At 48.2% G+C, this 56,498-nt stretch carries 60 protein-coding genes and 2 tRNA genes; 53 read left to right on the top strand and 9 right to left on the bottom strand.

What is annotated here, in order from left to right:
- The 21 genes from QNJ26_20710 to QNJ26_20610 form a co-directional block, all read left to right on the top strand.
- The coding region (locus QNJ26_20710; GenBank protein ID MDJ0987976.1) for a flagellar biosynthetic protein FliR at nt 1-548 on the top strand (548 nt) is incomplete at its 5' end.
- A gap of 20 nt (nt 549-568) precedes the next feature.
- Nucleotides 569-1,645, top strand: a complete 1,077-nt coding sequence (flhB, locus tag QNJ26_20705) for a flagellar biosynthesis protein FlhB (protein ID MDJ0987975.1) — start codon at nt 569-571, stop codon at nt 1,643-1,645.
- Between the two features lie 121 nt (nt 1,646-1,766).
- Nucleotides 1,767-3,863, top strand: a complete 2,097-nt coding sequence (gene flhA / locus QNJ26_20700; GenBank protein ID MDJ0987974.1) for a flagellar biosynthesis protein FlhA — start codon at nt 1,767-1,769, stop codon at nt 3,861-3,863.
- Nucleotides 3,853-5,286: a flagellar biosynthesis protein FlhF gene (gene flhF, locus QNJ26_20695; protein ID MDJ0987973.1), complete on the top strand. Its 1,434-nt coding sequence runs from the start codon at nt 3,853-3,855 to the stop codon at nt 5,284-5,286. Before flhA ends, flhF begins: the two co-directional genes overlap by 11 nt.
- Before the next feature lie 21 nt (nt 5,287-5,307).
- Nucleotides 5,308-6,216: a MinD/ParA family protein gene (locus QNJ26_20690; protein ID MDJ0987972.1), complete on the top strand. Its 909-nt coding sequence runs from the start codon at nt 5,308-5,310 to the stop codon at nt 6,214-6,216.
- Nucleotides 6,217-6,233: 17 nt separating this feature from the next.
- Nucleotides 6,234-6,989: a FliA/WhiG family RNA polymerase sigma factor gene (locus tag QNJ26_20685; GenBank protein ID MDJ0987971.1), complete on the top strand. Its 756-nt coding sequence runs from the start codon at nt 6,234-6,236 to the stop codon at nt 6,987-6,989.
- 123 nt (nt 6,990-7,112) lie between these two features.
- Nucleotides 7,113-7,409, top strand: a complete 297-nt coding sequence (locus QNJ26_20680; GenBank protein MDJ0987970.1) for a hypothetical protein — start codon at nt 7,113-7,115, stop codon at nt 7,407-7,409.
- A gap of 36 nt (nt 7,410-7,445) precedes the next feature.
- On the top strand, nt 7,446-7,967 hold the full coding sequence (locus tag QNJ26_20675; GenBank protein MDJ0987969.1) for a hypothetical protein: 522 nt from the start codon (nt 7,446-7,448) through the stop codon (nt 7,965-7,967).
- A gap of 405 nt (nt 7,968-8,372) precedes the next feature.
- Nucleotides 8,373-9,146: a flagellar basal-body rod protein FlgF gene (flgF, locus tag QNJ26_20670; GenBank protein ID MDJ0987968.1), complete on the top strand. Its 774-nt coding sequence runs from the start codon at nt 8,373-8,375 to the stop codon at nt 9,144-9,146.
- Between the two features lie 28 nt (nt 9,147-9,174).
- Nucleotides 9,175-9,963 carry a flagellar basal-body rod protein FlgG gene (gene flgG, locus QNJ26_20665; protein MDJ0987967.1) on the top strand — a complete coding sequence of 263 codons (789 nt, stop codon included), beginning with the start codon at nt 9,175-9,177 and terminating at the stop codon, nt 9,961-9,963.
- Nucleotides 9,964-9,972: 9 nt separating this feature from the next.
- Nucleotides 9,973-10,980, top strand: a complete 1,008-nt coding sequence (gene flgA / locus QNJ26_20660) for a flagellar basal body P-ring formation chaperone FlgA (protein ID MDJ0987966.1) — start codon at nt 9,973-9,975, stop codon at nt 10,978-10,980.
- Nucleotides 10,981-11,011: 31 nt separating this feature from the next.
- Nucleotides 11,012-11,794, top strand: coding sequence for a flagellar basal body L-ring protein FlgH (locus QNJ26_20655; GenBank protein ID MDJ0987965.1), 783 nt, complete (start codon nt 11,012-11,014; stop codon nt 11,792-11,794).
- A 25-nt stretch (nt 11,795-11,819) separates the two neighbouring features.
- Nucleotides 11,820-12,959, top strand: coding sequence for a flagellar basal body P-ring protein FlgI (locus tag QNJ26_20650; protein MDJ0987964.1), 1,140 nt, complete (start codon nt 11,820-11,822; stop codon nt 12,957-12,959).
- Complete coding sequence (locus QNJ26_20645; GenBank protein MDJ0987963.1) at nt 12,960-13,343, top strand: rod-binding protein; 384 nt, start codon at nt 12,960-12,962, stop codon at nt 13,341-13,343.
- 71 nt (nt 13,344-13,414) lie between these two features.
- Nucleotides 13,415-13,963 (top strand): flagellar protein FlgN, encoded by a 549-nt coding sequence (locus QNJ26_20640; protein MDJ0987962.1) that lies wholly within the window; start codon nt 13,415-13,417, stop codon nt 13,961-13,963.
- A gap of 5 nt (nt 13,964-13,968) precedes the next feature.
- Nucleotides 13,969-14,448 carry a chemotaxis protein CheD gene (locus QNJ26_20635; GenBank protein ID MDJ0987961.1) on the top strand — a complete coding sequence of 160 codons (480 nt, stop codon included), beginning with the start codon at nt 13,969-13,971 and terminating at the stop codon, nt 14,446-14,448.
- A complete protein-coding gene (locus tag QNJ26_20630) occupies nt 14,445-15,296 on the top strand; it encodes an HDOD domain-containing protein (GenBank protein MDJ0987960.1) in 852 nt (283 codons plus the stop codon). The genes QNJ26_20635 and QNJ26_20630 overlap by 4 nt, the downstream gene beginning before the upstream one ends.
- 113 nt (nt 15,297-15,409) lie before the next feature.
- Complete coding sequence (locus tag QNJ26_20625) at nt 15,410-16,252, top strand: HDOD domain-containing protein (protein ID MDJ0987959.1); 843 nt, start codon at nt 15,410-15,412, stop codon at nt 16,250-16,252.
- Between the two features lie 48 nt (nt 16,253-16,300).
- Entirely contained in the window at nt 16,301-17,689 is a 1,389-nt protein-coding gene (flgK, locus tag QNJ26_20620; protein MDJ0987958.1) for a flagellar hook-associated protein FlgK, read from the top strand.
- 94 nt (nt 17,690-17,783) lie between these two features.
- Nucleotides 17,784-18,698, top strand: a complete 915-nt coding sequence (gene flgL / locus QNJ26_20615) for a flagellar hook-associated protein FlgL (GenBank protein MDJ0987957.1) — start codon at nt 17,784-17,786, stop codon at nt 18,696-18,698.
- A gap of 3 nt (nt 18,699-18,701) precedes the next feature.
- The gene (locus tag QNJ26_20610; GenBank protein MDJ0987956.1) at nt 18,702-19,172 is read left to right on the top strand and encodes a hypothetical protein; all 471 of its coding nucleotides are present in this window, start codon (nt 18,702-18,704) and stop codon (nt 19,170-19,172) included.
- A 408-nt stretch (nt 19,173-19,580) separates the two neighbouring features.
- Here the strand turns inward: QNJ26_20610 and QNJ26_20605 are convergent, their stop codons facing one another.
- On the bottom strand, nt 19,581-20,513 hold the full coding sequence (locus tag QNJ26_20605) for an HDOD domain-containing protein (GenBank protein MDJ0987955.1): 933 nt from the start codon (nt 20,511-20,513) through the stop codon (nt 19,581-19,583).
- Nucleotides 20,514-20,718: 205 nt separating this feature from the next.
- On the opposite strand from QNJ26_20605, the gene QNJ26_20600 reads away from it, so the two are divergent.
- The 7 genes from QNJ26_20600 (at nt 20,719) to QNJ26_20570 (ending at nt 25,928) form a co-directional block, all read left to right on the top strand.
- Nucleotides 20,719-20,874, top strand: a complete 156-nt coding sequence (locus tag QNJ26_20600; protein ID MDJ0987954.1) for a hypothetical protein — start codon at nt 20,719-20,721, stop codon at nt 20,872-20,874.
- A gap of 619 nt (nt 20,875-21,493) precedes the next feature.
- Complete coding sequence (locus QNJ26_20595) at nt 21,494-22,282, top strand: helix-turn-helix domain-containing protein (protein ID MDJ0987953.1); 789 nt, start codon at nt 21,494-21,496, stop codon at nt 22,280-22,282.
- Entirely contained in the window at nt 22,279-22,584 is a 306-nt protein-coding gene (locus tag QNJ26_20590) for a hypothetical protein (protein MDJ0987952.1), read from the top strand. Before QNJ26_20595 ends, QNJ26_20590 begins: the two co-directional genes overlap by 4 nt.
- Before the next feature lie 45 nt (nt 22,585-22,629).
- Complete coding sequence (locus QNJ26_20585; protein ID MDJ0987951.1) at nt 22,630-23,403, top strand: GGDEF domain-containing protein; 774 nt, start codon at nt 22,630-22,632, stop codon at nt 23,401-23,403.
- 231 nt (nt 23,404-23,634) lie between these two features.
- Nucleotides 23,635-24,096, top strand: coding sequence for a hypothetical protein (locus QNJ26_20580; GenBank protein MDJ0987950.1), 462 nt, complete (start codon nt 23,635-23,637; stop codon nt 24,094-24,096).
- Nucleotides 24,097-24,184: 88 nt separating this feature from the next.
- Nucleotides 24,185-25,021 carry an HDOD domain-containing protein gene (locus QNJ26_20575; protein ID MDJ0987949.1) on the top strand — a complete coding sequence of 279 codons (837 nt, stop codon included), beginning with the start codon at nt 24,185-24,187 and terminating at the stop codon, nt 25,019-25,021.
- 10 nt (nt 25,022-25,031) lie between these two features.
- On the top strand, nt 25,032-25,928 hold the full coding sequence (locus QNJ26_20570) for an MBL fold metallo-hydrolase (GenBank protein ID MDJ0987948.1): 897 nt from the start codon (nt 25,032-25,034) through the stop codon (nt 25,926-25,928).
- Nucleotides 25,929-26,030: 102 nt separating this feature from the next.
- On the opposite strand, the gene QNJ26_20565 is transcribed toward QNJ26_20570, so the two are convergent.
- The 8 genes from QNJ26_20565 to QNJ26_20530 form a co-directional block, all read right to left on the bottom strand.
- Nucleotides 26,031-26,774 carry a PilZ domain-containing protein gene (locus QNJ26_20565; GenBank protein MDJ0987947.1) on the bottom strand — a complete coding sequence of 248 codons (744 nt, stop codon included), beginning with the start codon at nt 26,772-26,774 and terminating at the stop codon, nt 26,031-26,033.
- Between the two features lie 6 nt (nt 26,775-26,780).
- Nucleotides 26,781-27,230, bottom strand: coding sequence for a response regulator (locus tag QNJ26_20560; GenBank protein ID MDJ0987946.1), 450 nt, complete (start codon nt 27,228-27,230; stop codon nt 26,781-26,783).
- Between the two features lie 84 nt (nt 27,231-27,314).
- The gene (locus QNJ26_20555) at nt 27,315-28,715 is read right to left on the bottom strand and encodes a sigma-54 dependent transcriptional regulator (GenBank protein MDJ0987945.1); all 1,401 of its coding nucleotides are present in this window, start codon (nt 28,713-28,715) and stop codon (nt 27,315-27,317) included.
- A 407-nt stretch (nt 28,716-29,122) separates the two neighbouring features.
- Complete coding sequence (rfbD, locus tag QNJ26_20550) at nt 29,123-30,007, bottom strand: dTDP-4-dehydrorhamnose reductase (GenBank protein ID MDJ0987944.1); 885 nt, start codon at nt 30,005-30,007, stop codon at nt 29,123-29,125.
- Nucleotides 30,004-30,567, bottom strand: coding sequence for a dTDP-4-dehydrorhamnose 3,5-epimerase (gene rfbC / locus QNJ26_20545; GenBank protein ID MDJ0987943.1), 564 nt, complete (start codon nt 30,565-30,567; stop codon nt 30,004-30,006). The genes rfbD and rfbC overlap by 4 nt, the downstream gene beginning before the upstream one ends.
- A gap of 122 nt (nt 30,568-30,689) precedes the next feature.
- On the bottom strand, nt 30,690-31,610 hold the full coding sequence (locus QNJ26_20540; GenBank protein MDJ0987942.1) for an ADP-ribosylglycohydrolase family protein: 921 nt from the start codon (nt 31,608-31,610) through the stop codon (nt 30,690-30,692).
- A gap of 254 nt (nt 31,611-31,864) precedes the next feature.
- Complete coding sequence (locus tag QNJ26_20535; protein MDJ0987941.1) at nt 31,865-32,761, bottom strand: hypothetical protein; 897 nt, start codon at nt 32,759-32,761, stop codon at nt 31,865-31,867.
- Nucleotides 32,762-32,809: 48 nt separating this feature from the next.
- Nucleotides 32,810-32,885 (bottom strand) — tRNA-Arg (locus QNJ26_20530).
- A gap of 319 nt (nt 32,886-33,204) precedes the next feature.
- Here QNJ26_20530 and QNJ26_20525 point away from each other — a divergent pair.
- The 25 genes from QNJ26_20525 to QNJ26_20405 all read left to right on the top strand — a co-directional run bounded on the left by QNJ26_20525 (nt 33,205) and on the right by QNJ26_20405 (nt 56,486).
- Nucleotides 33,205-34,146 (top strand): SDR family oxidoreductase, encoded by a 942-nt coding sequence (locus tag QNJ26_20525; protein MDJ0987940.1) that lies wholly within the window; start codon nt 33,205-33,207, stop codon nt 34,144-34,146.
- Between the two features lie 35 nt (nt 34,147-34,181).
- A complete protein-coding gene (gmd, locus tag QNJ26_20520; protein MDJ0987939.1) occupies nt 34,182-35,267 on the top strand; it encodes a GDP-mannose 4,6-dehydratase in 1,086 nt (361 codons plus the stop codon).
- Between the two features lie 33 nt (nt 35,268-35,300).
- Complete coding sequence (locus QNJ26_20515) at nt 35,301-36,503, top strand: GDP-L-fucose synthase (protein ID MDJ0987938.1); 1,203 nt, start codon at nt 35,301-35,303, stop codon at nt 36,501-36,503.
- Nucleotides 36,504-36,764: 261 nt separating this feature from the next.
- Nucleotides 36,765-37,232: a hypothetical protein gene (locus tag QNJ26_20510; protein MDJ0987937.1), complete on the top strand. Its 468-nt coding sequence runs from the start codon at nt 36,765-36,767 to the stop codon at nt 37,230-37,232.
- A gap of 100 nt (nt 37,233-37,332) precedes the next feature.
- Nucleotides 37,333-38,550: a bifunctional phosphopantothenoylcysteine decarboxylase/phosphopantothenate--cysteine ligase CoaBC gene (gene coaBC / locus QNJ26_20505; GenBank protein ID MDJ0987936.1), complete on the top strand. Its 1,218-nt coding sequence runs from the start codon at nt 37,333-37,335 to the stop codon at nt 38,548-38,550.
- A 143-nt stretch (nt 38,551-38,693) separates the two neighbouring features.
- Nucleotides 38,694-39,281 carry a uracil-DNA glycosylase gene (locus QNJ26_20500; protein ID MDJ0987935.1) on the top strand — a complete coding sequence of 196 codons (588 nt, stop codon included), beginning with the start codon at nt 38,694-38,696 and terminating at the stop codon, nt 39,279-39,281.
- Nucleotides 39,271-40,566 carry a nodulation protein NfeD gene (locus QNJ26_20495; protein MDJ0987934.1) on the top strand — a complete coding sequence of 432 codons (1,296 nt, stop codon included), beginning with the start codon at nt 39,271-39,273 and terminating at the stop codon, nt 40,564-40,566. Before QNJ26_20500 ends, QNJ26_20495 begins: the two co-directional genes overlap by 11 nt.
- A 134-nt stretch (nt 40,567-40,700) precedes the next feature.
- Nucleotides 40,701-41,465 (top strand): slipin family protein, encoded by a 765-nt coding sequence (locus QNJ26_20490; protein MDJ0987933.1) that lies wholly within the window; start codon nt 40,701-40,703, stop codon nt 41,463-41,465.
- Between the two features lie 150 nt (nt 41,466-41,615).
- Entirely contained in the window at nt 41,616-42,113 is a 498-nt protein-coding gene (locus tag QNJ26_20485; protein MDJ0987932.1) for a Rho termination factor N-terminal domain-containing protein, read from the top strand.
- Between the two features lie 169 nt (nt 42,114-42,282).
- Nucleotides 42,283-42,855 carry a haloacid dehalogenase gene (locus tag QNJ26_20480; GenBank protein ID MDJ0987931.1) on the top strand — a complete coding sequence of 191 codons (573 nt, stop codon included), beginning with the start codon at nt 42,283-42,285 and terminating at the stop codon, nt 42,853-42,855.
- 14 nt (nt 42,856-42,869) lie between these two features.
- Nucleotides 42,870-43,805, top strand: a complete 936-nt coding sequence (xerC, locus tag QNJ26_20475; protein ID MDJ0987930.1) for a tyrosine recombinase XerC — start codon at nt 42,870-42,872, stop codon at nt 43,803-43,805.
- Nucleotides 43,806-43,962: 157 nt separating this feature from the next.
- Nucleotides 43,963-44,493 carry an ATP-dependent protease subunit HslV gene (hslV, locus tag QNJ26_20470; GenBank protein ID MDJ0987929.1) on the top strand — a complete coding sequence of 177 codons (531 nt, stop codon included), beginning with the start codon at nt 43,963-43,965 and terminating at the stop codon, nt 44,491-44,493.
- Entirely contained in the window at nt 44,494-45,867 is a 1,374-nt protein-coding gene (hslU, locus tag QNJ26_20465) for an ATP-dependent protease ATPase subunit HslU (GenBank protein ID MDJ0987928.1), read from the top strand. It begins immediately after the preceding gene.
- A 99-nt stretch (nt 45,868-45,966) separates the two neighbouring features.
- The gene (gene argB / locus QNJ26_20460; protein ID MDJ0987927.1) at nt 45,967-46,863 is read left to right on the top strand and encodes an acetylglutamate kinase; all 897 of its coding nucleotides are present in this window, start codon (nt 45,967-45,969) and stop codon (nt 46,861-46,863) included.
- A complete protein-coding gene (locus QNJ26_20455; GenBank protein MDJ0987926.1) occupies nt 46,860-48,050 on the top strand; it encodes an acetylornithine transaminase in 1,191 nt (396 codons plus the stop codon). The genes argB and QNJ26_20455 overlap by 4 nt, the downstream gene beginning before the upstream one ends.
- Nucleotides 48,051-48,207: 157 nt before the next feature.
- Nucleotides 48,208-49,122: an ornithine carbamoyltransferase gene (gene argF / locus QNJ26_20450; GenBank protein MDJ0987925.1), complete on the top strand. Its 915-nt coding sequence runs from the start codon at nt 48,208-48,210 to the stop codon at nt 49,120-49,122.
- A gap of 191 nt (nt 49,123-49,313) precedes the next feature.
- Nucleotides 49,314-50,516, top strand: a complete 1,203-nt coding sequence (locus QNJ26_20445) for an argininosuccinate synthase (protein MDJ0987924.1) — start codon at nt 49,314-49,316, stop codon at nt 50,514-50,516.
- A gap of 78 nt (nt 50,517-50,594) precedes the next feature.
- Nucleotides 50,595-51,980: an argininosuccinate lyase gene (gene argH, locus QNJ26_20440; protein ID MDJ0987923.1), complete on the top strand. Its 1,386-nt coding sequence runs from the start codon at nt 50,595-50,597 to the stop codon at nt 51,978-51,980.
- A gap of 76 nt (nt 51,981-52,056) precedes the next feature.
- Nucleotides 52,057-52,479 carry a hypothetical protein gene (locus QNJ26_20435; protein MDJ0987922.1) on the top strand — a complete coding sequence of 141 codons (423 nt, stop codon included), beginning with the start codon at nt 52,057-52,059 and terminating at the stop codon, nt 52,477-52,479.
- A 139-nt stretch (nt 52,480-52,618) separates the two neighbouring features.
- On the top strand, nt 52,619-53,881 hold the full coding sequence (gene lysA, locus QNJ26_20430) for a diaminopimelate decarboxylase (GenBank protein MDJ0987921.1): 1,263 nt from the start codon (nt 52,619-52,621) through the stop codon (nt 53,879-53,881).
- Nucleotides 53,882-54,092: 211 nt separating this feature from the next.
- Complete coding sequence (gene dapF / locus QNJ26_20425; protein ID MDJ0987920.1) at nt 54,093-54,917, top strand: diaminopimelate epimerase; 825 nt, start codon at nt 54,093-54,095, stop codon at nt 54,915-54,917.
- 105 nt (nt 54,918-55,022) lie between these two features.
- On the top strand, nt 55,023-55,520 hold the full coding sequence (gene folK, locus QNJ26_20420) for a 2-amino-4-hydroxy-6-hydroxymethyldihydropteridine diphosphokinase (protein ID MDJ0987919.1): 498 nt from the start codon (nt 55,023-55,025) through the stop codon (nt 55,518-55,520).
- On the top strand, nt 55,517-55,783 hold the full coding sequence (locus QNJ26_20415; protein ID MDJ0987918.1) for a hypothetical protein: 267 nt from the start codon (nt 55,517-55,519) through the stop codon (nt 55,781-55,783). The genes folK and QNJ26_20415 overlap by 4 nt, the downstream gene beginning before the upstream one ends.
- Before the next feature lie 18 nt (nt 55,784-55,801).
- Nucleotides 55,802-56,359 (top strand): CDP-diacylglycerol--glycerol-3-phosphate 3-phosphatidyltransferase, encoded by a 558-nt coding sequence (gene pgsA / locus QNJ26_20410; protein MDJ0987917.1) that lies wholly within the window; start codon nt 55,802-55,804, stop codon nt 56,357-56,359.
- A gap of 52 nt (nt 56,360-56,411) precedes the next feature.
- A tRNA-Gly gene (locus tag QNJ26_20405) sits at nt 56,412-56,486 on the top strand.
- Nucleotides 56,487-56,498: the final 12 nt, after the last annotated feature.

Genomic DNA, 56,498 nt, shown 5'->3' with positions numbered 1-56,498 from the left:
TTTTCCTGGGCATCAGCATCGGTATGGCCGTGAATTTGATTTTTGTGGGCCTGCAGATGGCTGGACAGATATCCGGTTACCAGATGGGCCTGGCGCTGGCGCGCGTTATGGATCCGTCCGCCGGTCAGCAGGTGCCGCTGCTGTCACAATTTTATCAGCTGTTTGCCTTTTTAATGTTTCTGATCCTCAATGCCCATCATTGGTTTTTAAAGGCCCTGGCAGAAAGCTTTCAGCTGGTCCCGCCATTCGGGTTCAGGTTCAGCGGATCGTTGATCGAACAGTTGATGGGCATGGCCGGCAATATGTTTGTGATTGGCATCAAGGTGGGCGCGCCGATTATTGCCGCCTTATTGTTGACCAGCATTGCCTTTGGCCTGATTGCCCGCACCGTGCCCCAGATGAACATTTTATTCGTGGCCATGCCGCTGAAAATCATGATCGGGCTGTTGTTTATTGGTTTTAGCTTGCCGTATCTGTCAGCATTTTTAAAAACCGTGTTTGGCCAGCTGGGCGACACCATATTTTTATTGATGAGAGCCGCTTCTTAACACGATAACCGAGGTCTCCGATGCCATCAAGCGAAGGGCAAGAACGCACAGAAAAAGCAACCCCGAAACGCCGTCAGCAGGCCAGGCGCAAAGGACAGGTTGCCAGCAGCAGGGAGATACCTTCTGTGCTGATCTTAATGACTGCCATGGGATTTTTCTATTTTGCAGGCACCTGGATGTTCTGGAACCTATCTGAAGTGGTCGGTGGTATTTATCAACAGCTGGACACCTTGCGAATCGAGACGGATACCGATCTGACAGCCGTCGCCATTGAAATGTTTGAAAAGCTGTTGGTCATCTTGGTACCGTTTTTTGTGCCAGTCTTGATCGCCGGTCTGGCAGGCAACATTGGTCAGATTGGATTCGAGATGCACTCCCAGCCCATGCGTCCTAAATTGGCCAAATTCAATCCAATTTCGGGATTGAAAAAGCTGGTTTCTTTAAAAGCGCTGGTGGAGCTGGCCAAATCCATCATTAAAATTCTGATCGTTGGCGCAATTGGCTATGGGGTGGTTAAAAAGGAAATGACCCAGTTTCCGACTTTAATGCAGCAGGAGGTCGGAGAGATTCTGGTGTTTATCGGTACAGTGGCCTTCAAACTCTTTTTTTTAGTATGCCTGGTGCTGATTATTTTGGCGATTCTGGATTACATTTATCAACGCTGGCAGCACGAAGAAAACCTAAAGATGACCAAACAGGAAGTCAAAGACGAGCGCAAGCAAACCGAAGGTGATCCAAAAGTCAAAGGGCGGATTCGAAAGGTGCAGATGGAGATGGCCATGCGCCGCATGATGGAGGCCGTACCCGATGCAGATGTGGTAATTACCAACCCCGTTCATTTGGCCGTGGCGTTAAAGTTTGATGCGGCTCAGATGGTGGCACCCACGGTGGTTGCCAAAGGCGCCGGTCCGGTGGCGGAAAGAATAAAAGAAATTGCGCGCGAACATCAGGTGCCGCTTGTTGAAGATAAGCCCTTGGCCCAGACCCTGTACAAGATGGTTGAGATCGGTGAGTTCATACCAGCGGAGCTCTATCGTGCAGTGGCTGAAGTGCTGGCATATGTCTACCGTCTCAAAGGCGTGTATCAGACGGCTTAATCGAGGTTCTGAAATCTCACGCAAAGACGCAAAGGCGCAAGGTGAAAGCGCAACCCGGTTTGGTGATCGAATCGTTTAAAAGATTCGCTTGTTTATAAATAAAAACACTAAAGGTAAGTGAATGGCAGATCAAACGCAAATAACAGGCCAGATGCCTACGATTACCAAAAACAGCGATGTTATGATGGCTGTAGCTGTGGTTGGCATCCTGGTATTTATGGTCATGCCCTTGCCAACCTTTTTGTTGGATCTGCTATTGTCCTTTAGCATCACGCTTGCGTTGATCATCTTGCTGGCCAGCATGTATGTGCCGCGAACGTTGGATTTGCCTGCGTTCCCATCGATCTTGCTGCTGGCAACCCTGTTCCGATTGTCACTCAACGTCGCTTCTACTCGGATTATATTGCTACATGGCCAAGAAGGAATTTCTGCCGCCGGTAAGGTCATACAGTCCTTTGGTGCCTTTGTGGTCGGCGGAAACTATCTGGTGGGCATTATCGTTTTTTTAATCCTGGTGGCCATCAATTTTATGGTGATTACCAAAGGGGCTGGCCGAATTGCTGAGGTGGCGGCGCGATTCACCCTGGATGCGATGCCCGGTAAACAGATGAGCATTGATGCCGATTTGAATGCGGGCTTGATCACTGAAAAAGAGGCACGTGAAAGACGTGAAGAAATTGCCCGAGAAGCTGAATACTTCGGCGCCATGGATGGTGCCAACAAATTCGTGCGTGGTGACGCAATGGCAGGAATTGTCATCACCCTGATTAACATAATCGGCGGGCTGGCCATCGGGATTTTCCAAAATGGCATGAGTTTTGTTGACGCTGCTCAAAATTACACTTTGTTGACCATCGGCGATGGTCTGGTCAGCCAGGTGCCGGCGCTGATTATTTCTACCGCCGCGGGCATCATTGTTACCCGAGCTGGCGCGACCGCGAGTCTGGGAGAAGATGTTGCCTCTCAAATCCTGATCCAACCTAAGGCCATTGCCATAACCGCTGGGGTGCTTTTTGGTTTTGGCCTGGTGCCCGGTTTGCCCACCGTGCCGTTTATGGTGCTAGCGGTTCTGACCGGGATGCTGGCATATACCATTTATCAGTTTGTCAGGGAAGATGAACGGATTGAAGAGGAGCAAAGAATTCAAGAAGAAAAATCCTTGCCGACAGATCAGTTTGCGGCCTTGCCCCCATTGGATACGCTGGCCATCGAAGTGGGCTACGGTTTGATTCCTCTGGTGGATATCGATCAGGACGGCCAGTTGCTGGATCGTATTAAATCATTGCGTGGCCAGATCGCGCGCGAGCTTGGAATTATTGTTGCGCCGGTGCACATCCAGGATAATATGCAACTCAAAGCCGGTGAGTACTCCATTTTGCTTAAGGGCAATGAGGTGGCCAGAGGAGAGTTGATGAACAACTACTATCTGGCAATGAATCCCAATGCGGTCGAAGAGAAAATCGACGGGATCCCCACCAAGGAGCCCACTTATGGACTGCCGGCCCTGTGGATCAAAGAAGAGGTCAAAGAGCATGCATTGACCAAGGGATTCACGGTTGTGGATTTGGCGACCGTGCTGACCACCCATTTGTCTGAAATTGTCAAACAGCACTGCCATGAAATGCTCGGTCGACAGGATGTGCAGCAATTATTGGATACCTTAAAAGAAACCCACCCCAAAGTGGTCGAAGAGCTGGTTCCCAATTTATTACCGCTGGGCGGTGTTGTGCGGGTGCTGCAAAACCTCCTGCGCGAACAGGTCCCCATTCGCGATTTGCTGGCAATATGCGAGACCCTTGCCGATTGGGCACCCGCGACCAAGGATCTGGATATATTAACCGAACACGTGCGTCATGCCTTGGCGCGCACAACAACCAAAATGTACCTGACGCCAGAAGGCAAAATTGCAGCCATTACTTTGGGGCACAATTTGGAATCGACCCTTTCAGGCGCATTGCAGCAAACCGAGCATGGAACCTTTTTATCGCTGGATCCCAACATCGCGCAGCAAATAATGAACAAACTGGCTGAAAGTTTTGAAAAACTGTCGTTGTTAAACTATTCACCAATCGTGATGTGCTCGGCTCAAATCCGATACCATTTTAAACGGCTGGTGGAGCGATTTATGCCCCGGGTGGCGGTGTTGTCCTATGATGAAATTTTGAGTCAGATTGAAATACAATCTTTAGATGTGCTGGAGTTAAACAATGCAGATTAAACGCTTTGAAGCCAAAGATATGACTTCCGCCTTGCGCATGGTTAAGAATGAACTGGGTTCAAATGCCGTCATTTTATCGGCGCGCAGTCTTAAAAAGGAGAATAAGCTGCTGGGTCTGGTGAAATCGGTGGGCGTGGAGGTGACAGCCGCAGTCGACACAAATGATATTGCGTCGCAACCAAAACCTGTTGCCAATGCGGGCGCTTTGAGTGCTTATCGTCGCTACGGGCATAACGACAGAAGCATGCGGAAGGATGCAAGACCATCGCTTGCGAGCAGTCTTAAAACCCGCCATGACGGCAAAACGATAGACACTTCCTACAACAAAACGGCAGCCGGTACCAACGATGTGCTCAGTTGCGTATTTGAGCACTTGTTGTCCCAAGAAGTTAAAAGGGATCTGGCCGACGATATTACGGCACACTTAAACCAGCAATATGCCGACCATCAATGGGAAACCAGCGATGAGCTCATCACAGAGATCGCCAACATATTGCAAGGCAAAAGTGCAGCGGCTGAAATGCCATCTGAAAATCAATCCGGCCCTAGGATTCTGGTAGTTGTGGGGCCCACCGGTGTCGGAAAAACAGCCACCATTGCTAAATTGGCGGCCCGGTATGCAATTGAACAACAGCAAGCCGTTGCCCTTATTTCTCTTGATTCTTATCGCATCGGCGCAGCCAACGAACTGAAGGTATACACGCGGGCAATGGGGGTTCCGCTCAAAACAGCGGCCACACCAGATGCGTTTATCGCTACGGTTGATGAAGTGCGCCAATCTGACCTTATCCTGGTGGACACGCCGGGGTTGAATTTTGCAAACCTGGAGGAAATTGAGGCCCTTAAAAACTGTCTGCGGAGTGTTGAAAATCTTGAAATTCATCTGGCGCTAAGTGCGACGGCCAAAGAAAGTGATTTAAGCCAAACCCTTAGAGGCTTAATTTCGTTGCCCGTGACACGTTTAATTTTTACCAAGCTGGATGAAAGCGCTACGTTGGGCAATATCATCAATTTGCTCAGCAACCATCCAGTGCCGCTATCTTATTTAACTTATGGGCGCCAAGTGCCAAATGCCATCAAAACAGGGTCGCTGCAAAACCTTATCAAAAAGCTGATGGGAGATTTTACCTTGCGTAAAGCCGTTTCAAAACCGCAGGAAAAGAATACCACCGCAGACGGTATTGCGGCCCAAATTGGTGAACACACATTTGTGGCCAACAACAATTCAGATGTGTTTCACTGTTCAGACTGTAAATGGACCCGCAAGATAAAACCCAAAAACCTGATTACTTTTTCAACCGCTGAGGCTGCCGGCCTGCAACATTTCTTGCCCTGCAGAGATTGCCAACCGGAAAAAAGCAAACCGTTTGGGCGTGACATGTCAGCAACGAGGGATTCTGTGCGAATCTCAAACTACTCGTAGCGGAAAGGAACAGCAATTTCAATGACGTCGAAAAATCCCTCAGATAAAGTCATTCACCTGTCGGATCGCTTAAAACATCTGGAAATTAAGCCAGGGGGGATACCGCGAAACAATGATGCCGCTGGACCGCGGGTGATTGCCGTCACCAGTGGAAAAGGCGGTGTAGGCAAAACCAGTATTGTGGCCAACCTTGGTTATGCTTTTAGCCGTTTGGGGAAAAAGGTGCTGATTTTAGATGCTGATTTAGGCCTGGGAAATCTTGATGTCTTATTAGGGATTGCCCCGAAATATAATGTGGCCCATGTTCTCACGGGCGAAAAATCTATCATGGATATTGTTGTCGAAGGACCCGGCCATCTTCAAATTTTGCCGGCTTCGTCAGGAATCCAAGAAATGACCCAGCTTACCCGGCAGCAGAAAGTTCAAATTTTGAGTGAACTGGATGAGGTCATTGACCAAGTAGACCTATTGCTGATCGATACCGCAGCCGGTATATCCTCGAATGTGCTGGACTTTAATGTGATCGCTCAGGAAATCATTGTGGTGGTATCCCCTGAGCCAACCGCCATAACCGATGCCTATGCCCTGATGAAAGTATTGGCATTAAAGTATGCCGAGAAAAGCTGCAAGGTCATCGTGAATCTGGCCCAAACAGACCAACAGGGAAATGAAGTATTCCGGCAATTGAATCTGGTGACGGAAAGATTTTTAGATATGAGCATTGAATATGTCGGAAGCGTGCTGTTTGATGCCAATGTTACCAAAGGCATCAAACAGCAAAAGCTGGTCAGCGACCTGTTTCCGGATACGCACGCCAGCAAATGCTTTAAGGATCTGGCTCGTAAAATTATTGCTCAGCCGCCGCGCCAGGTGCCCGGCGGCGATTCTCATTTTTTTTGGCACCATTTGATCGAGAACAATATATCATAACTGGAGACTATAATTCTATGGCTCTGGCACAGAGACGAACCCAAAAAGTCGTTCCCAAGGACCCCGCTTATCGCGACCAGCTGATTACCGAATATCTGCCTTATGTAAAACGCATCGTTCAAAGGCTGGCGGTCCACCTGCCATCAACTGTCGATATCGATGATCTGATGAATGTCGGTGTCATCGGTCTGATCCAGGCTGTGGATCGCTATGATCCAAGGCGGGACAACAAGTTTATGACCTATGCGATTTTCCGAATCAAAGGTGCGGTGCTCAGCGAGCTGCGGGCACGAGATTTTCTTTCCAGATCCAATCGACGCAAAATACGGGAATTGGAATCCGCTTATTCGCGTCTGGAACAAAAATTCGGCCGCGAAGTGGAAGATATGGAGGTGGCAGAGGAATTGGGAGTTGATTTGGAACAGGTGTACCGTACCAAGCAGATGTCCAGCATCTCCTTTATCAGCCTTGAAGAGTTGGGCGTGTCTTCTAGAGACGAAAAAGAAAAACTGCTGAATTATTTGATCAACAACGAAGATGATGCCCTGACCATGACCAAGTTAAAAGAATTGAGAGAAGCCATGGCTGAGGCGATTAAGCAACTTCCCGAAAAAGAGCGTCTGGTTATTTCGCTGTATTATCTGGATGAATTGACGATGAAAGAAACCGGCAAAGTGCTCGGGATTACCGAATCAAGGGTATCGCAAATACACTCTCAAGCCATTTTACATTTGCGCGCCAAATTGCGAAAACAGAAGCTATTGAACAATTAATTCTCTGCTGTAAACCATAGCTGCTGCCATAGGCGCACGTGAACAGGCCGGTAGCTGATCGTAAACTCGGAAGTGGGGAGGGCGAAAAGGTGGAATAACATTCGCGACAAAGAGGATAGACGTATGGTAGACGATATACATTTCCCGAAAGGGCTGCCACCGGTGTCTGCTTCAAGGCAAGTCCAACGCGTTAACCGTAAAAAGCGCGACGACGACAAACCACCTTTTGAAAAATACTTAAATGCGGATGAAAAAAAGGACAAAAAGAAACGCCGCAAGAAAAAAAAGTCCGATTCTGTTGATGTTACGGGTAAAACTGAAAAAGATCAGTCCTTACGCGCCGTCGAATCCTCAAGTTCAGACGATGCATCTACAGGGTCAGATGAGGTGGATCAAAAAATTATTGATGTACGTGTCTGATGCTCAGAAAAAGTTGATATGACATAGGGAGTGGAAATGACATTGCCAATGCTTAACTTCTGGGAAATCCTTCTCGATGTGACCCAGATCGGTCTATGTGGATTGATTATTGTATTTCTGATTCTCAATCGGGTCAAATTCAAACAGCTGATCTTGCGCGCACCTTCATATCAACAGTCTACGCATATCAATGCCGAATTTGTTTTGGAGGCGATTCGACAGCAAACAGAATTGGCATTTAATCATATCTTGGAAACCATCGATAAAGAGCGCCAAACACTTGATGCATATTATCAGCAAAGCGACAAGCGGCTTGCCAGCGGTTTGCTAACTCCCATTTCGAATCCTGCCCAAGATCAACCTACCGGCAGCGAGGCCCAGGGAATGGATCCTGCAAACGTTATTTACAATGAAATTGAAAATTTGGCTGATAAGGGACTGAGCCTGACGGATATTTCAGAACGTTTGAACGTTCCAGAGGGCGAAGTCGATTTGGTTTTGAAGCTCAAGCATTTGAGCCGCGGCTCTGATAAACAGAAAAACCAGCCCCCTGTTTAAACCCGCCACGGTTGACCCCTCGATCTCAGGGCAAAGTGACCGTTTTTTGCCCTTTATTCCGTTTGCCAGATCATAACCAGAGCGGCAAAAAATACCGCATGCGGCACATTGCGCTCCCCCGAAAAGCTAACCATGCTTATCTGAACAGATATGTCAATGATGGGGCGGATTGTCGGGTCACAAACAATTGTATAAACCATTGAAATTGTTTGTATTATATATTACATCCGTTTATGATGATGCTGGCTGCGTCATTGATGCCCACTGTCAAAAAAAAAACCGAATTGGTATGTGTCTTGCAAATACTAGCGGCGATCGACGGCTGCCCTTTATCATGTGGCCGCATTTTACCGATACCTGAGCCTGCTGATCTCAGGCGGGTTATTGCAGGTGGGGAGTTTGTCAATGAATGGATCTATTTACATGTCTGCAACTGGTGCGCTGGCATATGAGAAGCGTTTGCAGTTGCTTTCAAACAATCTGGCCAATGTCAACTCCGTTGGTTTTAAAAAAGACCGAGGCCGCTTCCGGGCTTTTGATATGGACGCATTGACCACTGCGAATACACGACCGGTTAACTGGCAACAGTCCCAGGCGCCGGAATACTGGATGCAATATAGCACATATACCGACTTTTCGTCCGGTAAGATCAAAAAAACGGGAAATCCATTTGATCTGGCGCTTTCGGGGGCCGGTTTTTTCTGTGTACAGACGCCAGACGGTATTCAGTATACGCGCCGAGGTGATTTCACGGTCAATGAAGATGAGGTGCTCGTCACCCAGGATGGGTGGCCGGTTTTAGGCCAAGGCGGCGAAATTAAAATCAAGATTGCCAAACCCGCTGGCGATATTCGCGAATTTTCAGTATCTGAGGATGGCTATGTCACTGTTGATGGATCACAGGTGGACCGTTTGCGGATTATCGATTTTAGCCAATCCCATGCGCTTGAAAAGGCCGGCCATAACTATTATCGCGCGTTGAAACCGAATGCGCTGCAGGATCTTGATGAAGGCCTTAAGGTCAGTCAGGGATTTTTGGAAATGTCAAATGTCGATACGGTCCGGATGATGACCGAGATGATTGAGGTTCTGCGTGGCTATGAATCTTATCAGAAGATGATGCGTTCCATTGATGACATGAACGCACGGCTGATAAATGATGTCGGCCGGGCAGCGTAATGCATAACCATTAAACATTGGAGGTAAAATGATACGCAGTTTGTGGACATCAGCCACCGGCATGCAAGCCCAAGAGCTGAATATAGATGTCATTGCCAATAACTTGGCCAATGTCAATACATCCGGTTTCAAAAAGAGCCGAGCTGAATTTCAGGATCTCCTATATGAGAGTCTGCGACCTGCCGGAGCAGCTTCTTCGGCTGATACCACAGTGCCGACCGGTATTCAGCTGGGGCATGGTACCCGTCCTGCAGCCGTGCAGAAGATGTTTGGCCAGGGCGACTTCCAGAACACCGGCAATGAGCTCGATTGGGCCATTGAAGGGGATGGGTTTTTCCAAATTGAACTGCCAGACGGTGACACCGGGTACTCGCGATCCGGCGAATTCAAGCTGGATGCCGATGGTCGCATCGTCAATCCGGACGGATTCCCGTTGATTCCGGAAATGACAGTGCCCACTGACACCATCTCGATTTCAGTGGGCCTGGATGGTACCGTTTCCGTCATTCAGGCGGGTGATGCGACCCCAACCGAAATCGGTACCGTTCAGTTGGCGCGCTTCGTTAATCCGGCCGGATTGAGAAGTCTGGGAAAAAACCTGTACTCGCCGACCAATGGCTCTGGAGATGAAATTATTGGCACGCCCGGCGACAATGGTTTTGGTACGCTGGCCCAGGGCTTTTTAGAAATGTCCAATGTCAGTGTGGTGGATGAAATGGTCAATATGATTACCGCCCAAAGGGCCTATGAAACCAACAGCAAGGTCATTACCACCGCCGATGACATGCTACAACTGGCCAACAATCTGAAACGGTAATGGACACCAATGAACTTACTAAATATTAATACCCAATCATTAAAATGGCTTTGTGCGGGCTTGATGTTTTTACTGCTGGCATTTTTTTGTATGCCGCTGACTGACGCATGGGCCAATCAGACAACCACCCTTCGCTTCACTGAGCGCGTCGAAATCGATGGTGCCGAGATTTTACTGGGGCAAATCGCCAACTTCGAGGGCGATGATGTTCATCTTATACAGCAGTTGAAAAATATCATGATCGGCAAAGCGCCGTTGCCAGGGGAGTCACGCCAGTTTGACCTAAAGTTTCTGCTAAAGCGCCTCCAACAGCATCATGTCGATATGGCCACAGTGGTTGTTGACGGACCGCCAAAAATTTATGTTACCCGCAGCCATGTTGAAATTCAGAAACAGGAAATCGAAAAAATTGTTTCTGATTTTATTCTGCGCCAGGTGCCTGGAAATAACCAAACCATGCGCATTAAAGATATCCGCGTCATGAATGACGTGGTGCTGCCGAAAGGGCGGATTACTTACAAGGTGAGCGCACCGCGCAGCCGGCAGCTGATGGGCCGCTGCCCAATTGCGATAGACTTCAGCGTTAACGGTAACTCCCATAAAAAGGTATGGGCCACGGCCATGATCGAGGTGCTTGGACCTGTAGTGGTGACACGCAAACCACTTGGCAGATACAAGCCTATCGCAGCCGATGATATTGAGGTCCAAATGCTTGATCTGGCCAATGTACCTGCCAATGTGCTCTGCGATCCGGATGCCGCCATCGGCAAGCGGACCAAAAAAGCCATTGGCGCTCAAACACCATTGAGGGCTAATAGCGTCGAATTGCCGCCATTGGTCAAGCGGGGAGATCTGGTGACGATTATTGCCGAGTCGCAGAGTTTGAAAATTACCACCCTTGGGCAGGTGAAGAAAAAAGGACGTAAAGGTGAACGAATCCCGGTGATCAATTTGGATTCAAAAAAAATACTGCATGCGGTGGTGGTTGACACCAACACCGTCAAGGTCGATTTTTAAAACGCTTGGAGTAAAACATTAAGGAAAACCAATGATGTTAAAATCAACCCAATATGTTATCGGAATGACCGTTTTATTGCTGGTGCTTGCGAGTCTAACCGGCTGCTCCGTTACCCGGCAGAACCTCCCGCCGGTAGCGCAAACCATGCCGATGAAACCCAAAGTGCCGGTTGAAGCCGTATCTTTACCCACACCGGATTTCAATGGTTCACTTTATGAATCTAATGGCTCTTTGTACGCGACGCGCAGCATGTTTAATGATTTTTTTATTGATACCAAAGCACGCAAAGTGGGTGATATTGTCACGGTCAAAATTGCAGAATCGTCCAACGCCACCAATTCAGCCGACACCAAGACCGGGCGTGAGTCTGCCTTGGAAGCCGGCATTGACACGTTTTTTGAAATCGAAGACTGGTATAAAGACAAGGTCTTAGACAATATCACCAGCAAACTGCCCCGACCCGACCCCTTTAACAATCCGGCGGTCAAAGGCAGCATGTCCAGCGATTTCAACGGCTCCGGAACCACCTCGCGCAGCGGGGACCTCAATGCCTTTATCACCTGCCGGGTGGCAGAGTTATTGCCCAACGGCAATCTGAAAATTATTGGGTCGCGCGAGATTTTGGTCAATCATGAGACCCAGATGATTATTTTGTCCGGGACCATTCGGCCACGCGACATCGATGATGATAATGTCATTTTGTCCACCTTTATTTCAGATGCCAAGATCGCTTACAGTGGCAGCGGGGTCGTCGACGACCGTCAGCGGCCTGGCTGGCTGGCCAATTTACTGAATTCGGTTTGGCCCTTTTAAACTGTGCAGCAAGGATGATAATTTCATGAAATTTGGCTTTCAAACATTGTTCAAGCATAAAGGGCGCGCCATTTTATTTTCGGCGCTGCTCTTTCTCATCGTTATGGTGCCGGATGTATTGGCTGTTCGCATCAAAGATATCGCCGATATCAAAGGCGTGCGCCAGAATCAACTGGTGGGTTACGGACTGGTGGTGGGGTTGGAAGGTACCGGTGACAGTGACAGCTCTTTGTTTACCATTCAATCGCTGGCCAGTTTGCTGGAAAAAATGGGTGTCACCGTTCAGACCAGCGATATTGAAGATGTCGAAAACGTTGCTGCGGTTATGGTGACTGCTGATCTGCCGCCGTTTGCCAGCTTGGGCAGCCGTCTTGATGTGTTGGTCAGCTCCATCGGTGATGCAGAGAATCTGCAGGGCGGCACGCTGCTGTTCACACCGTTGCGGGCTGCCGATGGAAATGTTTATGCGGTTGCCCAGGGACCGGTTAGCACAGGAGGGTTTGCCATTAGCGGAAACTCCGGTGATCAGGTCCAAAAGAATTTTCCGACCGTGGGTCGCGTTGTTGGCGGCGCCCTTGTGGAAAAGGAACTGCATTCAAATTTCAACGATAAAAATGCGCTGACGTTGGCGTTGAAAGACCCGGATTTTACCACTGCCAGTCGGGTGGCCCAGGCCATCAATCGTGCTTTTTTTAGCCAGTTGGCAAAAACAGAGAATGCCGGCTCGATTCGGGTAACGGTGCCCGAAAACTATCTGGGCAATACGGTTCAATTTGTAACGAGGATCGAGAGCCTGGGTGTAACGCCGGACATGGTTTCCAAAGTGGTCGTCAATGAACGTACCGGCACCGTCATCATGGGAGAAAATGTCCGCATTGCGACCATTGCGATCGCCCATGGCAATTTAAGCATTCAGATCAATGAATCCCTGGATGTTTCACAGCCGCTGCCGTTTTCACGCGGTGGCCAGACCGTGGTCACGCCGGAATCAGACATCGTCGTGCAAGAGGGCAAAAACCCCATTTTCCTGGTGGAATCGGGTGTCAGTATTGGGGAGGTCGTCAAAGCATTAAATGCCCTCGGCGTTTCTCCGCGGGACCTGATAGCAATTTTCCAGGCGCTCAAAGCCGCAGGAGCGCTGCAGGCTGATTTGGAGATTATTTAAATGACCGATCCGATATCAATGCCAAAACTGCCCGTTGATTGGTCCGAGGCCCTTGAGGCGTCCCCCGACCGACTTCAACAACGGTTGTTGAATTCTAAAAACGGCACCCCCGAGGGTTCTGTGAGTGATACAGAGCTGGTTGATACCTGTCACCAGATGGAGTCGCTTTTTATTAACCATTTATTCAAAGAAATGCGCGCCTCTATTGACCGCTCGGGATTCATAACCGGTGGCAGGGCTGAAGAAATCTATACATCCATGATGGATGCAGAAATGGCTGCCAAACTATCCGAGCGCGGTGGGATCGGCTTGGCCGATATGCTACTGCATCAGCTGAGGCAATCGCACACAGATGATACGGATGAAGATTCCGGTTTGCCATGAGGATATTATTTCTAAAGTTATTGGTAATTTAGCCGATATATTAAGTTGTACACCAACGGGTTTTGCATTCGATGAAAACGATGAGGGAAACCCGCTACAGCGTTAGGGAACATGATCATATGGAACACCTGTTGAATAAACTGATTGGATTGTTGGCCCATGCGACAGAGCTGTATCAAGAGTTGCTGGGTGTTGTCCAAAATGAAAAAGAAGCCGTTGTGGGGCTGAATTTAAAACAGCTCAATGAGGCCTGCAAGGCCAAAGACAATTTGCTGTTGAAACTGCGCATTCTGGAAGAACAACGACAACAAGTAATGGATCGCATAGCTGATGAATTGGGGTGTTCGCCCCAGGGCTTGACCCTGACACGCTTGTCTGAACAAGTGGAGCCATCCTATGCGCGACGTTTGTTGGATCGCAGTACGGATTTGCTGGCGCTGATTCAAACCCTTCAAGAGGTCACACAACAAAATAAATCCCTGATGTCGCATTCGATGCAATTGATTCAGGGTTCGTGTAATTTGCTGAATAACCTTATGATGGCGCATCCGGTCTATTTCCGAAGTGGCAATGTGGATGGTGGGGATCAGACGGGTCGGCTGCTGAGCGGTGAAATCTAAACAAAATGAAATGTGTCGTTCCGATAGGTGATATGAAAATCGCCCAAAGCCCGGATCAGCTGGTCACAGATGCGCTCGGTAGTTGCTTGTGTTTGACGGTATATGACCCGGTATCGGGTATCGGTGCTTTGTTACATGCCATGTTGCCGTTATCTAAAATCAATTTAAAAAAGGCCAGCATCAATCCGTATATGTTTGTCGACACCGGCATTCCGGCCCTTTTTGCCGAACTGGTCGCACACCAAAATGTGATCCCCAAAGAACAATGGGTGGTCAAAGCAGTTGGGTGCGGCAACCTAATGGGCTCCAAAGAAGTATTTAAGATCGGCGAGCGAAATTATCGCATACTCTGTGAACAGCTTGCAAAGGAAAAGATCGTCCTATCAGCCGAGGATATTGGCGGTACGGCTGGTCGTAGGGTATGTCTAGATATTGCCAGCGGGCAGACCATGGTTCACAGTAACGGTGCAGAGAGGCGCTTGTGAGAGACACCAGATTAAATGAGATTTTGGCCAGAGTAAAATCATTTCCAACCATGCCCGGAGCCGGGGCCAAGATGCTGGCATTGCTTGAGGAACCCGATACGACGGTTTCTGAGATTGAAGACATTTTGCGCTATGATCCCGGTTTGACGGCCAATGTGCTCAAACTGGCCAATTCGGCATATTTTGGTCTTCCCTCCAAAATCGGTTCCCTGAAGCAGGCGGTTATTGTTTTGGGTTTAAAGCGTCTCATTCAGCTGGTGGTCGCTTCTTGTGTGAGCGCGATTATGGACAAATCCGTGCCTGGTTACGATTTGCCGTCAGGGGATTTATGGCGCCATTCGATTGCGGTATCGATTGCGGCCGAAGCACTGGTCAAACACAAAAAAAGAGTAAAGACCGAAGATATATTTACCCCTGCACTGCTGCACGATATCGGCAAGTTGGTCTTGGGTTCTTATGTTAAGGAAGAATTGGAGGAGATCCAAGCAATTGCGGCTAAAGGAATTCCGTTTGTCGTGGCTGAAAACATGATTCTGGGTGCCGATCACGCTGAAATCGGGGCGCGTATTTTAGCCCAGTGGAATTTGCCGGCGGATGTCATCAACGCGGTGCGCTGGCACCATGACCCGGATTCGCCGGACGCCAGTAGCATGCCTATGGATGTGGTTTATCTAGCGAACGTCTTGTGTCAAACTCCGGATACCAGCGGCCCCGAAGCCGGTCATGTGGTTGAATTATCACCGACCGTCATTGATCGCTTGGGGATACAGCTTGATCAATTCGAGGGCATTTCAGAAAAAGTGGCCCATTGGGTCGATGAATTGTCAAATGCCCTGGCATTCAATTAGGCATTCAGAGGTCGCTAAACCCAGATGCAAGGATTGGCAAAATGGGTTTTGAAGGTGCGCAAATGATTGTGGAAGACATTATGCCATTACTGAAATGGTCAAGGATATAATCAATGGAAGCTCGAAAAATCGCCGCCGCTATTAAGTCGTTTCCGGGCATGCCGGGGACGGCCGTCAAATTACTGGGGTTGATCGATGACCCGGCCATGCGTGTTTCTCAGATAGAGGAAATATTGCGTCAGGACCCAGGATTGACAGCCAATGTTCTCAGACTGGCCAATTCGGCTTACTTTGGCATTCCCTCAAAAATTGGTTCAATTCGGCAGGCCGTGATATTGCTGGGGCTAAAGCGCCTGATTCAAATGGTAATTGCTACGTGCGTCAGCGCCATCATGGATAAACCGGTACCTGGTTACGACCTGGCGCCGGGAGAGCTGTGGCGCCACTCAATTGCCGTCTCGGTTGCAGCCGAAGGCCTGGTAAAAGAATTGAAAGTGGAAGCTGCGGAGGAAATATTTACCGCAGCGTTGCTGCATGATGTTGGCAAATTGGTTTTAGGAGAGTTTGTTAAGGACGATTTTAAGAAAATTGAAAACGCTGTTTCAGAATGGGTCAGTTTTGAGGAAGCAGAGACCATGGTATTGGGCACGAACCATGCAGAGGTGGGTGCCCAAATATTAACCCGCTGGTCTTTGCCGGTGGAAATTGTCAACGCGGTTCAATGGCATCATAAGCCTGAAGCGTCCGATCAAATCAGCACCATGTTGGATATTGTCCACGTGGCCAATTTTATGAGTATCATGATCGGTATCGGCATCGGTCGGGATGGTCTGCAACACCAGCCGAGTGCCGCTGTCAGCGAGCGTCTGGGACTTACGCCTGCTCATCTGGAAAAGGTGGCCAGTCAAACCATGCAATGGGTAACAGAGCTATCCGAGGTGATTGGCCCAAACTAAAAGCGATTGAACAGTGGAAACTAAAATGATCACACTAAGGAAAACACAATGACCGATGTTGGTGGAATTTTAAGTGTTTCAAGCAATGCCTTATTGATCCAGCAAAAGGCCCTGAATGTCACCAGCCACAATATTGCCAATGTGAATACTCCCGGCTATTCTCGCCAGCGCTTGCAGTTGTCAACCAACGAGCCTCAGTATACGTCTATTGGTTGGGTGGGCAATGGGGTTACGGCCGATAGCATCGAGCGTATTTATGATCGATTTTTGGGGGACCAAATAAATAATGAAAATCAGAGCTTAGGTCGATGGGACGCTCAAAAAGGGGCGGTTGAAATGGTTGAGATGATTTTCAACGAAAGCGAAGGATACGGGCTGAGTTATGCCTTGAGCCAGTTTTGGGATGCCTGGCAATCATTGACAAACAATCCCGCCGGGGCCACTGAAAGACAGGTGCTGGTCACCAACAGTCAGGTTTTAGCCGGTAAGTTTAACCAACTGGACGCTGATCTGAGGCAATCCCAAGAGGATCTGGATATTGCCGTCAAGGGAACGGTGGCGGACATCAACCGCCTGTCGGAACAATTGGCTGATTTGAACCACAAAATAGTTTCCACCGAAGCCGGTGTTTCCAACGCCAATGATTACCGCGATCAGCGCGAACAAATGCTTAAAGAGCTTTCAGAGCTGATTGATGTCAATACTTATGAAGATTCCAACGGGGCCGTTCATGTGATGGTGGCCGATGGACGATTGCTGGTGGGTGACGGTCAATACTGGCAGCTGTCCACCCAGATCAATGCTTTCGGACTGCAAGATGTGGTTTGGCTGGACAGAAGCGGCAGCCCAATAAATATTACCGGCGATATTGACGGTGGTAAGCTAAAAGGCTACCTGGAGGTGCGCGATGCGATCATTCCTGCCGATATGAATAGCTTGGATGCCCTGGTGCAGACGTTAATGACCGATATCAACACCCTACATCAGGCCGGTTTTGCCCTAGACGGAACCGCTGGTGAGGTTTTTTTTAACGGTCTCGGGGCAGGCAATATCCAACTTAATCCCAATATTGCCGGTAATTTGGATCTGATTGCCGCCGCAGCCGATCCATTGACGGTTCCCGGGGATAATCGTCAGGCGATCCAAATTGTTAATTTACAATACCAGCTGAGCATGAACGGCAATACCGCGACCTACAATGACTACTACAGTGCGCTCATCAGGGATACCGGCAATGAAGTTCTCAAAGCAGATGCCTATTATCACCACCAATCGGATATGATGGCCCAGCTGGAAAATCGGCGTGAATCGATTTCCGGGGTTTCCCTGGATGAGGAGATGATTAATTTAATCAAATTTCAAAATGCGTATTCGGCCGCTGCCAAAATGATCAGTGCGGCCGATGAAATGCTCAAAACGGTGTTGCAGATGGTATAAGCCGCCACAACCGTACAAGGATAAGGGTCTGACGGTCCGGATCCGGGTCGGTGATGTTACCGAAAAGCGGCATCCCAAAAGGAGGGGATGAATCATGCGCGTAACACAAAATACCATGACACAGTCGCTGATGCGGTATCTTACAGCGCAGAATGAAGCGCTTTATGATCGGCAGCGGATCATTGCCACCCAAAAGCGCATCAACAAACCATCCGATGACCCCATCGGGATGGGAAAGATATTGGATTACCGGCAAACACTGGAATCCATTGATCAATATCAAACCAATATTCAGACCGGTATGACGCGTCTGGATGTAACCGAATCAACGTTAAAGCTGGTGGATGATTTGTTGCAGGTTGTGCGGGCCATCGGGCAAACAGAAGCCGCGGGTACTGCCGAGAGCCGCCTATTGGCAGCTGAGGAGGTCAAACGGTTGTATGACCAGATTATGGATCTGTCCAATTCTACCCAAAATGATAACTATCTTTTTTCTGGCTACCTAACCAAAACAGCGCCTTTTTCACGCGATGACACCCAGTTGACCACATATGACAAATATACGGCCAGTTACAATGGGGACAATGGAGATGTGAATTTTATCGTGGCCACCAACACCGAGGTCAGCATCGATGCGGACGGCCAGCCGATCTTTCACGATGCCGCCAGTGGCGGTATTAACATTTTTGACCATATTCGGGATTTGATCGTGGGATTGGAAAATGACGATTCGGATGCCATTTCGACCCAATCTGGAATGCTCGATCAAGGCCGAACCCAGATAAATAACATCCGCGCGGCCAACTCATCGATCTATTATCAATTGGAGATAACCGAAAGGCATTGGCAGACCTATAAGCCCAAAATCCAGGATTTGATGGCCAAGGAAGAGGAAGCTGATATCACCAAAGCGGTGGTCGAACTGCAAAATATTGAATTGGCATATCAAACCACATTGGCCACCGCGGCGCGTGTCATTCAACCCGGATTGGTTCAATTTTTGAAATAAACTATGAAAAAAGCATACACCATATCTTGTTTTGTTGTTCTCCTGTCATTTATGGCCACCCAACCGGTTTTCGGTCTGAAAAGCGACAGTATCGTGCGTTTAAAAAAAGCGGGTGTTAGCGACGCTACCATCCAGTTGATAGTGCGAGAAAAGGTGGTTGAAACCGCTGCTTTTAGCGTCCAGGAAATTATTGACATGAAAAAGGCGGGGCTTAGTGAAAAAACGATCCAAATGGTCATTCAGGAAGGCTCTTTTCTCAAAGATACTGCGCCCATTATTTACGGCAAGGATGTGCGTTCAATTGAGTTTACGACCGCGAATGACATTATTACGCTCAAAAATGCCGGCATCAGCAATGAAGTCCTTCAGGCGATCATCACTGTTGTTGGGGAAAGCTCAGATACGGATCGACGGGATGCTTACAGACTGTTAGAGGATATGGAAATTCGTGTCGATTTGCGGGACGGGGATTAACACTTTCAGAATCTGGAGTAATGGATAAATTCGAAACCACCCGAGCACTGTGGTTTGATCGGACACCATTACTTTGCTACCTCCAAATTCGAAGACGGTTATAAATCGGTTTTGCAATACTCCAAAACTCCAGCACTCCATTACTCCAAGGAACTGCATGCCCACTACTTGCCACAAATGCATTTTTTACTATGTCACCTGGGACTCGAAGTTTCCACACGGCTGTCGCGGAATGGGCTTTAAGAGCCAGCGCTCCCCGATTCATGACGTCCGTCTTGTAATGAATGGTCAAGAGTGCCTGCTCTTTTGTGCTAAAAAAACCTGGAAAAATCGATCACCTCAAAGAAATCTCCATCAACGCTAACCTTTTTTCATATCTTATCGTCTGCATATAGCTAAGGATGCACATCAATTTTCTTGATCAATTTCCACAGAAGTTGTCGCGCGGGCGCGCAAATGCGCCTTTAAATCATTGATCACCAGATCCGTCGCCTGCTTGAGCAAGGAAGGGAAAATCTCCGGATACCCACTTGAGCGCAACTGGGTTTGTACCTGTTCGCGGTAATTTCTTTTGCCCTCCTCAATGGTGGCCCGCAACATATGATAAAGATCCATGGGTGCGACATCTTTGGGCAGCGAAAATTGGCCGACAATGGTGGTGGCCTGGCGGGCGATATGCTGCAAATAGTTATCGCTGCTCATGGGCACCACGGTATCACGGCTGTCATGAAATCGAACGGCATCACATATTTCCTGGGGTACATTGAAGCGCTGTAACACCAGTGCGCCGATTTCAGCATGGCTGACGCCAAGGATCATTTTTTCCGCTTCACAAGACGGTAAATCTTGTGATTTTTTTAAGCTCACAATTTGTTCATGTTCGGGCTTAAAATATACCGCGATAACCAGCTTTCCGATGTTTTGCAGCGTCGCGACTGTGAAAAGATCATCTAACTGGTTAAAATTAAGAATTTCACCCAAGACCTTGGCAACCGCAGCGCAAACCTGGGCCTGTTTAAGGAATTTCTCGAAATCAAATTGCTTCAGCCGCCTTGTAAAATGATCCATTAATATGGAGCTTATTAAAATATCTTTCATTTTACCATAACCCAACAGCTTGACCGCATAGGTGATCGATCGCACTTCACGTCCACCATAATAGGCCGAGTTGGCCATGTTCAAAAAGCGGGCTGCTAGACTTGGCGATAATTTTTCAACGATTTGATCAAAATTGCTGGCCGGACTGTTGAGCAGGGTAATGATGTCGACAACCTCCGTATCGACCAGAGGCAGTTTTTTGATTTTGCTTTCGATTCTTTCGATTGTTTCCTCAGTTGTCATTCCAAATCCTCCCAGCACAAATTAGGCCTGCAATGGAATAGGTAACGGCGCCTCAAGGGGATAGGATTCCGCTGGTAGATGTCGATACCCTGTTTGGCGTGCTTTATAGCCCTTCATAGATAGGTTTGATTTGATATAAAACAACAGCAATAGGTATGCCAAATAAAAGCGTCTGCCCGCTATGAGCCGTTGGTTTGAGAAAATCATGGAAAAAGGCATTGGAACGATGTTTTTGCCACCTATACGGGGCGCTAAAATCGCAAAACCTATTGATACACTTACGATTTCTGACAAAGCCTTGACAGTTTTTGCCAAAATCTTGTCAATGCAAGGAAAAACCCTGTTAGGGGGGGGTGCCTAACAGGGTTCGTCGGAGGTGGGAATGAAGGAAAGGAGGAAACTTCATTCCATATTTGCCATACATCTTTGCAACTACTGTGCCATTTGAAAACATATAAAGGCCAATTTTTTAATCGATTGGCGATACGGCGTTTAACAGCTTGATTATTTATTAATTACAATAAGTTGTAAATTTAATCATTTTCAGGTTGTATTTGAAAAGAACCTTTGATGGTTACAATTTTTGTGGGCAGAATGTGCAAATGTGGGTCAAATATCTGACGAATAGGCAAATATGGCCCTGGGATGGCAGCACTCAATCCAGGGACGGTATCGCAAACTTTTACCATATGTACTTAATTTATTTATAGTTATCAACAAAAGTAGGTTGTCGTGATCGCTTCAGTTAGATCAATCTGCGCCCAAAAATTTGTTCATTTGATCAAAATATGCAAAATATTGCCTATTTGCAAATTGCGAGCAAAAATTTTGCATTTTGCGAATATATCATTGGTGACAACCTGCTGTTGGACGCCTACCAAAATAAAAAAGTCCCATGAACAATCATTTTAACAATCAAGTTTTCGGCCAAAATTCCGATACTATTATAGATTCTTTTATGCGAGGAGTTAAACGTCAGAATGGAAGATTGCCCCAAAACCCTATCGGTGACCCAGGCAGCGCACCTATGTGCGGTGGGCCGCACAACCGTTGGGTACTGGATTCGCTCTAAAAAACTTGCAGCCAACCGGCGCGGCAAAAAATATGAAATTCCGGTTCAAAATTTATTGTATTTTTTAAAAGCCAATGGACAGAATATACCGGCGGAACTTGAGAAAGCAGATTTGAATGCACCGGTTTTTCGGACTTTTCAGAATTGTTGGTGCTACTATCAAGACCATCTCCACGGATCAAATTGCCACCAGTGTATTGTTTATCGAAACCAGTTGGATGTGTGCTTCAGCGCCCGCAACGATGCAAAACTCAATTGCGCGGTAGGTTGTGAGAACTGCCGCTATTATCAGGACGCCTATTATCCGCGGGTTCAGTTTATTCATCAATTGGATGTTCCGGCGGCGATCATCAAGGAGCTGTATTTTTGGGCTGGAAACACACAGATGGCAGATCTTTGTGAAATTGGAGCAAAACAACTGGTGGGGCTGGGCATTGAAAAAATCATCCACCCCCGATCACTGGAACAGGTCATTTCGTGTGTTAAGCGCCAGGCATTGGGGGACAGGGGCATGCCTTCCGGATGCCGGATCTATATTAAGAATCATCAATCACAGGGTGTAAAAATCAAATGCGCTATTTTGGGTTTAAAGGAACCGCAAGGTGCTTATTTGATCACCGCAGCGCCCGTGTTCAATGACCACCCAATTACCCACAAACCATCTATTGAAGAGCATTGCGCAGAGTGGATCCGATGAAATGGGGACTGAAAAAGGAGCCGCCAGCGGCCATTGATCCGCAAGAATTGCTTGAAGGTCTAGAGACCTGTTTGGCCAAAAAAGATTTTTTTCTGTCCACCATACAGGCGCTTTTGAAGTTTATTCATGATTTTGCATTAGACATCAAAGAGCTCAAAAGCGATACGTTCAAACAGCAGCTCGTTGATCTTGAAGCCGAATTTACGCGCACCCCGAAACTTAAAAAAACGGCAGCGGCTTTTCGCAAACATCGCAAACGGATTCAGAGATTTATCGATCGGCAACAGCAATATCTGGCCTAGCGCGAAAAAAAGCTCAAAGACATCATTGACTTGCTGTCCAAGGCCATGGTTACCCTGGATAGCGATAACCAGAAATATCATCAAAAGATTTACCGCCAAAGCGAAAAAATAGAAGGTTTTACCCGTTTAGATGACATCAAACGGCTAAAGCAGGCACTGATTCACGAAATCGACAATATCCGCAAAACCGTTCGCAACAAGCAGGAACGCGACAGTAAACAGCTAAAAATCCTGTCAAAACAGGTCAGCACCCTTAACCATGAACTCAAAAAGGCTAAAGTAGATTCAGTGACCTATGGCCTAACAGGGGTTTATAACCGTAAGGCGCTTGATGCGCACATTGATCACCTTGTCGAACAAATTACCCGCAAACCCACTGATGTTGCAGTTTTGATGGTTGATATTGATGATTTTAAGGCCATCAATGATGCATACGGGCATCCGACAGGCGACCGCGTTCTTCTGGCGTTGACCCAAAAATGCCACAGCCTTATCCGGCATGAGGATTTTATCGGTCGATATGGGGGCGAAGAGTTTGTGATTGTCTTATCCAACGCCTCTTTGCCGAATGCCATAAAAAAAGCCAAACTGATTTGCAAATCTATTGCGGATACACGCTACGCTATAGATGATATAAAAGCCGGGCAGATTCTAAGCGTTACGATTTCGATTGGCATTAGCGTCTATCAGACAGGCGACACGACCCACTCTGTCATCCAACGGGCCGATCAAGCCCTTTATGTGGCCAAAGACACCGGGAAGAACCGCGTGGTGGCCGAAAATGAATTGGCTGTCAAAGAGGTTATCGAGCCACCATAATTGGCGGTTGGGGCAAAATCTGCCGCATGGATCGGTATGTCGGCTCGCTCCTTTGAGCTTAGGTTGAAAATATCAGATATGATTTCAGCGATATACAAAAAAAGAAAACTGGCAAGTACTCTTGCATGATTTTTGCATAATATTTTTTCGAGAAAAAAAGCAATCACCCGTGTCGCCATAAGCACCGGGTGATGGATTGCTTAACCATAACAATAGACAAGGATGTACATCATGAAAATTGACGGCAACAATAACATTGCACCTAGCGCCTACCCGGATAAAACAGCAGCAAAAGACAAGACTTCGGATGCCGAATTTAAAAATATTCTCAAAGCGTCGGTTGAGCGTTCTCAGCAACCTCCTGCCAAGGTTCCAACACCTCACCAGACGCATCCAATCGCCGCGGTTCGATTCCCGGCGCCAGAACCAATGGCCCGACAGACAACAATTGAACGCATTGACAACCTGCTGAATTTACTCGATCAATATAAAGACCAGCTGGCCAATCAGAACGTCACGCTAAGACGTATTGAGCCGCTGTTGAACACCATCGCCAAAGAAAAAGAGCAGCTTTCGGGAGTATTGGAGCAGCTGCCGAACGACGACAGTCTCAAAGACATTGTCCAACGTACGCTTATTACGGCATCTTTGGAGGTTATGAAATTTAACCGAGGCGATTACATCACCGCCTAAGCTAACAGTGCTTAAGATGCCTGCCTTTTCCAGCGATCAAGCCTGATATCGACATTATATCGAGGCCTCTGTTGCCCGGATACCCAGTCTGTCGACGACCGCTACAAAGGTTTTGGCGACCTGCAATGATCCGCACGCTTCACCCAACGAACTGAACCGACTGATTGCCTTGGACCCGTCGCTTGCCGGTCAGGTTCTGCGGCTGATTAATTCTGCTTGTTATTCTCTCAATCAGCCGGTTTCTTCCCTCAGCCGCGCCATCATCATGCTGGGAATAAACACGGTCAAAAATCTGGTACTAAGTCTTGCGATCCTTGATCATTTTCATGCGCGCAAACCTTTCCGAACCCTTTGCGGTGCGCCCTTTTGGAAACACTGCGTTGCTGTGGGTGTGATTACCAAATCATTAGCGGTCTTGAAAGGGGTGTCCTGGGCCGATCAGGAGGATTATTTTGTTTGCGGGCTGATGCATGATCTGGGGAAATTACCGCTAAAGCAACAGTTTGACCAGGAATATAGCGAAGCCATGGACCTTGCTGCGCGCCGAAGCTGGACAATGGCACACGCCGAACGCACGATATTTGGTATCGATCATAGCGCCATTGGCGGTCTGATCGCTCAAAAATGGCGTTTGAGTTCAGCATTTATTGATGTTTTGTCTTATCATCATCAACCGGACGACGCCTCTGCCGGCAAGCGCCTGCAGGTTCAGATGGTGGCCTTGGCAAATCGCTATGCCCCGGTCCTGGAGCACGAGCTCGACGAAGACGCTTTGGCCAAAGATCCGTTGGCAGCGCTGCTCATGACGCAGATCGATGTGGAACCGTCTAAATTGGTAGGTATACGGGACAGGGTGCTTGCAGATATCGATAACGCTAAGATATTTTTAGAAATCGCTGATAAGGAAACCGGTTTTTATCATTAAGTTCTGGGGTGTGAGAGGATCGATTCCGACACCCGGATTCGACACAGCAAAATATGGTGGCAACACCGTCTGTGTGGATCTGTACCTACCCGAACGTCAGCGGCGTATTATCATCGATGCCGGTTCAGGTCTGCGACTGCTGGGTGACCATCTGCTGGCCGCGGAAACGGTATCGGAAGGGCTATCAACTGATATTTTCTTAACCCACACCCATCTGGATCATATTATCGGCTTCCCATTTTTTGCGCCCATTTATATGCCTGAGGCGCGTTTAAACATCTACGGCCCGGTTACTTGTGAAGATGATTCCCTGGAAACGGTTATCGGAGGGCAGCTTTCTTATCGCTATTTTCCGGTTCGCCAACCGGGGTTGGCAGCGCATATCGCGTATATCAATCTGACCGAAGGCTGTTTTGATCTGGGGGAAGGCATTCGACTGACCACCAAATATCTAAATCATCCGCTTTTGTGTCTGGGCCTAAGATTTGAAATTGACGGAAAGGTCTGTTGTACCGCCTATGACACCGAACCCTTTCAGAATCTGTTTGTTACCGATTTACAGGATCCCGCTTTTGATGCCCTGATGGCCCATCAAGGTCAGGCAGCTGCCAGAGATGCAAATCGCCGGATGGCAGATTTTTTTGCGGGTGCAGACCTGCTCATCCATGATGCCCAATACACGCAACAGGAATATGATGCATCTATGAGGGGGTGGGGGCATTCCTCGATCGAATATGCCATTGATGCGGCCAGGCGATCCGACGTTCGTCGATTGGCCCTTTTTCATCACGACCCGATGCGCACCGATGCCCAATTGGATGAACTGTCAGATATCCATTGTCATGGCGAACAGTTCGGGGATATGCTTGTTTTTTTTGCCCGGGAGGGCATGCAGGTGGAAATTTAAAAACAGGTTGTCACGCCTTTGGCGGGTTTAGCCCGGGAAAAATCCATGACTTGTTTTGAACCGGCTTAACAGGCTCAACGGGTCTAACGGGACAACCGTACTTCAGAGGTCCAGCGGTAATCGATGGCGCAAATATTGCCGTTGCAATTCATAAATCAGGTCGGTTAACCGTTTTTGCTCATGCTTGCTGATGTTGCTGAATTCAAGACCGGCCTCGAATCGTTGTGTTTCAGGATCGCGCTCGATCCGTTTGATCTGCACGCTGTCCACTTGAATGGGACGACGGATGATATCCACCGGAAATATCAGGGTAACATCTTCCAACGTCTGCGAGGTGGCAAGGGGCGGATTTTTTGAAATGCCGGCCTCGGTCTGAACCCAAGCCGCTAGCGAACCGCCAACACTGATATTCAGCACTTCCAATTCAAGTTGCTGGTCATCTGCCGTGAAGCAAAGCCGTGTGCCTGGAGGTGCATCGATCCGAAAAACTTCCCGTCGTTGCCTACGTTCTAATTCCTGAGGCAATTCTAGATGGATTTGATTATCGACAATTTCTCCTTCTTTTGTGGTAAACGCATATTGAATTTTATCCATACCGTTAAATTCAAAATGAATTTGCCAGACATCCACATCGGCTGCGGCTTTTTCAAATCTTTCTGGCATGTCGATAACAAAGTGGGGCTTTTTATTGCGGTCGGCAAGCTTGACGATCCGGGTCAGGTTTTCATAACCGGTATCGATGAGTGTCAGTTTCAGAAAGGTCTTGTGCAGGATTAAGGTGTCAAATAATTCAGTGATGGCGCTGCCGGTAATTTTTTCAAATTGGGTCATATCGATGGGTTTCACCAGCGGTTACAATCTGGCGACACTGTCAGCATATGAAGTATCCTGCAATAATTTTTTGGCAAAATCGAGGTATTTGCCGGTAATGGCGCGCACCGCCAGCTGCAGGGCATAGGGTTTAATCGGTTTTTCCAGCAGATAATTCACGCGTGACGCCAGACACATGTTTACAACGTCGTCACTGGCATTTCCGCTGATAATAATCGCATCCTGATGGGCGGTGGGGTACTTCTTTTCAATGGCATCTAAAAAATAGAAACCGCTCAGACCGCCCAGAAATACGTCGATAATAAAAATAGCGACACTGACCTCGCGCTGCAGGCAATATTCGATTGCTTCGTCGGCATTGGTAAATGCGATCACATTGCCCCAGCTGTAAAAGGTTTCAACCAATTCGCTGATGACATCGCAAATGCCCTTGTCATCATCTATGATAATGACGTCTAAACCATCCGACATGTTTTACCTCCCATCGGCACCTCAATTTTAGACCACCTTATCCGGTCAACGGTCGAGAGTTGATTATCTGCCCCGTGCTGCGCCTTACCAATCATCATTGTCTTGTCGTTCCAAATTGTATTTCTCAATTTTCCGATATACAGTAGAGACGTTTACACCCAGTATTTTGGCAGCTTTGGGTCGGTTTCCACCTGTTATACTTAATACTTTTTGAATATGACGTTTTTCAAGTTCTTCGAGTGTCAGCAATTCCACGTTTTTGCGGCGCTCTGGACCTTCATAGGGCAGCACGTTCATTGTCGCAGCCAGGGTCAGCCGGTTGGATTTTTCCAGCAATACTGCGGCAGCAATGATATTTTCCAGTTCACGCACATTTCCCGGGAATGAGTATTGCATCAGTCGTTGTTCAAGTTCTGGCGACAGTGAATGGATCTTTTTATTATTGGTCTCAGCATGCGTTCTGAGAAAATGGCGGGCAATAGGCAGAATATCTTTTTTGCGCTCCCTGAGGGGCGGGACCTTTATGTTATACATATTGATGCGGTAATAAAGGTCTGCTCGAAATTTTCCTTTAAGAATTTCATCGTTGATATCTTTGTTGGTGGCGGCAATGATACGAACATCCACGTTGCGGATTTCAGTGCTGCCCAGTCGATACAGCTCACGTTCCTCGATGACCCGCAATAGTTTGCCTTGCAGAGATGGATCCAATTCGGTGATTTCATCTAGAAACAAGGTTCCGCCATTGGCGGCTTCGAAAAATCCAATTTTTTCGTAGGCGGCGTCCGTGTAGGCACCTTTCGCATGACCGAAAAATTCATCTTCAAAAATCGTTTTGCTAAAAGAAGCCATATTGACTGCATAAAAGGGTTCCTGGGAGCGGTTGCTTAGTTTATGGATGACCCGTGCCAGCATTTCCTTGCCGGTGCCGGATTCACCGTTGATGACGACACTATAGTCCGTACCGGCAACCGCTTCCACTTGATGAAAAACCAGAGCCATGGCTTCATCTTCGGCAACCATGTTGGTGAATGCAGCCGGATTTTTCAAATTAGAAAATACTTTTTTGCTGCCGAACTGTGCCAACTCATGCTCAACACTAACCTTTTCAAGCGTTCGATTAACCAGCGCGACCAGCTTGTCGCTGTTGAGTGGTTTAACCAGATAATCGGTAGCACCCAAGCTCATGGCCTGCACTGCAGATGACACATCGTCGATGGCACTGACAATCACACAATCGACCTCAGGAGATTCGGCTTTGATGGTCTCTAAAACCTCCATACCGGTCAATTGCGGCATCATTAGATCCAATAAAATTAATTGGAAATCATATTCGCGCACCAAATCCATAACCCGCCGGCTGTCAGAAACCAGAGCAGGCTCTGGCAAACCCGAGCTGACCAGGGTTGCCTTAATGCTTAGCAACAGACCCTCATCATCGTCTACGACCAGCACTGGGCTATGATGTTGCGGTATGGATTCCATCAATTGCTGTCTCAAGCGGACGCACTATTTAATCGCAGGCGACCGATCACCTGCATGGGTTGAAAGGTTCGGACATTCAGGCGTGTTCGAACTTGCATTCTTGCTGACATGACCGTATCGGAGAAATGAAACCAAATCAGCGGCACTTCCGCTAACATTTATGTTAGATTGAAAACCCCAATCAGTCAATATTTTTCTCTTTAAGTTGTATATAAACAATTAAGATAATTAATAAATAACATTCTTTTGCAAAATGCGTCAAACATCATGTGATCATTTATTATACCGTATTTGTTATTGGTTTTTACCAATTTGAACACTGATTTTGGAGAGCATCATTTGCTTTGTGTTCTAACCCGATTGGCATCTGACACATTGAACATATATCCCATGCCGAATATCTGCAGTTAGCTGCCAGTGAAAATACGTTCTATGGTCTGTTTGAGGCTTGACGGCCAAGGTCGGGTATCGATACCAAATTGGTTTTTCAAGCGGGAGCAATCCAACGCGGAATAGGGCGGGCGCGGCGCAGGCGTCGGCCACTCAGCTGTCGAGATGGCTTTGATGTGGCGCGCTTGGATGGCAGCATAAGGTGCTGCCAGTTCGATAATTTTTTCTGCCAAACCATGCCAGGTGGTGACGCCGGCGCCGCAATAATGATAGGTACCCCAGGCACTCCTTTCGTTGGCAGCAATTTTTTGGGCAATGATCAACAGCGTCTCAGCAAGGTCCGCCGCACTGGTCGGTGATCCCGATTGATCTGCGACCACCTGAAGGGTCTTTTTTTGAACTGATAGTTTGAGGATGGTTTTGACAAAATTATGGCCGTAAACCCCGTATAACCATGAAGTGCGCACGATGATGTGGTATGGGCATGTGGACCTGACGGCGGTTTCACCCTTTGCTTTGCTGCGACCATAAATGCCCAGCGGAGCGATGGCATCGCTTTCCTTGTAAGGCTGGTTGTGGTTGCCATCAAAAACATAATCTGTGGAAATATGAATCAGCGCCAGGTGATGATCGGCGCAATAACGGGCCAGATGGCGTGGGCCTTCTGCGTTGACGGCATATGCCAGATCCGATTCCATTTCAGCTTGGTCGACATGGGTATAAGCGGCAGCGTTGATCACTACCGCAGGTGAAATGGGTGCCAAGACCTGTTCTATGCATTTTTTATTGGTAATATCAAGCTGTTGACGGTCGTAATGATAAACTTTTGCATCTACGGCAGGACCCAGCCGCACCAATTCACGACCAAGTTGTCCGTGTGCGCCTGTGATCAAGACTTTCATGGTGCCTTTAGCGGATCGTAGAGTTTTTTGGGAGGGATATCGCTGAAAAACGGTAAAGAGGCGTCTTTATCGGAAACAATCGGATCCGTAATGGGCCAATTAATGGCGATGGTCGGATCCGACCACAATATACCGCCTTCATCATCCGGATGATAATAATCGGAACACTTATAGATCACACAAGCACTGGCGCTGAGTACGCAAAATCCATGGGCGCATCCCGCAGGGATAAAGAACTGTCGTTTATTGTGCTCTGTAAGGCGCACGCTTACCCAACGGCTGAATGTGGGTGATGTCGGTCGAATATCAACGGCGACGTCAAATATTTCACCGGATATCACCTGGATCAATTTTGCCTGCGGGTGGCTGATCTGAAAATGCAGACCTCTAAGGGTGTTCTTGACGGAGTATGACAGATTGTCCTGTACAAAAACCCCTGGCAGTCCTGCAGATTCAAAACGACTACCATGATAGCTTTCCATGAAATAGCCCCGTTGATCGCTAAAAACCTGAGGCTCAATGATGCGCACATCGGCGATATCCGTTGCATTTACCCGCATGGCGACTCCGCTGTTGTAAATTTGGGTTGTGAAAATGGATCTTGTGATAATCTGATTTATTTTATCTTATTTGGTCAGGCGTGCAACTTGATCGCATGGTCAAGTAAAATTTAGAGCCTGCTTCAGCTGCCATGATGTTTATCAATGCTGTGCAGCAGATCAACAATTCGTTGCCTAGCGCTCATGCCGTCAAGCCATTGCGCCGGGATGGCTGCCATACCGAGATGGGCACCCAAAACCAGGCCCACCAGCAGACCCCGGCCGGCCGAATCACCACCTGCCATCGCATTTTCAACCAAGGCGGTTTTTAAATGATTTTCATATTTGGCGATCAGATGGATGACGCTGGGAAGGGCAGCCGGCACCTCGCACATTTGGCCAAAATCCACAATGGCCTGGCGGGTGTCCACCTGTGCACTGGTCAGCCCTATTTTTATCCATTTGTTTAGCGGGTCTGATGCAAATTCTTCTTGCTGTGCCTGGGCAATAGCTGCCAACGGAGCAGCGCCAGCCAATATGCGATAGGTGACCGAGGCAAAAAAGGCAGCACTTTCAATTACTTGAGAATTGTTATGGCTAAAGGCTGTTTGGGCCCTGGCAGCGGCAAGCAGCGCTTGCGGGTCCTGGCGATAAACATAAACCAGGGAAGCAATCCGGGCTGCACCGGCAAGATCATCTGAAGCCGATCCTGATTCCGCCGGTGGTTTGTCGGCCGCCAGGTTCTCCATGGTTCCTTTGGTGGCGCCGTCGATATATCCATCATACTGGGCAAACAGCGCCTGCCAGCGCTTGGCAAAATCCGTTAGATCAAATCCATTGCAGTGTGCCACAGATTCAAGTAACACCAGCGCCTGATCCCCGTAATGGGTAAATTCTCCGCGGTCCTTGGTGGGATGGTAGGTGGGTCGCTCGGGTTTTATAAACTGCTCGACCCGGCCGAACTTCTTGTCAATCACATTGGTGTTGTAAATCCAATGGACGCCCAGTGCCAAAGAATCGGCAGCAAACGATGCCAGCACCATGGCTTTTGCTCTTTCATGCATGGGAATGCGCCTCCTATCTAAATCAAGCGGTCCTAAAAGTCTGTACCTGGCCGAACTAGCGGCGAATGATGCAGGCGGTTTAGAACCTATCTCAAAAATGCATCTAATCCGCCAATATTCGTGGCGGATTTAAAACCGATTCAAAATGCTCGAATACTGACGTGTATGCTCCACTTTTGAATCGGTTTTCGCCTTGCCCTTGGGCATGATCTACTATTTTTGAGATAGGTTCTAGTTATACCGTAACGGTGGACTTAGGATAGTTCGTATTTATCGGCAAGTTTTTGTAATTCAGAAACATATTGTTTCTGATAGATCAAACCGATTTGGGCCTGAAAATCGTTCAGCAAAAACTCAATATGGGGCCGGATGTCAATACCTGCTGAATTGAATTTTTCGTCATTTACCTTATCAAGGATCAGAACAGAATAATAAGTTGTTAGCAGTCTGATTTTTGAATCACGGCGCAACAGATAACTTCTGCCTGCCAGGGTGTTCAGGAAAAATCCACTGTAGCCATAAAGGGTCTTTAAGGTGGGTTGGCCGGTTAGGCTTCGGTCACCGGTTTCGTGAGTGGCCCAGCGGTAAAATGTCTGCATGGCCGATTCAAGAACATCACCCTCGTTTTGCAATACATCTCTGACAAGATTCACCCGCTTTTTTCCCAGAATGCGGAAAAAATGGGCCATATTGCGATACAGATTGTACAAGGATTCCGTTTCATCTGTAATACTGGGCGGATTTGCCGCCATTTTCTGCAGAGCGATCTGAAACTGCGCATACGTTCCGTCCTTTAATGCATAGGCTTGAACGTAGTCTTGTTCGTCGAGGTAGGTGAAAAAGGCTTTAATCTGTTGTTCTATGGCTTCGAAGTCAAGCGGTTCTTCTTCTTTATCAGCCGCCGTCTCAGAACCAAAAACTTCTCTGAGCTTGCCCTCCGGAATTGTTTCGCCTTTAATGGAGGCCATTTCCTCTTCTAGCCCGGTGACCTTCTCCATCAGCTCTTTGGTTCTCTTCTCCCAGGCCACCCGTTCCTGACGTTTGGCACTTTCAAGGCTTTCCTTATGCCAACTGCTGAACAGGTTATATCCGAAATAAGCCGCAATACCAAGGATAGCAACGACCAGGCCCACTTTGATGGCTTTGTCCATTATGAATGTAACCCCTTTATGTCTATCAGCAGTTTTTTGTCAGACGACTGGTGCCCCCGGCAAGAATCGAACTTGCGGCACATGGATTAGGAATCCATTGCTCTATCCACTGAGCTACGGGGGCGGGTAAGAGTTCATTGTGCGCTTTATGATATTCGCATAGCAAATCAACTTCGAGATTACAAGGACCTTATCAGCGATATCTAGCCTTGGTAAAATGACGATGGAATGTTAATGGTGATTAAAGCGTTATGAAGCCTGTGTCTGGGTCTTGCAATTGCGAGTCCGTTGGGTTTGAGAAGACCTGCGGTCTGTACCCAAAGGTTGTTGCACATTGCAGGGCCTCTATGATATAACTATATCGTAATCATTTTAACCGCTTACAAAATGGTTCAGCACGCCAACAGGTTCGTCTTGTTAACTTAACCACTTGAGGTTATCGTATGCACCTTCGAAAACGGGTCCTAGTGACCGGCGGCGCCGGATTTCTGGGTTCATTTCTGTGTGAACGCCTTTTGAACGAAAATTGCGATGTGGTATGCGTTGATAATTTTTATACCGGCACCAAACGCAATATCATTCATCTCTTGGAGAACCCTTACTTTGAATTGATTCGACATGACATCACATTTCCCCTTTATCTGGAAGTCGATGAAATCTATAATTTTGCCTGTCCGGCATCTCCCATTCACTATCAAAACGATCCGGTGCAGACCACCAAAGTCAATGTGCACGGATCCATTAATATGTTGGGTCTGGCCAAACGCACGAGAGCCAAGATTTTGCAGGCTTCCACCTCCGAAGTATACGGCGATCCAACCGTGCATCCGCAAACAGAGGATTACTGGGGCAACGTTAATTGTGTGGGTATCCGGTCGTGCTACGATGAAGGCAAACGATGTGCTGAAACCCTTTTTTTCGATTATTATCGACAGCACAAACTGAACATTCGCGTGGTCCGGATTTTTAATACCTATGGGCCTCGGATGCACCCCAACGATGGTCGGGTGGTCAGCAATTTTATCCTGCAAGCGCTAAAAAATGAGGACATCACTGTATATGGTGACGGCCAGCAAACACGTTCTTTTTGCTACGTCGATGATATGATCGACGGGGTTATTCGTATGATGAATGCGTCCGATGACTTCACCGGGCCCGTGAATCTGGGAAATCCTGCAGAGTTTACGATTTTTGAACTGGCGGAAAAAATAATTGCGCTAACAGGCTCAAATTCAAAAATTATCTTTGAACCCTTGCCGCAAGATGATCCGTTGCAGCGCAAACCGAATATTGATTTGGCCCTCAATCGATTAAAGTGGAAACCGCAAATCCAATTGGAGGCGGGGCTGAAAAAGGCGATCGACTATTTTAAGAGCCTGCAGTAAATCCATTAACCGTACAACCGCTTTTAGGAGAAGCAATGAAACGTGCCCTGATAACCGGCATTACCGGGCAGGACGGTGCTTACCTGGCTGAATTTTTGCTGAATAAAAATTATGAGGTCCACGGCATCAAGCGCCGGGCCTCTTCCTTTAATACCGCTCGGGTGGACCACCTTTACCAGGATCCGCATGAAGAAGATGTGCGTTTTTGCATGCATTATGGCGATCTGACCGACGCCACCAATCTGATTCGCATCATCCAGGAGGTCCAGCCCGATGAAATCTATAACCTGGCAGCTCAAAGCCATGTCATGGTCTCATTTGAAACGCCTGAATATACTGCTAATTCAGATGCTTTAGGGACTTTGCGCCTGTTGGAGGCCATTCGCATTCTGGACCGCATCGATCAAACGCGATTATACCAGGCTTCGACGTCCGAACTGTATGGGCTGGTCAAAGAGTCACCGCAAACCGAAACCACCCCGTTTTATCCCCGTTCACCTTATGGTGTGGCCAAGCTGTATGCTTACTGGATCACCGTTAATTACCGTGAAGCCTATGGCATGTATGCCTGCAACGGCATTTTGTTTAATCATGAATCCCCCATCCGGGGCGAAACCTTTGTCTCACGCAAAATTACACGTGCAATGGCTCGCATTCGCAAAGGCTTGCAGAAAAAGCTGTATATCGGTAACCTGGATGCTCGACGGGACTGGGGGCATGCCAGGGATTATGTCGAAATGCAGTGGCTGATGTTGCAGCAGAACGAGCCTGATGATTTCGTCATTTCCACCGGTGAGCAGCATTCGGTGCGAGGATTTATCGAACTGGCGGCCAAGGCAGCCGGTTTTACCATTCGCTGGGAAGGGAAGGGGATTGATGAAAAAGGGATTGATGTTGATAGCGGTAATGAACTGGTTTGCATTGATCCCCGGTATTTCCGGCCGACAGAAGTCGACACCTTACTTGGCGACAGCACCAAAGCGCGACAGAAGCTGGGGTGGGTGCCTAAGACCAGTTTTACTGAACTGGTCCGAGAGATGGTAGCCATGGATATGTTAGAAGCTGAAAAAGACAAGCTGTGTCTGCAGGAAGGATTTCAAACGTATCACCAGGGCGAATAATGACAGGCCCTTGATTACTTGCGATCAGACGTTATGGTTAGTGATAATTCCACAATGCTTGGTGCCCGGGACATACCCGCTAACTTGCCCCGGGAGGCGCGTATATTTCTGGCGGGTCATCAGGGGATGGTGGGTTCTGCGATTGCACGCCGCCTGCAGGCTGAAAAGTATCAGCATGTGATCACCCGGTCCCGAAATGATCTGGACCTGATCAATCAGGCCGCTGTGCGTCGTTTTTTTGAAAGGCAAAGAGTTGATGCGGTTATTCTAGCCGCTGCTCGAGTTGGGGGGATCCAAGCCAATGACACCTATCGGGCTGAATTCATATTTGAAAATATCATGATTCAAACCAATGTGATCCACGAAGCCCATCGGTCTGGCGTCAAACAGTTGTTGTTTTTAGGCAGTTCTTGTATCTACCCCAAATATGCACAGCAGCCGATGCGTGAAGAGCAGCTTTTAAGCGGTATTTTGGAACCCACCAATGAGCCCTATGCCATTGCCAAAATTGCCGGCATTAAGCTCTGCGAAAGTTATAATCGACAGTACGCCACCGATTATCGTTCGATCATGCCCACGAATTTGTACGGGCCCAATGATAATTTTGATTTGGAAAGCTCGCATGTTCTACCGGCCATGATCCGCAAGTTTCATTTGGCCAAACTGGCATATCAGGGGGATTGGAAAAACATCAAACGCGATGAACGCAAATTTGGACTCATTTCAAATGCGTTCAAAAATAAATTGAAAACCATTGCGGCGGCAAAACCCGGCCAATCGGATTTGCCCCCCGCCGTTGAATTGTGGGGCAGTGGCCAGCCCAAACGGGAATTTTTGCATGTCGATGACCTGGCAGCCGCCTGCTTGTATGTCATCAAGCTGAGCGCGCAAGATTATGCCAAAGCTTGCGGTCCAATAGATAAACATCAGCCTGGCGAAACACACACCGGCCAGCCAAATGTGTCGCCTAAACAATCATCCGCCGATGTTCGGGTGGCGCACATTAACGTGGGCAGCGGCAACGATATTTTGATCGCTGAACTGGCGCAGACGATTCAAAAAGTGGTCGGCTATGAAGGCGCTGTCAACTGGAACACTGCAAAACCGGATGGAACGCCTCGAAAATTGTTGGATATCTCTCGCTTGACTCAGCTGGGATGGGCCCCCAGCATCAGCTTGCAAGAGGGAATCAAGCGCACCTATGAGTGGTATCTGGCGCAATCGGATTTAGATTAAGAGGGCGGGGAAAATCCTGATCCGAACCGGCCATCTTAAACGTGACTGCCGCTCTGCAGTGCTTAGAAAGATCAGCCGTTAGACAGATAGCGCTCAACGACCGGCGTTACGGAGGTGGGACCCACGCTATCGACAGTTTTCATGAAGTCAATTGACACGGACTTGAATACAATTGTACATCCGTAGGGGGGATAACTGAATACAAACCCAGTGTAAATCATTGCGGTTGATGGTTCGGCAACCGCCAAAAAAGGAGGATAGATGCGAATTACTGATACCCGAAAAAGACGGCTTCTGGTTATTTTAGCACTCATCATCGCTATGGTGGTTTCAGTTAGTGGCTGTTCGTCGGTAGGTAAAAAAAATAAGACCGCCACAGCGCCTTCGGCCGAAAGCACCACAGGGGTGCCGGCGCTGTATTATGATTTTGGTGATGTTCTGGTTCCCAAGGAGCTTAAAGTTGATAAAAAATCCTCGTTTATTTACCAAACGGAAGGCTTTTCTGCCGGCGTCCTGGTGTTGAAAGGTCGCATTGACAGCAGCTCTCTGATCGCTTTTTTTGAAAAAAACATGACCAAGGACAACTGGCAACTGATCAGTTCGTTTAAGTCCGATCGAACCATGTTATTGTTTCAAAAAGCCCATCGCTGGTGTGTGATGAATATTAACGACGAAACTTTCAATACCTATGTTGAAATCTGGGTCGCTCCAACGAGCAAAAGCGGCTAATTGGGATGGCTGAAATTTGCAGCCATCATCAGGACTGATATCGTCACATCCATCAGCGCAAGTTAACGCGAATGGGTTTGGGCGGGTTGATACCACTATGATGGAAATTGCACTAGAACATAAAAAAGTGATTTTAGGGGTCTGCGGCGGAATTGCGGCATATAAAAGCGTAGAGATCCTCAGACGTTTAACGCAGGCCGGTGCCAGCGTACGGGTGATTATGACCCGCAGTGCCCAGTGGTTCGTAGGCGCCCTGACCTTTGAAGCGCTCTCCGGCCAACCGGTATTCAAAGAGATGTTTGCAGAAGGCCAAGAAGCGTCTATTCGCCATATCGATTGGGCGCAATCAACCGATGGTGTCATCATTGCTCCGGCCACCGCCAATATGATCGGAAAACTGGCCAACGGGATTGCCGATGATCCCCTAAGCACCTTTATGCTAGCCGTTAGCGCCCCGGTGTTGGTTTGCCCGTCCATGAACAGTCAAATGTACGTCAGCCATGCGGTTCAGCGTAATCTTGACACCCTCAGGTCCGATGGATACTTTGTAATAGACCCCGGTTCCGGCGAACTCGCCTGCGGTACCACCGGTCCGGGAAGACTCCCCGAACCTGACGTCATTGTAGATCGATTTATAAGTTGCCTTGCGCCCAATGATCTGGCCGGAAAGAAGATTGTTGTCACCGCCGGCCCTACCATCGAACCCATCGATCCGGTTAGATTTATCAGCAACCCTTCATCGGGAAAGATGGGCTATGCCGTTGCTCGGGCTGCCGCACAGCGGGGGGCCGAGGTTACGCTTGTCACGGGGCCCACGCAATTGCCAGATCCGGACAATGTGACCACCATCAAGATTCGGTCGGCCGATGAAATGGCTGAGGCGGTTCTGCGGCTATTTGAACAAGCCGATGTGGTTGTCAAGGCCGCGGCAGTTTCCGATTACGGGCCGCAAGAGAGCGCTGGTCATAAGATCAAAAAAGGCAGAAAAGAATGGGTTCTGTCGCTTAAGCAAAATAAAGATATTCTGCGAGCTTTGGGCCGCCAAAAGACACACCAGGTACTGGTCGGATTTGCGGCCGAAACCAGAGATCTGGAACAAAACGCCACTAAAAAATTAACAGAAAAAAACCTGGATATGATTGTCGGCAATGTAGTCGGGTCTGCCGGATCTGGTTTTGAATCCGATACCAATACGGTGACGATGTTCTTTAAGGACGGCACCAAAGAATCGTTGCCCTCAATGGAAAAGGAGACGGTTGCCCATATATTGCTGGATCGAATTATGGAAAAAGTGCTGCCGTCAGCAGCGATTAAATAGGACCTGTAAATGACTAGCTTTGGGGTGTTGTGGTTTTAAGATCTCAAATAATTGAATCGATCGATTCGCTAAACCTGTCCCTTCAACGTCTATCCCGTAGCGGGCATCGCGGATTTGATTGCAAACCCAGCAGTCTTGCCAAATTGTCCAACTGGGGCGTGCCCCCCCAACTGGGATCGGAAACATTGACAGGTATACGGGCAGACCTGGGCGATTGTCAGCGGTGCCGCCTTTCCCAGCATCGTCAGAACATTGTTTTCGGCAGCGGAACTGCTACGGCCAAACTGGTATTTGTCGGTGAAGGGCCAGGCTTTGAAGAGGATCAGCAGGCTGAGCCATTTGTCGGCCCGGCTGGGCAGTTGCTAACGAAAATCATCGGCGCTATAAATCTGACCCGCGAGCAGGTTTATATCAGCAACATAGTTAAATGTCGCCCGCCGCAAAATCGCAACCCACGGCCCGATGAAATCCAGACCTGCTCTCCTTTTTTGGACAGACAGCTGGACGCCATCCAGCCGCGCTTTATCTGCGCGCTGGGTTCAGTTGCCGCCCAAACCCTATTGAATTCGGCTGAATCCATATCTAGGTTAAGAGGAAGGTTTTATGATTATCGCGGCATTAAATTGATTCCAACCTATCATCCAGCGTATTTGCTTCGCAATGCCGAAAAAAAACGGCAGGTTTGGAAAGATATGAAAATGCTGATGAAGGAATATCCATATGAAAGCTAAATTGACGATTGTTCTGGTGCTATCTTTTATGATACTGCCGGTTGCCGGCAGTGCCTGGGCTGCAAAAGGCGATGTTTATATTGTTGCCATTAACGATGCCATCAGCCCCGGGATTGCGGAGTATATCAAAAACAGCATAGAAAGAGCTGAAAGAGAAAAAGCTGCCTGTCTGATTATAGAGCTGGATACACCCGGTGGGCTGGCGGAATCCATGCGACTGATCATCAAAGATATTCTGGGCAGTCCTGTGCCGATTGTGGTTTTTGTGGCACCGCGTGGTGCCAGAGCCGCTTCAGCCGGCGTAATGATTACGATGGCCGCCGATGTTGCTGCCATGGCGCCCGGCACCAATATCGGAGCAGCCCATCCGGTTGGCGCAGGCGGTAAAGATATCAGTGGAAAAATGTCGGAAAAAGTGATCAACGATATGGTGGCGCATGCCAAGAGTGTTGCTGAGAAGCGCGGTCGAAATCAAAAATGGGTGGAAGAAGCCATTCGAGAAAGTGTATCGGTCACCGAGACCGAGGCTCTTAAAGAAAACATTATCGATCTGATTGCCGAAGACACCGATGATCTCATCCGCCAGCTCAACGGCCTAAAAATCGCCGGTAAAGGTGAATTAAAGCTGGACAACGCCAAAAAAGAAATCGTCGAACCATCACTGCGAACCAACATCTTAAAGACCATCAGTAATCCCAATATTGCCTATATTTTGCTCATGATCGGACTGGCCGGTCTTTATTTTGAGTTGTCCCACCCCGGCGCGATTTTTCCCGGTGTGATCGGCGGCATATCGCTTGTGCTGGCATTTTTTGCGCTGCAAACGTTGCCGGTGAACTATGCCGGGATTTTGCTGATCGTACTGGCGATTATCTTCTTTATCATGGAAATGAAGATTCCCAGCTATGGGCTGTTAAGTGTTGCCGGCGTCTTGTCTCTATTATTGGGTTCGTTGATGATGTTTAAAGACACCGATCCGGATATGGGCCTGTCTCTGAAGGTCTTGTTGCCCACGATTATCCTGATATCCGGCTTTTTTGTGTTTGTGGCCGGGCTGGTATTTCGGGCCCAGATGTCAAAACCCAGAACCGGCACCAAAGGGCTGGTCGGTGAAATTGGTATCGTCAAACAGGCACTAACTCCGGAAGGCAAGGTTTTTGTCCATGGTGAGTTGTGGAATGCCAGAGCGCAGGAAGAGATTGATGAAAATGCCAAGGTGCGGGTGATCAATGTAGTTAATTTGATGCTAGAGGTTGAACTCGCGGATGATACCGCCGGTGTCTAGCGGGTCAGGCCAATTTGTTTTGGACAACTGTTTATTCAAAAAGTGCGGCTTGAGGCCGGCGCCGTTTAGTGTTATATGCCGGCTGACATAAACTAAATCCCATACTAACGTTACTGCCAAAAAAGGAGGATAGCATGAGTCTTTTTACGCCGATTGCCATTCTGATATTGGTGATTTTTTTCCTATCGGCAGCGTTGCGTATTCTTAACGAATATGAGCGCGGCGTGATATTCAGGCTGGGACGGGTGATTGCTGCCAAAGGGCCGGGGCTCATCATTTTGATTCCATTGATAGATAAAATGGTAAAGGTCAGCTTGCGGTTGGTTGCCATGGATGTGGATCCGCAAGATGTGATTACCAGAGATAACGTTTCTGTGAAAGTTAATGCAGTCATCTACTTCAGGGTGATCGATCCGATAAAGGCGATCGTAGAGGTCGAAAACTACAGCTACGCCATGTCTCAGCTGGCCCAGACCACCCTAAGGAGCGTTTGCGGGCAGTCTGAGCTGGATGATCTGCTGGCCGAAAGGGAAAAAATCAATACGGAGCTGCAGGAAATTCTGGATACCCACACAGACCCATGGGGTATAAAGGTTGCCACAGTTGAATTGAAACACATCGATCTACCCGGTGAAATGCAACGGGCAATCGCACGGCAGGCCGAGGCTGAGCGCGAAAGGCGCGCCAAAGTAATTAATGCCGAAGGTGAATTTCAGGCCGCCAGTAAATTGGCGGAGGCATCTGAGATTATCGAAAAACATCCAACAGCGTTGCAACTCAGATATCTGCAAACCATGAATGAAATGTCAACCGAAAGTAATTCGACAACGATTTTTCCGATTCCGCTAGAGCTTTTCAAGCCTTTTGCGCGCTTCTTTGAAAGGGACAACAAAGAATAAATGATTGAACATATGAGCTTATTTTGATAACAGGCAAATTTAAAATTTATCATTCATTGGTAAATTTGATTATACCTGCGTCATCCATGGGCGGAGGCTTTAAAGCCTCCGCTTATGCTTTCAACCAAAGATAGAAGGAGAACTAGACAAATGAGTGAAACCCCAGAAAATGAAAAGGAAACACCAGAAAAGACTGTGGGCGACGAAGAAGAGCCTCAGGCGGAAACAGCCGGGGTAGACAAAAAGTCGGCCCAGGAACAGGAGGCCGCTGATCCGGTCGAAGACCAGCCAGATGCGCCGCCGGAAAAGTCTGCAAAAGCAGTAGAGACGCCAGCAGCCGAAAAAGAAAAACCTTTGGATAAGATGACGGTCAAAGAGCTTCGCGAGATCGCCAAGGATATACCCGGAATGAGCGGTGTGCACGCGATGAAAAAAGATGAGTTGATTACAGGCATCAAGAAGTTCAGGGGCATCCAAGACGAATTGCCTAAAAAAACCACTGGCACCACCCGAGAGTTGAAACTGAAAATCAAAGCGTTAAAAGCTGAACGTCAAGCGGCGCTGGAAGCCAAGGACAAGAAAAAGGCCACTATTTTCAGGCGTCGTATTTCCAGATTAAAAAAGAAAACCCGACATATAGCCGCATAGCGGCTACGTTATTTGTTACTGGTTATCTGTTAATAGGGGCTGACCGACGGTCGGGAGCAATCCGCTTCGATGATAGCCAGTGGCAGATTATTAAATCATCCAGGCACAAATTGATTGCCGATTATTCATTAAACGAATAACAAATAAAAAATAACGAATAACATCCATCATGAAAATTGATCCAGCATCAGTTGCCTTTGATATCGACGGCGTGGTTGCCGATACGATGACCCTGTTTCTTGATATTGCCCATCAAGAGTTTAACGTCAACGGATTCGCCTATGAAGATATCACCTGCTATAATCTGGCGGACTGCCTTGAGATCGAACCCAAAACCATTGATGCAGTTGTCTCCCGCATTCTGGATGGCAACTACACGCTTCCGCTAAAGCCGATTGCCGGTGCACCTGACGTGTTGTATCAACTGGCCGATCGGTTTGGAACCGTCTTGTTTGTGACAGCACGTCCTTATATGGGGCCGCTTGCGGGTTGGATCAGTGAAACGCTGCGCCTGGATTCAGCCGCCATTGAGATCATTGCTACCGGAACGCATGAGGACAAAGCCAGTATTCTTCAGCAGCGCCGAATTAAATATTTTGTCGACGATCGTCTCGAGACTTGTTTTTTGCTGCACACAGCGGGTATTCAGCCGATTTTATTTCAACAGCCCTGGAATCGGGAGCCACACCCGTTTGTTGAGGTAAGCTCCTGGGATGAACTTAAAAAACTTTTTGTGTTTTAGAAAAGATACTCCGTATGGAAGCCCATTCGGAAAATCCTTTGGTGGGTTTGTTTATTGAGTCCCTTGTGACTGAAAAGGGGTATTCAGATCATACCTGCCGCGCATACCGCAAAGATCTTAAAGATTTCCTATCTTTTGCAGCCGATTTTCTTCGGACTGGAAAAACGCAGCATAAACAATCGTCTGAAGTGGACATCAAGCAGATTGACGGTATCCTGATCAGAGGGTATCTGGGTGCTTTGCACCGTAAGAACAAAAAAGCCACCATTGCTCGCAAGCTCTCGGCCATACGATCGTTTTTCAAGTTTCTGGACAAAAGGGGACTGATTTCCGAAAATCCGGCCGAGCATGTGATGACACCCAAACAGGATAAAACTATACCGGCTTATCTTTCGGTCGATGAAATGTTTGGGCTGCTGGATTCGATTCAGACAGATACCGTATTGGATTTAAGGAATCGTGCTATCTTTGAAACACTTTACTCCAGCGGTATTCGTGTTTCTGAACTCACCCAAATGAATGTCTCGGATGTGGATTTTAAAGCATCCGTCATTCGGGTGCACGGCAAAGGCAATCAGGAGCGAATAATCCCTGTCGGAAAAAAAGCCCTATCCGCTGTTGAGGCCTATCGCACCCGGCTGCTAAAGCAAATTGGCGCGGAAGCTGCAGGCCATGGCCCTTTATTCTTAAACCGCTTTAACAAACGGTTGACATCCCGCTCGATTGCCAGAATTTTAAAACAACTGGTTACAGCCGTCGGCCTGTTGGCGCCTGTGTCACCGCATGCGTTGCGTCATAGCTTCGCCACCCATATGCTAGATGCAGGTGCTGATTTGCGCGTGGTTCAAGAGCTTTTAGGGCACAAAAGCCTCTCGACGACCCAAAAATACACGCATGTCAGCATCGATCATTTGATGGAAACATATGACAAAGCGCATCCCCGAAAATAAGGCGATGTTGGACAAGGCGGGTTTTGTAAAAATGGGTGGAAAAATGCAACGCTTTAGATCATAATAAGATGCTGTTGCCGTTAAGCACAATAGGCAGATATCAATTTGATCGAAAGCATTGAAACTAGCCTACCAGTCAACTGATTCGAGGAACACGATGGAAATGCACGGAACGACTATTTTAGCTGTCAGGCACAAGGGTAAAGCGGTGGTTGCCGGTGATGGCCAAATTACGTTGAACAACACAATTATCAAGCATCGGGCAAAAAAAGTCAGAAAGATATATCAGCAAAAAATAATTGTCGGATTTGCAGGTGCCACGGCTGATGCCTTGAATCTATCTGAGCGCTTGGAGCATAAACTTGAACAGTATAATGGAAATCTGACCCGAGCAGCCGTTGAATTGGCCCGGGATTGGCGAACCGATAAATACCTGAGGCGTCTTGAGGCGCTGATGGTTGCCGTGGATGCAAAACAAATGTATCTGATTTCGGGCAATGGCGACGTTATTGAACCGGATCAATCGATCATTGGAATTGGATCCGGGGGTGTTGCCGCCCAGGCTGCAGCACTGGCATTGGTAGAGCATGCGGGACTCGATGCACGCCAAATTGTAGAAGCCGCCATGAAAATTGCGGCATCGATTTGCGTGTTTACCAATGCGCAGATCTTGGTAGAGGAACTCTAAATGAATCCGTTAAAGCCCTCTGAAGTGGTCAAAGAACTGGATAAATACATTATCGGCCAGGATAAAGCCAAGCGATCAGTTGCCATTGCGTTGCGCAATCGGTGGCGTCGCCAGCAGGTTCCTGATGAACTGCGCGATGAAATTGCGCCCAAAAACATCATACTGATCGGCCCCACCGGCGTCGGCAAAACCGAAATTGCCAGACGTTTGTCCCGACTGACGGACTCACCTTTTTCAAAAGTGGAAGCGTCTAAATTCACTGAAGTCGGCTATGTGGGACGTGATGTTGAATCCATGGTCCGGGACCTTCTCGAGTTGACCATAAATACCCTCAAGTCACGGGAGCAGGAAGCGGTTAAGGATAAAGCCTGGTATGCGGCCGAAGAGCGGATGCTGGATTTGTTGTTGCCGAAATCCGGCTCAACGACCGCCGCGCGCACTGAAGAGCCCAAAGAAGTTCAATTTGAACTGATCACATCCGCAAATGAAGAGTCATCGTCAACCCGGCAAAAGCTGCGGGATATGCTGCGACGCGGCAAACTCGATAATCGATTTGTCGATTTGGATGTGGCCGATCGCAGTGGTCCTATGGTTGAGATTTTTTCAAACGTCGGCATGGAAGAGATGGGCATTAACTTCAAAGATATGCTGGGTGGGGTTTTTCCCAAAGCCACCAAGCGCCGCAAGGTCAAAGTCCCTGAGGCGATGGAAATCATGGCACAAGATGAGGCCCAGGGACTGGTGGATATGGATAAAGTTGTTAAAAAGGCCATAAAAAAAGTTGAACAGTCGGGGATCATTTTTCTAGATGAAATTGACAAGATTGCAGGTCGCAACAGTGCCCACGGTCCAGATGTATCCCGGGAAGGCGTGCAGCGAGATCTGCTGCCGATTGTTGAAGGATCCACCGTGACCACCAAATATGGACCTGTAAAAACCGATCATATTTTGTTTGTGGCCTCCGGGGCTTTCCATACCGTCAAGCCCTCTGATTTAATTCCGGAGCTGCAGGGCCGTTTTCCCATTCGGGTTGAGCTGGATGCGCTCGGCAAAAATGAGTTTATCCGCATTTTAACAGAGCCCAAAAATGCGCTTTTACTGCAGTACATCGCCTTATTAAGGACAGAAGGTTTGGATGTTGCTTTTGAAGACGATGCTGTTGAAACCATCGCCAAAATTGCCGAAGAGGTGAATAATCGCACCGAAAATATCGGTGCCCGCAGGCTGCAAACTGTTATGGAAAGGCTGCTGGAAGACGTTCTCTTCCAGGCACCGGATGTTCCTCAGAAACGCCTGGTGATCTGCAAGGATGATGTGGAATCCAAGTTGAAAGAAATCAAAGATGATGAGGATTTGAGCCGTTATATCCTGTAAAGCGGCACACTTCGCAGAAGGCGAATTTTCTTTTCAGAAAAAGTTCTATTGATATCGATCCGCTGTTTTAGTTCAAACGATTATCGGGGTCAATAAGCCATGCCGAAAAACACCCATGAACCGAATCCCAATGTTGCTGATATACTCATTGAAGCGCTGCCGTATATTCGACGCTTTTATGGTATGACGATTGTGATCAAATATGGCGGACATGCCATGGTCGATGAGCAGCTTAAACAGGATTTCGCCCGCGATATTACATTGCTGAAGTTTATTGGTATCAATCCGGTGGTGGTGCACGGCGGCGGGCCTCAGATAAATTCGGTGCTGGACCAAATGGGCATTCGGCCCCAGTTTGTGCGTGGCATGCGATTGACCGATGAGCGCACCATGGATGTGGTTGAAATGGTCTTGGGCGGTAAAGTCAACAAAGCGATCGTTCATCAAATCAATCAGCAAGGGGGCAAAGCCGTCGGGTTAAGCGGCAAAGATGGCGGGCTGATACAGGCGAAAAAGCTTAAAATCGTGCAACAGCCCGACGTCAATAAACCGCCTGAAATTATTGATCCAGGGCTGGTCGGGGAGGTCACGGGCATCAACTCTGAGATCATCGATAAGCTCACCCAGCAGGGCTTTATTCCCATTATTGCCCCGGTGGGCGCCGGTGAAGCCGGGGAAACCTTCAATATCAATGCGGATCTGGTGGCCAGTCGCATTGCGATGGCGCTCAAAGCCGGTCGGCTTGTTTTACTTACCGATGTGGATGGCGTGCTGGATAACGACGGCCGTCTGATCAGCTCCATCGATGCGCATCAGATTAAAAAGATGATTGATGATCAGGCGATATCCGGGGGAATGATCCCAAAAATTGAATACGGTTTGCGTGCGATTGAAAATGGTGTTGAAAAAGTTCAGATTATCAATGGCACTCAGCGACATTCAATTTTGCTTGAATTGTTTACCGACAGCGGCATTGGAACGGAGGTGACGGCATGACCGCAGCTTTAATGCAACGCGCCGATCAGGTTATGGCGGCCACCTATCAGCGGTTTCCAGTTGTTTTTGAAAAAGGCAGCGGGTGTCGCCTCTGGGATACAGACGGGCGATCTTATATGGATTTTGTTGCCGGAATTGCAGTGTGCAATCTGGGCCATGCCCATCCGCGCATCAGCGATGCTGTCAGTCGACAGATCGAAACGCTGTTGCATGTATCCAACCTTTACTACACCGTACCCCAGATCGATTTGGCGGCCTGGTTGGTGGAAAACAGTTTTGCGGATCGGGCCTTTTTCGCTAACAGCGGTGCCGAAGCCAATGAGGCTGCGATAAAATTGGCGCGTAAATATTTCAAAGACCGCGGTGAAAGCGAGCGCTTTCGAATCATTACCATGGAACGCTCCTTTCACGGGCGCACTCTGGCGACTTTGTCGGCTACCGGACAGGAGAAAATCAGAAAAGGGTTTGATCCGGTATTGGCGGGCTTTGATTTTGTGCCCTTTAATAACATCGAGGCGTTGCGTGCCAGCATAAATGCCGCGACCTGTGCCGTTATGCTTGAACCCATTCAAGGTGAAGGGGGGGTTCGTTGTCCGGATGAACACTATTTAAAAATGGTCCGACAGCTCTGTGATGAAACCGGCACACTACTTATTTTTGATGAAATTCAAACCGGAATGGGGCGCACCGGACAGCTTTTCGCCTATCAGCATTTTGGTGTCGAGCCGGATATTATGACCCTGGCGAAGGCCTTGGCCAACGGCTTGCCCATTGGAGCGATGTTGTCGCGCGAAGCGATTGCGGCTGCCTTTTCACCCGGTGCTCACGCATCGACTTTCGGCGGAACCCCCATCGTTACGGCCGCGGCTCTGGAAGTGTGTAAAATGCTGCTGGACGGCGGCGTTATCGAAAAAAGCAGAGCTGCCGGGGCTTATTTCAGAAAGCGACTGCAGGCGTTAAAAGACCGCCATAGTGTCATCAAAGATGTGCGCGGGCAGGGTCTGCTGCTTGGCATGAAACTAAAAATTGACGGGGCGCCGATCGTAAAGCAATGCATGCAAAACGGTTTTTTGATCAATTGTATCCAGGATCGCATTTTGAGATTTATTCCGCCTTTGATCATCACCCAGGAAGAAATTGATCAGCTTGTTGATTGTCTTGACAAAATCTTCGCTGATATTGCATGAGGAGAGATAAGAATTAAAAATGTTCAGCATTCGAATTAATTTGGCACAAATATAAAATAAATGATGCATTTGCACATGCCTACTGTATATATTTCGTTAGATGATTCTCATCTATTTTCATGCACTTTCAGCTATGGGATAAGATGGAGGTATAGGGATGACCAAACATCTGCTGACACTGGCCGATATGGCCAAGGACGAATTTGAGGCCTTTTTCAAAAGGGCGGTTGAGCTCAAGGAAAGACAGCAGAAAGGCACCGCTCAAGCATTGCATGCCGGCAAAAGCCTCGGGCTTCTGTTTGATAAACCATCGACCCGCACCCGGGTTTCATTTGAAACGGCGATGGTGCAATTGGGCGGCTCACCGTTATTTATCAGTTCCAAAGATACCCAAATGTCGCGGGCTGAGCCTATAAAAGATACCGCCAGGGTGCTTTCACGTTATCTGGATGCTTTGGCCATTCGCACCTTTTCTCAAACAACGATCGAAGAATTCGCGCAATTTTCGACCATACCGGTGATCAATGCGCTAACCGATGCCTATCATCCCTGCCAGGTTCTGAGTGATTTGCTAACCGTTATTGAGCATAAGGGGTCTGTTGATAATTTAAAGATTGCCTGGATCGGCGATGGTAACAATATGGCGCAATCTTGGATCAATGCCGCTGCCGTTTTGGGTTTTGAGCTGTCTTTGGCTTGTCCGCCGGATTATTTTCCGGAAAAACAGATTGTCGACAGGGCCAAAAAGAAACCAGCAGCGCGCATAACACTCGGCTCCGACCCTGTCGCTGCCATCAAAGATGCGGATGTGGTCAACACGGATGTCTGGGCCAGTATGGGGCAGGAGGATGAGCAGCAATCCCGCAAGAAGATCTTTGCGCCATTTCAGGTCAATGCAGCACTTATGAAAAAAGCAGCCGAAGATGCGATTGTGCTGCATTGCCTACCGGCCCATCGCGAAGAAGAAATTAGCGAAGAAGTTTTGGAAGGCCCTCAGTCTGTTGTTTGGGACCAATCCGAGAACAAGCTTCATATGCACAAAGCGATCCTAGATATCTTAATAAGTCAATAGAATTTATCTAAAGAAAAGCAACGCTTATTCTTTCGATGGTTGTAAATTCATACAGCGCATGTTAATCGGGTTGAGCCCGTAGGCCCGTTAGCCGGTCTGCCCGTAAAGAAAAAAAGAATTCATTTTTAAATTAAACCGGCTCAACTGGTTCAACCGGCTAAACGGGATAACCGGAAGCGGAGGTGACTATTTTGACGGATCAAATCAACAAAGTGGTTCTGGCCTATTCCGGAGGGCTGGATACTTCGGTCATTTTAAAGTGGCTGATTGAAACCTATCACTGTGAGGTGGTGACATTTTCTGCGGCTATCGGTCAGGAAGACGATCTGGAAGAAATCAGGGAAAATGCGTACAATACCGGTGCGACCAAGGCATATATTGAAGATCTGACGGAAGAATTTGTCAGCGAATATGTATTTCCGGCTTTTCGTGCCAATGCCATTTACGAGGGCCAGTATCTGCTGGGAACCTCTTTGGCCAGGCCGCTGATTGCCAAGCGCCAGATTGAGATTGCGCATCTTGAAAAAGCTGAGGCCGTCAGTCACGGTGCCACCGGTAAAGGTAATGATCAAGTTCGATTCGAGCTGGGTTATCTTTCCCATGATCCGGGTATCCGTATTATTGCACCCTGGCGGGAGTGGGACCTGAATTCACGCACCGCTTTAATGGAGTTTGCCGCTCGACATGGTATCGCAGTTCAGGCCACCCATGATAAACCCTATAGCACGGATTCCAATTTGCTGCATATCAGTTATGAAGGCGGTATACTTGAAGACCCCTGGGCTGAGGCGCCCGAAGACATTTTTACGCTGACGGTTTCACCCAAACAGGCACCGGACAAAGCCGAAGTCATCGAGTTGACATTTCAAAAGGGCAATCCGGTTGAGCTAAACGGTAAAAAGCTAACTGCGGCGGAAATGCTTAAGGCCTTGAATTCTTGTGGCGGTCAACACGGTATCGGGCGGGTGGATCTGGTTGAGAATCGTTACGTGGGCATGAAATCCCGCGGCGTTTATGAGACGCCTGGCGGTACGATTTTGCGTGCTGCCCACATGGCAATGGAATCCATTACACTGGATCGTGAGGTTGTTCATCTGCGGGATTCGCTAATCCCCAAATACGCGCAGCTGATTTACAATGGTTTCTGGTTTGCGCCTGAGATGAAAGTGTTGCAAAACATGATTGACATGACCCAGCAAAATGTATCCGGAACCGTACGTCTTGAATTGTATAAGGGCAACTGCCGGGTTCTGGGCCGCAAGTCAGATCGATCCCTTTATCGGGAAGACTTTGCTACCTTTGAAGACGATCAGGTCTATAACCAGAAAGATGCCGAGGGCTTTATTCGCTTAAACGCGCTGAGATTAAGAATTCAAAAACTGATCGAAAAATAAAATTATCGAATCGGACAGAATAAGTGCCCGATCCTAATAACCAATAACCAACAACTATTAACCAATATCGTTATTGCCATGTCAGAAAAGCTGTGGGCCGGAAGGTTTAAAGAAAATACCGCTGAAATTGTCGAAACCTTTACTTCTTCCATTGATGTGGATCGGCGACTGTATGCATTTGATATCCAGGGCAGTATTGCGCATTGTAAAACGCTGGCAAAGGCTGGCATCATCACATCTAAAGAAGCCAGACAATTGACGGCGGGTCTTAAAAAGGTCGAAAAAGAAATTGAAGCGCATGCATTTGACTATCAAGCGGCTTTGGAAGACATTCATATGCATATCGAATCGCGGTTGGCGGAGATCGTAGGCCCTGTTGCCCAGAAACTGCATACCGCCAGGAGCCGCAATGATCAGGTGGCGTTGGACGTTCGTCTATATCTAAAAGATGCCGTCGCCGTGATCATTGGATTGATGGGCCGCTTGCGCAAAGCGCTGGTCCGGGTTGCCAAACGGCATGTTGAGACCGTGCTGCCGGGTTACACCCATCTGCAGCGAGCCCAACCGGTTCTGCTGGCGCATCATTTGCTGGCGTATTACGAAATGTTTTCAAGAGATACGGAACGCCTGAACGATTGTTTGGTTCGCATTGATGTCATGCCGCTGGGCAGCGCAGCGCTTGCGGGCACTTCCCACCCGATCGACAGAAAATATACCGCCGGATTGCTCGGTTTTAAAAAAGTTTCGGCCAACAGCATGGATTCAGTGGCCGATCGCGATTTTATGATCGAATTTTTATCTGCGGCCAGTATTTGCATGATGCACCTCAGCCGGCTTTCAGAAGAACTGATCCTCTGGTCCTCAGCTGAATTTGACTTCATCGAACTGCCAGATGCATTTGCCACCGGCAGCAGTATTATGCCGCAGAAAAAAAACCCCGATGTTGCCGAACTGATCCGAGGCAAAAGCGGTAGCGTCTTTGGCAACTTGATGGCGATGCTAACCATCATGAAGTCTTTGCCACTGTCATACAATCGCGATATGCAGGAGGACAAAGCACTTCTTTTTGATGCTGTTGATACCCTGAGCGCCTGTGTCGCCATAACGGCTCAATTGCTGCCCAAGATCAAATTTAATAAGCGCCGCATGCAAGCGGCGGCTGAAATGGGTTATCTCAATGCCACCGATTTGGCCGATTACCTGGTCACCAAAGGCATGCCTTTTCGGAAAGCACACCATTGTGTCGGCCAGATTGTCGGTTACGCCATTCACAAGCGCAAAGAAATTCTTGCACTTTCACTGGCGGAATTGCAGCAATTTTCAGACCTGATTGAAGCAGAGATATTTGATTTTCTGGAAACCCAACAAATGATCGACCGGCGGGCCACGATCGGCGGTACAGCAACCCGGTCCGTCAAAGCAGCTGTCAAAGCAGCTGAAAAGCAGCTGCAAAAAGGTGCCTAACGGAAAAAGATTGTTTAGATCCGCCCCCATACAGACGAGTGTTTATCCCCATCGCCTCTTTCGGGTGTGTCTGCTTATGGCACTCGCTGTTTTAAGCTGTGTGTGGCAGGGCTGCGGTAAAAAGGGTCCACCACGGCCACCAAAGCGCCCTTTGCCCCCGGTGGTTCAAGATTTGCGACACACGCTTAAAAACGATGTGGTCGAGCTCAGTTGGACGCTCCCGAGCACAGCAGGCGGCAACATTGCTGAGCCGGCGACAATTAAGGTGCTGCGTGCCACCCAAACCGGCCAGGAAATCGGCTGTGAAGAATGTCCGCTTCGTTTCGAAATTGTGGCTGAGATTCCAGTCCATGCGAAGGCGTCTGATAAATCAGGCCCTCGGAGGCTTCAGTACAGCGAGATAATCGATTCCGGCTATCGCTACATCTATAAAGTCATCCTCTTTGATGAATACGGATACAGTGGCAAAGCCTCCAATAGCGTTAAATTCGACCATTAACCGGATTGAATCGTCATTGAATCAGATGGCATTCGTTATCTGTTATGAGTTATGGGTGTTGAAAAACTAAATTTTTCGCAATCCAACATCGGTCGATCAACACATAACGAATATCAAGCTGCGTTTACTAGGAAACAGCATGCATCACTTTACCTATCGGGAAAATCAATTGTTCTGTGAAGATGTTCCGGTGCAAAGGATTGCTGACAAAGTGGGCACACCGTTTTACTTGTACAGCCATGCAACCTTGACTCGCCATCTTACAGCTTTCAAAGAGGCTTTTGAGAAAATCGACTATCTGGTTTGCTTCTCTGCCAAAGCCAATACCAATTTGGCGATATTGAAACTATTTGCTGCCGGTGGATGTGGTCTTGACATTGTTTCAGGCGGAGAGCTGTATCGTGGACTGCAGGCGGGGTTTGCGCCGGAGCGGATTGTCTATTCCGGTGTTGGCAAACGCATAGATGAAATTGACGATGCCCTTAAAGCGGGCATCTTAATGTTCAACTTGGAATCAATTGACGAGCTCAAACAGATTGACCAGCGGGCCGCCGCATTAAACCGACAGGCAAAAGTTGCCATTCGGGTCAATCCGGATGTCGATCCCAAAACCCACCCTTACATTTCGACAGGTCTCAAAAAAAATAAGTTTGGCATCAACACCGAAGCCGCCATTGAAGGATATCAGTTGGCTTCTAAACTCGAGCATATTGATGTCATCGGCATCGATTGCCATATCGGCTCGCAGATAACTGAGGCCGGGCCATTTGAGGATGCGCTTAAAAGCGTTAGAGCATTAATGCTGCGCCTCAAATCTGAACTGGGCATCGACATCCGATATATCGACATGGGGGGTGGCCTGGGCATTACCTATGGCGATGAGAGCCCGCCATCTTTATCTGAATATGCCAAAGCTTTTTTAAAGCACCTTGAAGGATCGGCAGTTACGCTCGTTTTGGAACCGGGCAGGGTATTGGTTGGCAATGCCGGTATCCTGGTAACACGGGCGCTCTATAAAAAATCCGGCCCGGACAAAAAATTCATCATTGTCGATGCCGGTATGAACGACTTGTTACGTCCGACACTCTATAATGCCTTTCATGAAATCAAGCCCGTCGTGCGCACAGCGGCATCGCCAACTGTCGCCGATGTTGTCGGGCCGATTTGTGAAAGCGGTGATTTTCTGGCAGCAGATCGCCGTTTGGCCGATGTCGAAGGGGGTAACCTTCTGGCTGTTATGAGCGCCGGCGCTTACGGCTTTGTCATGTCTTCAAATTACTGCTCACGCCCGAGAGTTGCGGAAGTGATGGTCAAAGATGACCAGTTTCATGTCGTCAAGCAAAGAGAAACATACGAGGATCTCGTTCGAGGGGAATCGCTGCCGCCTTTTTTGAATGACTAGTACCGGTGGTTTCAGGTGTCGGGTGTCGGGTGTCAGGTGTCAGTCCTTCGGTGGCCAGCTTTGAGCCTTTACTATTCAGTAGCAATCACGGACGAATTTTTAAAATATTCTGATTTCAATCATGTTTTTACTGACACCTGAAACCTAAAGAAAACCGTGTTGTTAAATAAAATGAACCACATGAGTGTTGACCACAAACATAGGAAGAGGCATGAACCCAATCCCATTTTACAAGATGAGTGGGGCCGGCAATGATTTTATTATCATCGACAACCGCGACCACAAAATCAATGACGATGATTTAACCGGCTTTATCAGCGAGGTTTGCCGGCGCAAAATGTCGGCCGGGGCTGATGGGCTCATTCTAATTGAAACCTCAGAGCGGCATGATTTTCGCTGGCGGTTTTTTAATTCCGATGGCAGCAGAGCTGAAATGTGTGGCAACGGCGCGCGCTGCGCCGCCAGATTTGCCCATATTACCGGTATTGCCGGATCCACGTTGACGTTTGAAACCGATGCCGGTTTGGTGAGCGCCCAGATCGATAAGGAGCGTGTTAAAGTGCAGATGCCGGATCCTTCGAACCTTAAACTGGACTATGCGCTGAAGTTGTCGAATATTTCTTTGGAGATCAGCAGTATCAATACCGGTGTGCCGCATGCGGTGGCTTTTGTAGAGCAAGTTGATGATCTGGATGTGGTTGCGCTGGGGCGTGAAATTCGCCACCACCATACCTTTGCACCGGCCGGGACGAACGCTAATTTTGTCGAACACCGTCAAGGTAACGCCATTAAAATCCGGACCTATGAAAGGGGAGTGGAAGACGAAACCCTGGCTTGCGGCACCGGTGCAATTGCCAGTGCCATTATTTCAGCAAGCCGCTTTAACCTGCAACCACCGGTGGAAGTAGAAACCCGCAGCGCTTCGCGGCTGACCATTTATTTTGATGTTGCCGACGGCCAGTATCAGCATATTTACATGGAGGGCGATGCGCGCCTCATCTATACGGGTGAGCTTCAGCCGGATGCCTGGAGATAGAATCACCGATTTGTCTTACGCAAAGCCGCCAAGTTTTAGAAACAGCCTATTCTTGATATTTTCTTTACGTTTTAGTGGCTTGGTGTAAGGTTTAGGCTTATCCCAATGGCGATACACATTGTATATATATCGGTGGGCTCCAATATGGGAGACCGGCTGCAGAATTGCCGACAGGGAATTACGACGCTCACCCGTGGTGCCAAATCTCGTGCTATTGCGCAATCACGTGTTTATACAACCGAACCGGTGGATTATAAAAACCAAGACTGGTTTATCAATATGGTGGTTAAGCTTGAGACCGCACTGGATCCATTTGAACTGCTCGATCAAATTGAAAAGGTGCAGCGAGCAGCCGGCCGCAAGCGCGACGTGATTCGCTTTGGCCCTCGGGTTCTGGATTTGGATATCCTTTTGTATGATGATCGCATCATTGAATCCGAGCATCTGATCGTGCCGCACCCGCGGATGCATCAAAGGCGTTTTGTCTTAAAGCCAATTTGTGATATAGACCCAACTATCCTTCATCCGGTCTTGCACCAGAGCATGCAATCATTGTTGGATCAGCTGGGGGAGGATGAGCAAAAGGTGATTGAATATCAATGATCAAATTTTTAATACTTTTCGTTGTGGGCTATTTGCTGTACCGCTCAGTGCGAACTTGGATGTTTCCCGACACCCGGCCGAAGGAAAAGGTTTCCGATCCCGCTGGCAGGCAGATTGATGATGTCATGATCAAAGATCCGTTTTGTGACGCTTATTTTCCACGGCGCAATGCCATCCATCTGAAATTCAATGGACATGATATTTATTTCTGCAGCACGTCCTGTCGGGACCAATACATTGCCCAGCATTCAAAAGAAACCTAAGATGCAATTGAGAATTTTATGGCCACCTTCCAAAACTTAATCCGAGGACCTAATCTGTTAACGCTGTTTAGAATCGCAGCCGTGCCGATTATTATTATTTTGATGCTCTTTCCTAACCGATTCAGCGTTTTTATGGCGGCTTTGGTGTTCAGCGCCGCCGCCATTACCGATTATTTAGATGGTTTTTATGCTCGCAAAAGAAACATGGTCACCACACTCGGCAAGGTGATGGACCCGGTTGCCGACAAACTGCTGGTTTCATCGTCTTTTATTATGCTGGCCGCTTTGGATTGGGTACCGGCCTGGATGGCTTGTATTATTATCGGCCGCGAATTGGCCGTTACCGGTTTGCGCAACATTATTGCCGAAAAGGGCGAGGATCTATCCGCATCTAATTTGGGTAAATTTAAAACCGGCTTTCAGATCGCTGCGATTATTCCTCTGATGATCCACTTTCCATTTCTGGGGCTCAATGTGCAGGCCATTGGCCATTTGTTTTTATGGGGAGCACTGGTGTTCACGATCTGGTCGGGTGCTGATTATTTTATTCGCTCCAGAAGTCTTCTGGAAAGTTGAACTTTTTATTGACAAAAGCTTGTTAACTGGCTAAGAAATAACGTTTACAAGAGCGGGAATAACTCAGTGGTAGAGTGCGACCTTGCCAAGGTCGAAGTCGCGGGTTCAAATCCCGTTTCCCGCTCCATTTTTTTTGGCG

The sequence above is a fragment of the Desulfobacterales bacterium genome (assembly GCA_030066985.1).
GTDB lineage: Bacteria > Desulfobacterota > Desulfobacteria > Desulfobacterales > JAHEIW01 > JAHEIW01.
This window is presented reverse-complemented; position numbering and strand designations above follow the sequence as displayed.

Coding starts and splice junctions, on each gene's coding strand:
- flgA (MDJ0987966.1), top strand. CDS start 9,973: ATGAACTTACTAAATATTAATACCCAATCATTAAAATGGCTTTGTGCG.
- QNJ26_20480 (MDJ0987931.1), top strand. CDS start 42,283: ATGAAAATTGATCCAGCATCAGTTGCCTTTGATATCGACGGCGTGGTT.
- rfbC (MDJ0987943.1), bottom strand. CDS start 30,567: ATGCGGGTAAATGCAACGGATATCGCCGATGTGCGCATCATTGAGCCT.
- QNJ26_20415 (MDJ0987918.1), top strand. CDS start 55,517: ATGATCAAATTTTTAATACTTTTCGTTGTGGGCTATTTGCTGTACCGC.
- flhA (MDJ0987974.1), top strand. CDS start 1,767: ATGGCAGATCAAACGCAAATAACAGGCCAGATGCCTACGATTACCAAA.
- QNJ26_20595 (MDJ0987953.1), top strand. CDS start 21,494: ATGGAAGATTGCCCCAAAACCCTATCGGTGACCCAGGCAGCGCACCTA.
- QNJ26_20540 (MDJ0987942.1), bottom strand. CDS start 31,610: ATGCATGAAAGAGCAAAAGCCATGGTGCTGGCATCGTTTGCTGCCGAT.
- gmd (MDJ0987939.1), top strand. CDS start 34,182: ATGAAACGTGCCCTGATAACCGGCATTACCGGGCAGGACGGTGCTTAC.
- pgsA (MDJ0987917.1), top strand. CDS start 55,802: ATGGCCACCTTCCAAAACTTAATCCGAGGACCTAATCTGTTAACGCTG.
- QNJ26_20600 (MDJ0987954.1), top strand. CDS start 20,719: ATGGAAAAAGGCATTGGAACGATGTTTTTGCCACCTATACGGGGCGCT.
- QNJ26_20455 (MDJ0987926.1), top strand. CDS start 46,860: ATGACCGCAGCTTTAATGCAACGCGCCGATCAGGTTATGGCGGCCACC.
- QNJ26_20585 (MDJ0987951.1), top strand. CDS start 22,630: ATGGTTACCCTGGATAGCGATAACCAGAAATATCATCAAAAGATTTAC.
- argH (MDJ0987923.1), top strand. CDS start 50,595: ATGTCAGAAAAGCTGTGGGCCGGAAGGTTTAAAGAAAATACCGCTGAA.
- QNJ26_20435 (MDJ0987922.1), top strand. CDS start 52,057: ATGGCACTCGCTGTTTTAAGCTGTGTGTGGCAGGGCTGCGGTAAAAAG.
- QNJ26_20525 (MDJ0987940.1), top strand. CDS start 33,205: ATGCACCTTCGAAAACGGGTCCTAGTGACCGGCGGCGCCGGATTTCTG.
- QNJ26_20555 (MDJ0987945.1), bottom strand. CDS start 28,715: ATGGAATCCATACCGCAACATCATAGCCCAGTGCTGGTCGTAGACGAT.
- QNJ26_20650 (MDJ0987964.1), top strand. CDS start 11,820: ATGAAATTTGGCTTTCAAACATTGTTCAAGCATAAAGGGCGCGCCATT.
- QNJ26_20655 (MDJ0987965.1), top strand. CDS start 11,012: ATGATGTTAAAATCAACCCAATATGTTATCGGAATGACCGTTTTATTG.
- QNJ26_20690 (MDJ0987972.1), top strand. CDS start 5,308: ATGACGTCGAAAAATCCCTCAGATAAAGTCATTCACCTGTCGGATCGC.
- QNJ26_20560 (MDJ0987946.1), bottom strand. CDS start 27,230: ATGTCGGATGGTTTAGACGTCATTATCATAGATGATGACAAGGGCATT.
- dapF (MDJ0987920.1), top strand. CDS start 54,093: ATGAACCCAATCCCATTTTACAAGATGAGTGGGGCCGGCAATGATTTT.
- hslU (MDJ0987928.1), top strand. CDS start 44,494: ATGAATCCGTTAAAGCCCTCTGAAGTGGTCAAAGAACTGGATAAATAC.
- argB (MDJ0987927.1), top strand. CDS start 45,967: ATGCCGAAAAACACCCATGAACCGAATCCCAATGTTGCTGATATACTC.
- QNJ26_20485 (MDJ0987932.1), top strand. CDS start 41,616: ATGAGTGAAACCCCAGAAAATGAAAAGGAAACACCAGAAAAGACTGTG.
- argF (MDJ0987925.1), top strand. CDS start 48,208: ATGACCAAACATCTGCTGACACTGGCCGATATGGCCAAGGACGAATTT.
- QNJ26_20535 (MDJ0987941.1), bottom strand. CDS start 32,761: ATGGACAAAGCCATCAAAGTGGGCCTGGTCGTTGCTATCCTTGGTATT.
- QNJ26_20580 (MDJ0987950.1), top strand. CDS start 23,635: ATGAAAATTGACGGCAACAATAACATTGCACCTAGCGCCTACCCGGAT.
- flgG (MDJ0987967.1), top strand. CDS start 9,175: ATGATACGCAGTTTGTGGACATCAGCCACCGGCATGCAAGCCCAAGAG.
- QNJ26_20645 (MDJ0987963.1), top strand. CDS start 12,960: ATGACCGATCCGATATCAATGCCAAAACTGCCCGTTGATTGGTCCGAG.
- flgK (MDJ0987958.1), top strand. CDS start 16,301: ATGACCGATGTTGGTGGAATTTTAAGTGTTTCAAGCAATGCCTTATTG.
- QNJ26_20680 (MDJ0987970.1), top strand. CDS start 7,113: ATGGTAGACGATATACATTTCCCGAAAGGGCTGCCACCGGTGTCTGCT.
- flhF (MDJ0987973.1), top strand. CDS start 3,853: ATGCAGATTAAACGCTTTGAAGCCAAAGATATGACTTCCGCCTTGCGC.
- coaBC (MDJ0987936.1), top strand. CDS start 37,333: ATGGAAATTGCACTAGAACATAAAAAAGTGATTTTAGGGGTCTGCGGC.
- QNJ26_20515 (MDJ0987938.1), top strand. CDS start 35,301: ATGGTTAGTGATAATTCCACAATGCTTGGTGCCCGGGACATACCCGCT.
- xerC (MDJ0987930.1), top strand. CDS start 42,870: ATGGAAGCCCATTCGGAAAATCCTTTGGTGGGTTTGTTTATTGAGTCC.
- QNJ26_20625 (MDJ0987959.1), top strand. CDS start 15,410: ATGGAAGCTCGAAAAATCGCCGCCGCTATTAAGTCGTTTCCGGGCATG.
- QNJ26_20640 (MDJ0987962.1), top strand. CDS start 13,415: ATGAAAACGATGAGGGAAACCCGCTACAGCGTTAGGGAACATGATCAT.
- folK (MDJ0987919.1), top strand. CDS start 55,023: ATGGCGATACACATTGTATATATATCGGTGGGCTCCAATATGGGAGAC.
- QNJ26_20675 (MDJ0987969.1), top strand. CDS start 7,446: ATGACATTGCCAATGCTTAACTTCTGGGAAATCCTTCTCGATGTGACC.
- QNJ26_20635 (MDJ0987961.1), top strand. CDS start 13,969: ATGAAATGTGTCGTTCCGATAGGTGATATGAAAATCGCCCAAAGCCCG.
- flgF (MDJ0987968.1), top strand. CDS start 8,373: ATGAATGGATCTATTTACATGTCTGCAACTGGTGCGCTGGCATATGAG.
- flgL (MDJ0987957.1), top strand. CDS start 17,784: ATGCGCGTAACACAAAATACCATGACACAGTCGCTGATGCGGTATCTT.
- QNJ26_20590 (MDJ0987952.1), top strand. CDS start 22,279: ATGAAATGGGGACTGAAAAAGGAGCCGCCAGCGGCCATTGATCCGCAA.
- QNJ26_20495 (MDJ0987934.1), top strand. CDS start 39,271: ATGAAAGCTAAATTGACGATTGTTCTGGTGCTATCTTTTATGATACTG.
- QNJ26_20510 (MDJ0987937.1), top strand. CDS start 36,765: ATGCGAATTACTGATACCCGAAAAAGACGGCTTCTGGTTATTTTAGCA.
- QNJ26_20490 (MDJ0987933.1), top strand. CDS start 40,701: ATGAGTCTTTTTACGCCGATTGCCATTCTGATATTGGTGATTTTTTTC.
- flhB (MDJ0987975.1), top strand. CDS start 569: ATGCCATCAAGCGAAGGGCAAGAACGCACAGAAAAAGCAACCCCGAAA.
- rfbD (MDJ0987944.1), bottom strand. CDS start 30,007: ATGAAAGTCTTGATCACAGGCGCACACGGACAACTTGGTCGTGAATTG.
- QNJ26_20605 (MDJ0987955.1), bottom strand. CDS start 20,513: ATGACAACTGAGGAAACAATCGAAAGAATCGAAAGCAAAATCAAAAAA.
- hslV (MDJ0987929.1), top strand. CDS start 43,963: ATGGAAATGCACGGAACGACTATTTTAGCTGTCAGGCACAAGGGTAAA.
- QNJ26_20685 (MDJ0987971.1), top strand. CDS start 6,234: ATGGCTCTGGCACAGAGACGAACCCAAAAAGTCGTTCCCAAGGACCCC.
- lysA (MDJ0987921.1), top strand. CDS start 52,619: ATGCATCACTTTACCTATCGGGAAAATCAATTGTTCTGTGAAGATGTT.
- QNJ26_20610 (MDJ0987956.1), top strand. CDS start 18,702: ATGAAAAAAGCATACACCATATCTTGTTTTGTTGTTCTCCTGTCATTT.